Origin of the sequence: Bradyrhizobium sp. STM 3843 (assembly GCF_000239815.1) — a bacterium.
Classification (GTDB): domain Bacteria; phylum Pseudomonadota; class Alphaproteobacteria; order Rhizobiales; family Xanthobacteraceae; genus Bradyrhizobium.
In genome coordinates, this window is sequence record NZ_CAFK01000303.1 from 1 (window position 1) to 57,671 (window position 57,671).

The 57,671-nt window shown below is 63.8% G+C and carries 42 protein-coding genes, 3 tRNA genes and 1 pseudogene (1 of these 46 running past the window's edge); 28 read left to right on the forward strand and 18 right to left on the reverse strand.

Annotation, left to right across the window (positions count from 1 at the left end; all coding sequences use genetic code 11):
* Positions 1-696: 696 nt before the first annotated feature.
* Positions 697-1,281 carry a DoxX family protein gene (locus tag BRAS3843_RS32215; RefSeq protein WP_008973399.1) on the forward strand — a complete coding sequence of 195 codons (585 nt, stop codon included), beginning with the start codon at positions 697-699 and terminating at the stop codon, positions 1,279-1,281.
* Between the two features lie 197 nt (positions 1,282-1,478).
* Here BRAS3843_RS32215 and BRAS3843_RS32220 read toward each other — a convergent pair whose 3' ends face one another.
* Positions 1,479-1,856 carry a hypothetical protein gene (locus BRAS3843_RS32220; RefSeq protein ID WP_008973400.1) on the reverse strand — a complete coding sequence of 126 codons (378 nt, stop codon included), beginning with the start codon at positions 1,854-1,856 and terminating at the stop codon, positions 1,479-1,481.
* Between the two features lie 269 nt (positions 1,857-2,125).
* Here BRAS3843_RS32220 and BRAS3843_RS32225 point away from each other — a divergent pair, with 269 nt between their 5' ends.
* From BRAS3843_RS32225 to BRAS3843_RS41050, 3 genes are all read left to right on the forward strand, one after another.
* Positions 2,126-2,596, forward strand: coding sequence for a hypothetical protein (locus tag BRAS3843_RS32225; RefSeq protein ID WP_008973401.1), 471 nt, complete (start codon positions 2,126-2,128; stop codon positions 2,594-2,596).
* A gap of 339 nt (positions 2,597-2,935) precedes the next feature.
* Positions 2,936-3,286: a VOC family protein gene (locus BRAS3843_RS32230; RefSeq protein ID WP_008973402.1), complete on the forward strand. Its 351-nt coding sequence runs from the start codon at positions 2,936-2,938 to the stop codon at positions 3,284-3,286.
* 145 nt (positions 3,287-3,431) lie between these two features.
* Positions 3,432-3,590: a hypothetical protein gene (locus tag BRAS3843_RS41050; RefSeq protein WP_008973403.1), complete on the forward strand. Its 159-nt coding sequence runs from the start codon at positions 3,432-3,434 to the stop codon at positions 3,588-3,590.
* Positions 3,591-4,260: 670 nt separating this feature from the next.
* On the opposite strand, the pseudogene BRAS3843_RS32235 reads toward BRAS3843_RS41050, so the two are convergent.
* Positions 4,261-4,688, reverse strand: a pseudogene (locus BRAS3843_RS32235) (VOC family protein).
* Here BRAS3843_RS32235 and BRAS3843_RS42550 point away from each other — a divergent pair.
* Positions 4,669-4,800, forward strand: a complete 132-nt coding sequence (locus BRAS3843_RS42550) for a hypothetical protein (protein ID WP_277996500.1) — start codon at positions 4,669-4,671, stop codon at positions 4,798-4,800. The pseudogene BRAS3843_RS32235 and the gene BRAS3843_RS42550 overlap by 20 nt on opposite strands.
* Before the next feature lie 69 nt (positions 4,801-4,869).
* Here the strand turns inward: BRAS3843_RS42550 and BRAS3843_RS32240 are convergent.
* Positions 4,870-4,946 (reverse strand) — tRNA-Arg (locus BRAS3843_RS32240).
* A 466-nt stretch (positions 4,947-5,412) separates the two neighbouring features.
* Between BRAS3843_RS32240 and BRAS3843_RS32245 the strand changes: the two genes are divergently transcribed.
* The 8 genes from BRAS3843_RS32245 (at position 5,413) to BRAS3843_RS32280 (ending at position 19,050) form a co-directional block, all read left to right on the forward strand.
* Positions 5,413-10,626: an alpha-2-macroglobulin gene (locus BRAS3843_RS32245; RefSeq protein WP_008973409.1), complete on the forward strand. Its 5,214-nt coding sequence runs from the start codon at positions 5,413-5,415 to the stop codon at positions 10,624-10,626.
* Positions 10,623-12,725 carry a penicillin-binding protein 1C gene (gene pbpC / locus BRAS3843_RS32250; RefSeq protein ID WP_008973410.1) on the forward strand — a complete coding sequence of 701 codons (2,103 nt, stop codon included), beginning with the start codon at positions 10,623-10,625 and terminating at the stop codon, positions 12,723-12,725. The genes BRAS3843_RS32245 and pbpC overlap by 4 nt, the downstream gene beginning before the upstream one ends.
* 51 nt (positions 12,726-12,776) lie before the next feature.
* A complete protein-coding gene (locus BRAS3843_RS32255; RefSeq protein ID WP_008973411.1) occupies positions 12,777-14,519 on the forward strand; it encodes a glycosyltransferase family 39 protein in 1,743 nt (580 codons plus the stop codon).
* Positions 14,519-15,310, forward strand: a complete 792-nt coding sequence (locus tag BRAS3843_RS32260) for a phosphatase PAP2 family protein (protein ID WP_008973412.1) — start codon at positions 14,519-14,521, stop codon at positions 15,308-15,310. The genes BRAS3843_RS32255 and BRAS3843_RS32260 overlap by 1 nt, the downstream gene beginning before the upstream one ends.
* A gap of 121 nt (positions 15,311-15,431) precedes the next feature.
* Complete coding sequence (locus tag BRAS3843_RS32265) at positions 15,432-16,211, forward strand: glycosyltransferase family 2 protein (protein WP_008973413.1); 780 nt, start codon at positions 15,432-15,434, stop codon at positions 16,209-16,211.
* Entirely contained in the window at positions 16,205-16,543 is a 339-nt protein-coding gene (locus BRAS3843_RS32270; RefSeq protein ID WP_008973414.1) for a lipid-A-disaccharide synthase N-terminal domain-containing protein, read from the forward strand. Before BRAS3843_RS32265 ends, BRAS3843_RS32270 begins: the two co-directional genes overlap by 7 nt.
* 84 nt (positions 16,544-16,627) lie before the next feature.
* Complete coding sequence (locus BRAS3843_RS32275) at positions 16,628-17,839, forward strand: cytochrome P450 (protein ID WP_063710329.1); 1,212 nt, start codon at positions 16,628-16,630, stop codon at positions 17,837-17,839.
* Between the two features lie 179 nt (positions 17,840-18,018).
* A complete protein-coding gene (locus BRAS3843_RS32280) occupies positions 18,019-19,050 on the forward strand; it encodes a hypothetical protein (RefSeq protein ID WP_008973416.1) in 1,032 nt (343 codons plus the stop codon).
* Positions 19,051-19,175: 125 nt separating this feature from the next.
* On the opposite strand, the gene BRAS3843_RS32285 is transcribed toward BRAS3843_RS32280, so the two are convergent.
* Positions 19,176-20,774, reverse strand: a complete 1,599-nt coding sequence (locus BRAS3843_RS32285) for an alkaline phosphatase family protein (protein ID WP_008973417.1) — start codon at positions 20,772-20,774, stop codon at positions 19,176-19,178.
* A 180-nt stretch (positions 20,775-20,954) separates the two neighbouring features.
* Positions 20,955-22,145 (reverse strand): cystathionine beta-lyase, encoded by a 1,191-nt coding sequence (gene metC, locus BRAS3843_RS32290; protein ID WP_008973418.1) that lies wholly within the window; start codon positions 22,143-22,145, stop codon positions 20,955-20,957.
* Positions 22,146-22,448: 303 nt separating this feature from the next.
* Between metC and BRAS3843_RS32295 the strand changes: the two genes are divergently transcribed.
* From BRAS3843_RS32295 to BRAS3843_RS32310, 4 genes are read left to right on the forward strand one after another with little or no spacing between them, the layout of a single operon-like run.
* Entirely contained in the window at positions 22,449-23,465 is a 1,017-nt protein-coding gene (locus tag BRAS3843_RS32295) for an amino acid ABC transporter substrate-binding protein (protein WP_008973419.1), read from the forward strand.
* A 27-nt stretch (positions 23,466-23,492) separates the two neighbouring features.
* Positions 23,493-24,698 (forward strand): ABC transporter permease subunit, encoded by a 1,206-nt coding sequence (locus BRAS3843_RS32300; RefSeq protein ID WP_008973420.1) that lies wholly within the window; start codon positions 23,493-23,495, stop codon positions 24,696-24,698.
* Positions 24,695-26,215 carry an amino acid ABC transporter permease gene (locus BRAS3843_RS32305; RefSeq protein WP_008973421.1) on the forward strand — a complete coding sequence of 507 codons (1,521 nt, stop codon included), beginning with the start codon at positions 24,695-24,697 and terminating at the stop codon, positions 26,213-26,215. Before BRAS3843_RS32300 ends, BRAS3843_RS32305 begins: the two co-directional genes overlap by 4 nt.
* Positions 26,216-26,247: 32 nt before the next feature.
* Complete coding sequence (locus tag BRAS3843_RS32310) at positions 26,248-26,991, forward strand: amino acid ABC transporter ATP-binding protein (RefSeq protein ID WP_008973422.1); 744 nt, start codon at positions 26,248-26,250, stop codon at positions 26,989-26,991.
* Between the two features lie 44 nt (positions 26,992-27,035).
* Here BRAS3843_RS32310 and BRAS3843_RS32315 read toward each other — a convergent pair whose 3' ends face one another.
* From BRAS3843_RS32315 to BRAS3843_RS32325, 3 genes are all read right to left on the reverse strand, one after another.
* Positions 27,036-28,457 carry a class II fumarate hydratase gene (locus BRAS3843_RS32315; RefSeq protein WP_244425529.1) on the reverse strand — a complete coding sequence of 474 codons (1,422 nt, stop codon included), beginning with the start codon at positions 28,455-28,457 and terminating at the stop codon, positions 27,036-27,038.
* A gap of 5 nt (positions 28,458-28,462) precedes the next feature.
* On the reverse strand, positions 28,463-29,794 hold the full coding sequence (locus BRAS3843_RS32320) for a cation:dicarboxylase symporter family transporter (RefSeq protein ID WP_008973424.1): 1,332 nt from the start codon (positions 29,792-29,794) through the stop codon (positions 28,463-28,465).
* 93 nt (positions 29,795-29,887) lie between these two features.
* Positions 29,888-31,198: an adenylosuccinate lyase family protein gene (locus BRAS3843_RS32325; RefSeq protein ID WP_083841482.1), complete on the reverse strand. Its 1,311-nt coding sequence runs from the start codon at positions 31,196-31,198 to the stop codon at positions 29,888-29,890.
* Between the two features lie 176 nt (positions 31,199-31,374).
* Here BRAS3843_RS32325 and BRAS3843_RS32330 point away from each other — a divergent pair, with 176 nt between their 5' ends.
* The gene (locus BRAS3843_RS32330) at positions 31,375-32,112 is read left to right on the forward strand and encodes a GntR family transcriptional regulator (RefSeq protein ID WP_008973427.1); all 738 of its coding nucleotides are present in this window, start codon (positions 31,375-31,377) and stop codon (positions 32,110-32,112) included.
* 12 nt (positions 32,113-32,124) lie between these two features.
* On the opposite strand, the gene BRAS3843_RS32335 is transcribed toward BRAS3843_RS32330, so the two are convergent.
* The 4 genes from BRAS3843_RS32335 to BRAS3843_RS32350 all read right to left on the reverse strand — a co-directional run bounded on the left by BRAS3843_RS32335 (position 32,125) and on the right by BRAS3843_RS32350 (position 36,765).
* Positions 32,125-33,159 carry a cysteine synthase A gene (locus BRAS3843_RS32335; RefSeq protein WP_008973428.1) on the reverse strand — a complete coding sequence of 345 codons (1,035 nt, stop codon included), beginning with the start codon at positions 33,157-33,159 and terminating at the stop codon, positions 32,125-32,127.
* Between the two features lie 111 nt (positions 33,160-33,270).
* Positions 33,271-34,500 (reverse strand): cyclopropane-fatty-acyl-phospholipid synthase family protein, encoded by a 1,230-nt coding sequence (locus BRAS3843_RS32340; protein ID WP_008973429.1) that lies wholly within the window; start codon positions 34,498-34,500, stop codon positions 33,271-33,273.
* 106 nt (positions 34,501-34,606) lie between these two features.
* Positions 34,607-35,455 (reverse strand): DUF1365 domain-containing protein, encoded by an 849-nt coding sequence (locus tag BRAS3843_RS32345; RefSeq protein ID WP_035983544.1) that lies wholly within the window; start codon positions 35,453-35,455, stop codon positions 34,607-34,609.
* The gene (locus tag BRAS3843_RS32350) at positions 35,452-36,765 is read right to left on the reverse strand and encodes an FAD-dependent oxidoreductase (protein WP_008973431.1); all 1,314 of its coding nucleotides are present in this window, start codon (positions 36,763-36,765) and stop codon (positions 35,452-35,454) included. The genes BRAS3843_RS32345 and BRAS3843_RS32350 overlap by 4 nt, the downstream gene beginning before the upstream one ends.
* 421 nt (positions 36,766-37,186) lie before the next feature.
* Between BRAS3843_RS32350 and BRAS3843_RS32355 the strand changes: the two genes are divergently transcribed.
* From BRAS3843_RS32355 to BRAS3843_RS32375, 5 genes are read left to right on the forward strand one after another with little or no spacing between them, the layout of a single operon-like run.
* A complete protein-coding gene (locus BRAS3843_RS32355; protein ID WP_050886570.1) occupies positions 37,187-38,647 on the forward strand; it encodes an efflux transporter outer membrane subunit in 1,461 nt (486 codons plus the stop codon).
* Positions 38,637-40,079, forward strand: coding sequence for an efflux RND transporter periplasmic adaptor subunit (locus BRAS3843_RS32360; RefSeq protein WP_008973433.1), 1,443 nt, complete (start codon positions 38,637-38,639; stop codon positions 40,077-40,079). The genes BRAS3843_RS32355 and BRAS3843_RS32360 overlap by 11 nt, the downstream gene beginning before the upstream one ends.
* A 30-nt stretch (positions 40,080-40,109) precedes the next feature.
* Positions 40,110-43,235, forward strand: a complete 3,126-nt coding sequence (locus BRAS3843_RS32365; protein ID WP_008973434.1) for an efflux RND transporter permease subunit — start codon at positions 40,110-40,112, stop codon at positions 43,233-43,235.
* Positions 43,235-46,339, forward strand: a complete 3,105-nt coding sequence (locus BRAS3843_RS32370) for an efflux RND transporter permease subunit (protein ID WP_008973435.1) — start codon at positions 43,235-43,237, stop codon at positions 46,337-46,339. The genes BRAS3843_RS32365 and BRAS3843_RS32370 overlap by 1 nt, the downstream gene beginning before the upstream one ends.
* Positions 46,340-46,383: 44 nt before the next feature.
* A complete protein-coding gene (locus tag BRAS3843_RS32375; RefSeq protein ID WP_008973436.1) occupies positions 46,384-47,115 on the forward strand; it encodes a tRNA-uridine aminocarboxypropyltransferase in 732 nt (243 codons plus the stop codon).
* A gap of 313 nt (positions 47,116-47,428) precedes the next feature.
* On the opposite strand, the gene BRAS3843_RS32380 is transcribed toward BRAS3843_RS32375, so the two are convergent.
* Positions 47,429-47,502 (reverse strand) — tRNA-Cys (locus BRAS3843_RS32380).
* Between the two features lie 235 nt (positions 47,503-47,737).
* Here BRAS3843_RS32380 and BRAS3843_RS32385 point away from each other — a divergent pair.
* A complete protein-coding gene (locus tag BRAS3843_RS32385) occupies positions 47,738-48,061 on the forward strand; it encodes a hypothetical protein (RefSeq protein ID WP_008973437.1) in 324 nt (107 codons plus the stop codon).
* A 75-nt stretch (positions 48,062-48,136) separates the two neighbouring features.
* Here the strand turns inward: BRAS3843_RS32385 and BRAS3843_RS42395 are convergent, their stop codons facing one another.
* The 4 genes from BRAS3843_RS42395 to BRAS3843_RS32405 all read right to left on the reverse strand — a co-directional run bounded on the left by BRAS3843_RS42395 (position 48,137) and on the right by BRAS3843_RS32405 (position 50,183).
* The gene (locus tag BRAS3843_RS42395; protein ID WP_035983546.1) at positions 48,137-48,331 is read right to left on the reverse strand and encodes a hypothetical protein; all 195 of its coding nucleotides are present in this window, start codon (positions 48,329-48,331) and stop codon (positions 48,137-48,139) included.
* A gap of 266 nt (positions 48,332-48,597) precedes the next feature.
* The gene (locus BRAS3843_RS32395; protein WP_008973438.1) at positions 48,598-49,047 is read right to left on the reverse strand and encodes a response regulator; all 450 of its coding nucleotides are present in this window, start codon (positions 49,045-49,047) and stop codon (positions 48,598-48,600) included.
* A complete protein-coding gene (locus BRAS3843_RS32400; RefSeq protein WP_244425530.1) occupies positions 49,044-49,436 on the reverse strand; it encodes a response regulator in 393 nt (130 codons plus the stop codon). The genes BRAS3843_RS32395 and BRAS3843_RS32400 overlap by 4 nt, the downstream gene beginning before the upstream one ends.
* A gap of 672 nt (positions 49,437-50,108) precedes the next feature.
* Positions 50,109-50,183 (reverse strand) — tRNA-Asn (locus BRAS3843_RS32405).
* Between the two features lie 502 nt (positions 50,184-50,685).
* On the opposite strand from BRAS3843_RS32405, the gene BRAS3843_RS32410 reads away from it, so the two are divergent.
* The 4 genes from BRAS3843_RS32410 (at position 50,686) to BRAS3843_RS32425 (ending at position 57,380) form a co-directional block, all read left to right on the forward strand.
* Positions 50,686-51,345 carry a methyltransferase domain-containing protein gene (locus BRAS3843_RS32410; protein WP_008973440.1) on the forward strand — a complete coding sequence of 220 codons (660 nt, stop codon included), beginning with the start codon at positions 50,686-50,688 and terminating at the stop codon, positions 51,343-51,345.
* A 274-nt stretch (positions 51,346-51,619) separates the two neighbouring features.
* Complete coding sequence (locus tag BRAS3843_RS32415) at positions 51,620-53,005, forward strand: TolC family outer membrane protein (protein ID WP_008973441.1); 1,386 nt, start codon at positions 51,620-51,622, stop codon at positions 53,003-53,005.
* 428 nt (positions 53,006-53,433) lie between these two features.
* A complete protein-coding gene (locus tag BRAS3843_RS32420; RefSeq protein WP_008973442.1) occupies positions 53,434-54,195 on the forward strand; it encodes a DUF2497 domain-containing protein in 762 nt (253 codons plus the stop codon).
* Between the two features lie 305 nt (positions 54,196-54,500).
* A complete protein-coding gene (locus BRAS3843_RS32425; protein WP_008973443.1) occupies positions 54,501-57,380 on the forward strand; it encodes a valine--tRNA ligase in 2,880 nt (959 codons plus the stop codon).
* 134 nt (positions 57,381-57,514) lie between these two features.
* Here BRAS3843_RS32425 and BRAS3843_RS32430 read toward each other — a convergent pair whose 3' ends face one another.
* Positions 57,515-57,671, reverse strand: the final stretch of a protein-coding gene (locus BRAS3843_RS32430; RefSeq protein WP_083841480.1) for a DNA-3-methyladenine glycosylase. It continues 521 nt past the right edge of the window; only the last 157 of its 678 coding nucleotides appear in the window; its start codon lies beyond the right edge, outside the window — the gene reads right to left on this strand; the stop codon is at positions 57,515-57,517.

The window sequence follows — 57,671 nt, forward strand, 5'->3', positions numbered from 1 at the left end:
CGGTTCGGCCACGGCGCGGATCAAGCAAGATATGGCGGAGCCGTGGCGGAGCGGTGCAGTTCGGGCACCGAGGCTCGGCGGTCGCAGTCTGGCGCTCCGGCGCGTCCTGGATCTTGGTCACGATGTCACAGCCTTGTCTGACAACGCACGTGCGCAACGAGGATACGAGCGAAGCTGCGATCGGTTTCGAATTGAGCGCCTTCCAATATGCAATCCAATTGCGGCTCGCGAGCGCCACAAGCGAGGCGAAGTCGGGCTTGTTGTGCTCGCCGCGTGGCACGGGGCAGGGTGAGCAACCGGTCTCACCGACCCGCGTTGTCAGGCCATGGACAAATTCCGAGAATACGGGTTCTGGATCGCGGTCGCCGCAGGGCTTGCGCCGTTGCTCGCTACTGCAGCGCTACTGCTGTGGGTTCAGAGCTGAGGCGGACCATGGAGGGGCAGCAGCGCGGCGGAGTCACGATCGGCATCGAGCGAAGCGATTTTTGACTGGCCAAATGAATGTTTCTTTGGCGCCAACATTCGCCTAGGTCGCTCCTTCCGTGGACAATCGCTCACGACGCCGCGAGGCGGCGAAATCGTGATGGCGCGCTGGTAACGAGGCGAACTCTCCGACGAAGAGCAAGAAGCTGACCGAAAAGCACGAGCAGCATCGTGCTCCGATCGGCCTACGCTCCAACAAGAAGAGAAAAGCCCATGGTGATGTCAGATGCCTCGCACAGCGCTCAAGGTCGCAACCGTCATATTGGCCGGATCGTTTCCGTCCTGCAGGACCTCATGTCGTCCGGAATTGCCCGGTGGGCGCCAATCCCGCTTCGGTTGATCGTGGGATACGGCTTCGCCGAACATGGGTTCGCGAAACTCTTGCGCGGCACTGACAACTTCACCGGCCTGTTGCATGCGCTGGGTTTACCGGCCGCGAAATTCATGGCCTTGTTGACGATCGCAACTGAGATCATCGGCGGAATCTGCATCGCTCTGGGAGCCCTGGTCCCGCTGATCAGCATTCCGATGGCGATCGTCCTGCTTGTCGCGATCTTCACGGTGCATCTGCAGTACGGCTTTTCCTCGATCAAGCTGCAGGCGATTACGCCTGACGGCGCACGATTTGGTCAGCCTGGCTACGAGACCGATCTCCTCTACCTGGCCTGTCTTGTTGGGCTGGTGCTCGGCGGCAGCGGGCCATTCGCGGTCGATACTTGGCTGTTGGGCAAGATCACTCCGCCGAAGGCGTCGGCTGCCGTTCAACGTGACGACACCGCGGCTGAGCTCAAGTCTTAGTTCAAAGTCTTAGCTCAACGTCTTAGCTCAACCTCAAGTCAAGCCCTAGCGGCAGTTCGGGCGCAATTCCGTCGCACGATCGCACAAGGCAGACAGAGACTGGCCCGGTATGCCGGCATACCGGCCCAGTCCATCTGGCGGATTGAGACGCGGTCCCAGGCCGCGCCCGGGTGACCCGCGCGTTCGGCCGGTGTCGCCTACTGGCAATTCCAGGTCGTGCCTTGCGCGCAGTAGGCGTAGGGGCTATCGCCGCCGTAGCGCTGATAGGGATAGTGGCCGGCGCGGTAATAGCCGTAGTAGGCTGGCCCGCTGTAATAGGTTGGCTCGCCATAGTAGACCGGACCGTCGACATAGGCTGGCCCGCCGTAGTCGTAGGCGTAGGAGTCGCGGGCCGCCGCGGCCGCAAGTCCGAAGCCAATCGCGCCGACAGCGGCCGCCGCTGCAGCCGCGCCTCCACCATGCCAATGCCGGGGCCTTGCATCCGCATGCGTCGGCGCCAGTGCGCCGAGCGTCAGGGCCATCACTGAGGTGATCACGGCCGTTCGGCCGAGCACCGGAGCATTTCGAATGGACATTTGCTTCTCCTCCTCCGTTGCGACAGGCGTGTTGCATGTCGGATGCACGTAAACCCGTGCTCCCCAATGGAGTTCCGCGTCCTTATTGGTATCTGCGACCCAGGCCAGGTTCGATGGCATCGAGGGTTTCGCCAGCCCGACCACGATGTCCGGAACTGCTGATAGGAGGGCGCGTTTGTCCGTCGGTCGGCACGGGAGCGGGCTTCGCCTTCGGAACGTCGCGAAGTCGCGCTAACGTGCGCCGTCACTTTTCGGACTGGGACTGCGCCATGAAACTGATCCTCGCCGCGACCGCTCTGCTCATCCTGGCCGGCGTCAGCGGGTCTTCGCAGGCGCAACCCGCGCGCTGGACCACCTATAAAATTCCGGAGACCGGCACGTCGGTCGACATTCCATCCTCGATCTTCAGCGAACCGGCGGGGCGACCGGACGGCTATGGAGAGCGTTTTCAGACCGCCGACGGCCGCGCCAGCCTCACGATCCAATCGGCGCCGAACGCCGCACACGATTCACCGGCCGCCTTTCTCGCCAAGAAGAACCCGCCCGACCACATCCAATATAAGAGGATCACGCCGCGCTTCTTCGCGGTATCGAGCACCAGGGGCGGCATCGTCTGGTACAACCGCTGCAATTTTTCACATGATTTCGTCCACTGCGTCCTGATCAACTATCCGGCGGCCGAAGAGCGTGCCTGGGATGATATCGTTACCCGTATCAGCCTGTCCTTGAATCAGGACTGACCGCGGGCGCCGGTTCGCAGTCGTCCTGGGGCGTCGCTGCGCTTATCCGGGCTCAGCGCGGGGGAGCCAATACGGGCCATCGAGGAACTGCGGAGCTTTAGGTCCATTAACTCTCCACAGTGGCGGAGATTTGAAATGGCCAGGCATCTGTCCCGTGCCCGGCTGACGCGGAGCGTCGCCGGTCTGTTCTCAGCGATGGCGGTGTGCACAACCGTGGTCTTCATCGCAGCGCGTCATCTGGCGGGCTGAAGGCTGCTTTGCGCCTGTTGGCGAACCTGCTCGCGGGCGCTGATCGCGACCGTGATAAGGTGACGGCTTTCTCGAGGAGAACTGTCTCCGATGGCAGTCAAACGTGTCGTCGCAAATATCAAGAGCGGGCGGCCTGAAGCGGCGAAGGCATTTTACAGCGACATCCTCGGAATGGATGTGGTGATGGATCTCGGTTGGATCGTGACTTTCGCCAGCGACGCGATGTCCCTGGCGCAGCTGAGCATCGCCTCCGAGGGAGGCTCCGGCGCCGATGTGCCGGACCTGTCGATCGAAGTGGATGATCTTGACGACGTGCTTGAACGGGTCGCACAGGCAGGCATTGCCATCGTATACGGACCGGCAGCGGAGCCATGGGGCGTACGCCGCTTCTTTGTTCGTGACCCGTTTGGCCGGTTGGTCAACATCCTCGCTCACGCGTGATGCGGTGACGCGAACGAAACTCATCGCCCGCTGGCCTGTCGCGATCTCGTGAAGGTTCAATTCGGCTGCCGCGTGAACTACTTCACAGCGGGCACGACTGACGTCGTGGTAGTGAGGCGCTGTGTCCTCCCCGGAGACCAAGGCAATGGCTGCTGCAATCGTTCGAGCTTTTTCCCGCGTCTCGGAGACTATTGTCGGCGCCAGCGAGACGCTGAAGATTCTCTTAATCTTCGGCCTGGCGGGATTGGCGATCTCGCTGCTCTTGGCCAGCTACGGTCTCGATCTGAGCGCAGGCTTCTTCTAACGAACGGATAAGCCGGCGAGGGTCGTTCACAGCGAGGGTGAGACAAGGCAGATGGTCCCAAGCCGGATTTCGGCGATCAGCCCGAATCTGGGCCTCAGGTCGACGGGGCGACGAAATGGCGGATGATGCGCATCCACCGACGAGCCTTGTTCGCGCTCCGACGGCCAGGGTGCCTCTCGATATATGGCCCATGCAGCACGTCTTGTCGCCGCTCGTAGATGGCCACCGCTAGCGCGCCAACTGCACAGCTGACTGCGGCGAACACAGCAAGTTCGATCATGCTAATTCTCCAGCTCGCATCGGCGTGGCTGAAGAAGGCGCGATCGTCAATTTGCAGATGCCGTTAAGCTGAAGCGAAAAGCTTAATGAGGGAGCGATCATACGTACCGGGACGCGTTGCCGCTCTCAATGCTCTGCGCTCATGCGATCAGGATCGAGCTCCGGGAATTGAGCCAAGTAAGTCAGGAAATAGGATTCAAAGATGAAATTCAGGAGCGCGGACATGACCAAACTCCAGGGTTAATAAACGAAGGCACGGTGCACCGCGCCCGTTTCAATTGGTTTTCGTCCAGGCCGGAAAATGATGTCGTCCGGTCTGGATTCGGTTTCGTCCAGGCCGCGCTGACACGGAGGGGCCGGGCGGCCATTCCCGCTGGTCGGGCCTGTGGGGTCAGCTGCCTTGTATCGCCGGCTCGGCCGCCATTCCGGCGGGGTCCATCCAGATAGGCTCGAATATGTTGCCGTCCGGATCCTCGAAGGTTCGCCCATACATGAACCCGTGGTCTTGACGATCGCGGATGTCGCCTTTTCCGCCGGCCGAGACTGCCGCTTCGACGATCGCGTCGACGTCCTGGAGGCCGTCGCAGGAAATCGCAAACAGCGCGGCACTCGTCGTGTGCGCGTCCGCAATCGGCTTGGGGCTGAATGTGGCGTAAGTGGCGCGCGTCAGGAGTTGAAAGGTGATGGTATCGGACCAGACCATGCATGAAGCCCCGTCGCTGCTGAACTGAGCATTCTGGTGCAGCCGATCGCCTCGTAAAAGCGTGTCGCAGCGGCCAGGTCGGTCACGGGAAGGTTGATGAAGATCATTTTCGGCATGTTTGCCCCTTGTTTGGGATGTCTTGGCGGCCCATCGTATTGGAGCCGGATCGCGAACGTAGGACGTTCGGAGTTCCTGATCTCCGACACGATGCTTGAAAAAATGCGCTGAGGCCGGGATCAAAGAGCGATGCCGTGGGCCGAATCGTCGAGCAAGCTCGGATGGGAGGAGTAGGGGGTGTGGCGATCCCGGCAGGACTCGAACCTGCAACCCGCGGAGTAGAAATCCGCTACTCTATCCAGTTGAGCTACGGGACCATTCTGAACGCCGGCGACGACGGGCGACTCCGCCGCGCCAGCTTGAATACCACCGCTATATGAAAAATTGGCCCGTTCGCCAAGATGATCCGAACCGGAATTGATGTTGCGGCGACAAAGCGGGGCAGGGAGTCATGCGGCCACGTGTCCCCGGTATGCCACGGGGCCGGCCAACCCGGCAAAAGGCTTTCGGCGGAACGTCATGTCAATCGCACTGCTGTTGGAGACCGGACGGCTCCCCGAACCCTCGCCGCCGCTCCGCTTCGCTGCGAAGGGGAAAAAGGGAGAAGAGGGCCGTCGCGCAGCTCTCGCCTCAATTCAATTGTGCGAGGCGAACCTGGCCGTGTCCGGCCACGGGCCGCCAGTCGGCATCCCCTGCCATCAGCCTGTCACCATTCCGCGCCCATCCTCGCCACGAATCGGCAACAGCGCGGACGCCCGTCTGTGCGTCCGAAGGAGTTTTCCCATGATCGGTCTGGTTCGCGCCGCCGCCCTCTGCATCGCGCTGGCGCTCGGTCTTGCTTCGGCTTCCGCGGCCGAGAAGGCGTTCAAGCGGGACGATCTCGCTGACGCCGCGATCAAGCTAGAGGCGCAGATCAAGAGCGAGGCGGGACCGGTCAACAAGCCGGTGGCGACGTTGCGCAACGATGCCGACGCGGCATTCCGCCGCAATGATTTCCGCAGCGGCCTGCAGATCCTGGGCCAGATCGCGACGACCGCGCCCGACGATGCCGCCAACTGGCTGCGGCTGGCTCGCACCATCGTCTTCCAGATCAAGCCGGCCACCACCAGCGAGCAGACTTTCCTGCTGGAGCGCGCCTCGACCGCCGCCTATATCGCCTATCAGCACGCCGGAAATGCTGGCGAGGAGGCCGATGCGCTGGCCATGATCGGCCGCACCATGGCCGATCGCAAGCTTTGGCGGCCGGCGCTCGATGCACTGCGCCTGTCGCTCGACCTGCGCGAGGTCGCTGATGTCAGGGGCCAGTACGAACGGCTGCGCGACGAGCACGGCTTCCGCCTGCTCGACTACACCGTGGATTCGGACTCCGCGAGCCCGCGCGCTTGCTTTCAATTCTCCGAGGCTCTCGCCAAGCGGACCGATTTCACCCCCTTCGTGGCGCTGGCCGGCACCGACAAGCCGGCGCTGACCTCGGAGGATAAGCAGCTCTGCGTCGAAGGCCTGAAGCACGGCGAGCGCTACAATATCAATCTGCGCGCCGGCCTGCCGTCGACCGTGAAGGAGGCTTTGCCGAAATCCGCCGAGTTCAACGTCTATGTCCGCGACCGCAAGCCCTTCGTGCGCTTCACCGGCAAGGCCTATGTGCTGCCGCGCACCGGGCAGAAGGGCATTCCGCTGGTCAGCGTCAACACGCCGGCGGTCAACATCAACGTGTTCCGGATCGGCGACCGCAACCTGATCAACACCGTCATCGACAGCGACTTCCAGCGGCCGCTGTCGAGCTATCAGCTCTCGGATCTCGGCAACGAGCGCGGCATGAAGGTGTGGTCAGGCGAGCTTGCGACCGCCATGACGCTGAACCAGGACGTCACCACGGCATTTCCAGTCGACGAGGCGATCGGCGAGCTGCAACCCGGTGTCTATGTGATGACCGCGGCGCCGAAAGGCCCGACAGCGACGAGCGACGAGGACGGCCAGCTTGCCACGCAATGGTTCATCGTCTCCGACCTTGGCGTCGCCGCCTTCTCCGGCAATGATGGCATCCACGTCTTCGTCAACTCGCTGGCCTCGACCGATCCGGTGGCGCGCGTCGAGGTGCGGCTGATCGCGCGCAACAACGAGATCCTCGCCACCCGCAAGACCGACAACGCCGGTCACGCGCTGTTCGAGACGGGCTTGGCGCGCGGTGAGGGCGGCCTTTCGCCGGCCATGCTAACCGTATCGGGGGAGAAGGCCGACTATGCCTTCCTCAGCCTGAAGACGTCAGCCTTTGATCTTTCCGATCGCGGTGTCGCCGGGCGCGAGGCGCCGTCAGGCCCTGATGCCTTCGTCTATGCCGAGCGCGGCGTCTACCGTTCCAACGAGACCGTGTACCTCACGGCGCTGTTGCGCGACGGGCAGGGCAATGCGCTGACCGGCAGCCCACTCACACTCGTGGTCGAGCGGCCCGACGGCGTCGAATTCCGCCGCGCCGTGCTGCCCGATCAGGGCGCCGGCGGCCGCTCGCTCGCCCTGCCGCTCAACTCCGCCGTGCCGTCCGGCACCTGGCGCGTCCGCGCCTTCACCGACCCGAAGGGATCGTCGGTCGGCGAGACCACCTTCATGGTCGAGGACTATATCCCGGAGCGGCTGGAGTTCGACGTCTCGTCGAAAGACAAGATGATCAAGGCCGACGCTCCGGTCGAGCTCAAGGTCGACGGTCATTTCCTCTATGGCGCGCTGGCGTCCAGCCTGCAGCTCGAAGGCGACATGCTGGTCACGACCGCGGCCGAGCGGCCGGGCTTTGCCGGCTATCAGTTCGGCGTCGCCGACGAGGAGACGGCCTCCAACGAACGCACCCCGATCGAGAATCTGCCTGAGACCGACGACAAGGGCGCCGCGAGCTTCCCGGTCAGCCTGCCGAAGCCGCCGACCTCGACCCGCCCGCAGGAAGCCCAGATCTTCATCCGCATGGCGGAGACCGGCGGCCGCGCGGTCGAGCGCAAGCTCACGCTGCCGATCGCTGCGAACGCCGCGCAGATCGGCGTGAAGCCGCTGTTTGCCGACAAGAACGTTGGAGAGGGCGAGAAAGCCGATTTCGACGTCGTATTCGTCTCGCCCGAGGGCAAGACCCTGGCGCGCAGCGGCTTGCGCTATGAGCTCTTGAAGATCGAGTCGCGCTATCAATGGTACCGGCAGAATTCCTATTGGGACTACGAGCCGGTGAAGTCGACCCGCCGGGTCGCTGATGGCGATGTCAGCATCGCGGCTGACAGGCCGACGCGGCTGAGCTTCCAGCCGGAGGCCGGCCGCTACAGGCTCGACCTGAAGTCGGCGGATGCCGACGGCCCGATCACCTCAGTGCAATTCGACGTCGGCTGGTATTCCGATGGCAACGCCGATACGCCGGATCTGTTGGAGACCTCGATCGACAAGCCGCAATATCAGTCCGGCGACACCATGGTCGTCACGGTGAATGCGCGCACTGCCGGCAAGCTGACCGTCAACGTGGTCGGCGACCGGCTGCTCAGCACCCAGAGCGCCGACGTCAAGGAAGGCACCAACCAGGTCAAGCTCGTGGTCGGCAAGGATTGGGGCACGGGCGCCTATATCGTGGCCACGTTGCGCCGGCCGCTCGATACGGCCGCGCAGCGCATGCCAGGTCGCGCCATCGGGCTGAAATGGTTTGGCATCGACAAATCGACACGCACGCTCGCCGTGAACCTGGCGCCGCCGTCGCTGGTGCGGCCGGGCTCGACGTTGAAGATTCCGGTGAAGCTCGGCGGTCTCAATCCCGGCGAGGACGCCAAGATCGTGGTGGCGGCGGTCGATGTCGGCATTCTCAACCTCACCAACTACAAGTCGCCGGCACCGGACGATTATTATCTCGGCCAGCGCCAGCTCTCGGCCGAGATCCGTGATCTCTATGGCCAGCTGATCGACGGCATGCAGGGCGGCCGCGGCCAGATCAAGACCGGCGGCGATGCCGGAGGCGCCGAGCTGCAGGGCAGCCCGCCAACGCAAAAGCCGCTCGCGCTCTATTCGGGCATCGTGACGGTCGGCCCCGACGGCAGCGCGGAGATCGCGTTCGATATTCCTGAGTTTGCGGGAACCGCGCGCGTCATGGCGGTGGCGTGGACCGCGACCAAGCTCGGCCGTGCGGTGACCGACGTCACCGTGCGCGATCCGGTGGTGCTGACTGCGACCCTGCCGCGCTTCCTGCTGCACGGGGATCACGGCACGCTGTCCTTCGATCTCGACAATGTCGAGGGCGCCCCCGGTGATTACACGATCGCGGTGAAGGCGAACGGGCCGGTGAAGGTCGCCGGCAATGCCAGCGTGACGATGAAGCTCGCGGCCAAGCAGCGCAGCTCGGCGACGCTGGGCCTCGATGCCAGCGGTACTGGCACTGGGCAGTTCGACGTCGACATCAAGGGGCCGAACGGGCTAACGCTGGCGCGGCATTATCAGCTCGACGTCAAGCCGGCGACCCAGGTGCTGGCGCGGCGCTCGATCCGCACGCTCGCCAAAGGCGAGAGCCTGACACTCTCGTCAGACATGTTCTCCGATCTCGTCCCGGGCACCGGCACGGTGTCGCTGTCGGCGAGCCTGTCGAGCGCGCTCGATGCGGCAACGATCCTCAAGGCGCTCGATCGTTATCCGCATGGCTGCTCGGAGCAGATCACCAGCCGGGCGATGCCGCTGCTCTATGTCAACGAGCTCGCGGCCGGTGCGCATCTCGCCATGGACACCGAGATCGATCAACGCATCCGCGATGCGATCGATCGGTTGTTGGCGCGCCAGGGTTCGAACGGCTCGTTCGGCCTGTGGTCGGCGGGCGGCGATGATCCCTGGCTCGACGCCTATGTCACGGATTTTCTGACCCGTGCCCGCGAAAAGGGCTTTGCGGTGCCGGACGTGCTGTTCAAGAGCGCGCTCGACCGCGTCAGGAACTCGGTGGTCAATGCCGACGAGCCGGAGAAAACGGGCGGCCGCGATCTCGCCTACGGCCTCTATGTGCTCGCACGCAATGGCGTGGCGCCGATCGGTGATCTGCGCTATCTCGCCGACACCAAGCTGAACAACCTCGCCACGCCGATTGCGAAGTCGCAGCTTGCTGCCGCACTGGCGCTGGTCGGCGACCGCGCCCGCGCCGAGCGGGTCTATGCAGCCGCAGCCGACAGCCTGTCGCCGAAGCCTGCGTTGGTGTTCGGCCGCAGCGATTACGGCTCGGACCTGCGCGATGCCGCGGCGCTGGTGTCGCTGGCAGGCGAGGGCAATGCGCCGAAGGCGACGTTGACCCAGGCCGTGATGCGGGTCGAAGCGGCGCGCGGGCTCACGCCCTATACCTCGACGCAGGAGAATGCGTGGCTGGTGCTGGCCGCGCGGGCGCTCGCCAAGGAGGCGCTTGCGCTTGATGTTAACGGCCAGGCGGTGAAGACCGCGCTCTACCGCAGCTATCGTGCCGCGGAGATGGTGGGCCAGCCGCTCAAGGTCACCAACACCGGTAACGCGCCGGTGCAGGCGGTGGTCTCGGTCTCGGGTTCGCCGCTGACGCCGGAGCCTGCAGCCGCGAACGGCTTCAAGATCGAGCGCAGCTACTACACGCTTGACAGCAAGCCGGCCGACGTCAGCAAGGCCAAACAGAACGACCGCTTCGCGGTGGTGCTTAAGATCACCGAGGCCAAGCCGGAGTTCGGCCACATCATGGTGTCGGACTATCTCCCTGCAGGCTTCGAGATCGACAATCCGCATCTGGTGTCGTCGGGCGACAGTGGAACCCTCGACTGGATCGAGGACGGTCAGGAGCCCGTCAACACCGAGTTCCGTGACGACCGCTTCTCGGCTGCGCTCGACCGCGCCGCCGACGCGAAAGCCGTGTTCACGGTCGCCTACGTCGTGCGCGCGGTCTCGCCTGGGAAGTATGTGCTGCCGCAAGCCTATGTTGAGGACATGTACAACCCGTCGCGCTATGGTCGCACCGGCACGGGCTCGGTGGAGGTTCGCGCGGCGAAATGAGCGAAGGTGTAACCAGCGGCAAGACGAAGCGGCGGGTCGGGCGTCTTGCGGCGACAGCCGCGGCCCTGCTGCTCGTCGCTGTGACGACCTGCGCCGCCTGGATCGTCTCGCTCGGCCCGTTGCCGCTGCAGGAGGCGCGCGCCGTCTCCACCACCATCGTCGACCGCAACGGCAAGCTGCTGCGCGCCTATGCGATGGCCGATGGCCGCTGGCGGCTGCCGGTCGACGCCAAAAAGGAGGTCGACCCCACCTATCTCAAGCTCTTGCTTGCTTATGAGGATCAACGCTTCTTCGACCATCATGGTGTCGATCCCAAGGCGCTGGCGCGGGCCGCGGTTCAGCTTGGTACGAGCGGCCATATCGTCTCCGGCGGCTCGACCATCACGATGCAGCTGGCGCGGCTGATCGAGCCGCGGCAGCATCGCTCGCTGCATTTCAAGCTGCGCCAGATCGTGCGGGCGCTGGATATCGAGCGCGAGATGAGCAAGGACGAGATCCTCGATCTCTATCTCACGCTCGCGCCGTATGGCGGCAATCTCGAAGGCATTCGCGCTGCCTCGATCGCCTATTTCGGCAAGGAGCCGAAGCGGCTGTCGCTGGCCGAGGCCGCGCTCCTGGTCGCGCTGCCGCAGTCGCCCGAGACGCGCCGGCTTGACCGTTACCCGGAGGCCGCCAAGAAAGGCCGCGACCGCGTGCTCGACCGCATGGTCTCCGAGCATGTCGTGTCCGAAGAGGATGCCTTACAAGCGAAGGCGCAACCCGTCCCACGCCTGCGCCACCCGATGCCGATATTGGCGCCGCATGCAGCCGACCAAGCCGCCGCTGCGGTCAAGGACCAAGCGGTGATCAAGCTGACGCTCGATGCCGGTCTGCAGAAAGTGCTCGAGCCGCTTGCGCATGATCGCGCCGCGAGCCTGGGGCCGAACATCTCGGTCGGCATCATCGTGGTCGACAATGACAGCGGCGACGTGCTCGCCCATGTCGGCTCGGCCGACTATTTCGATCCGCGCAGGGCAGGGCAGGTCGACATGACGCGCGCGGTGCGCTCGCCGGGATCGACCTTGAAGCCGTTCATCTATGGGTTGGCCTTCGAGGACGGCTTCGTGCATCCGGAGAGCCTGATCGACGACCGGCCGGTGCGCTTCGGCTCTTATGCGCCGGAAAATTTCGACATGACCTATCAGGGCACGGTGCCGGTGCGCAAAGCACTGCAGCTGTCGTTGAATGTGCCGGCCATCGTGCTGCTCGATCGGGTTGGCGCAAGCCGGCTGTCGGCGCGGCTGAAGCAGGCCGGCGCCAATCTCGTCCTGCCGAAGGACGAAGCGCCGGGCCTTGCGATGGGCCTCGGCGGCGTCGGCGTCACGCTGCAGGATCTCGCGCAGCTCTATTCCGGATTTCCACGGCTTGGCAGTGCCAGACCGCTGCGCGAGATCATGCTCAAGGACGACGCTCGCGAGCCCATGCGGTTGATGGACGCGGCCGCGGCCTGGCAGGTCGGCAACGTGCTGTTGGGAACACCTCCGCCTGATAATGCGGCACGTGGCCGCATCGCCTTCAAGACCGGCACCAGCTACGGCTACCGCGATGCTTGGTCGGTCGGTTTCGACGGCCGGGTCACGATTGGCGTTTGGGTCGGGCGTCCTGATGGCGCGCCGGTTCCCGGGCTGATCGGGCGCGTCGCCGCGGCGCCCATCCTGTTCGATGCGTTTGCCCGAACCGGCAAGTTGCCCGCGGCACTTCCCAGGCCCCCAAAGGGGACGCTGGTCGCCGGCAATTCCAAGTTGCCGCTGCCGTTGCGCCGGTTCCGGCCGTTCGGGGAACTGGTCCGAGCCGGTGCGGAACAGGCGCCCCATATCCAGTTCCCGTTGAATGGATCGCGGATCGACGTCGATCGAGCCAATGGCTCGGATGCTGCCGCGATGCCCGTCAAGGTTTCCGGTGGCGTGCTACCGATCACCATGCTGGTCAATGGACTTGCGGTCGGCGAGATCGACAGCCGCCGCCAGCGCCTGATCGATCCCCCTGGGCCGGGTTTTGCGCGCCTGACTGTCATCGACGCCACCGGCGCTGCGGACACAGTTGTGGTCAGAATTCAGTGACCTCGCGCTAAGCGGTTGTCGACATGGTGGTTTCAGCGTATGCGGAACCCCATGGTCGAGACCTATGCCCGTCCCCGTTTTGGAGAGCCCCGTGAGCCGAAGAACCTGGTCAATCCAGGAAACAGGCTGGCACGGTTGCTCGACGTCGTCACGGTCAGCCACGTCCGGGCCGTGGCGTTCCTGCTCGTCTGCGGACTGCTCTTGTTCCTGCCGGGCTTCTTCACCATTCCGCCCGTCGATCGCGACGAGGCCCGCTTCGCGCAGGCGACCAAGCAGATGGTGGAGACCGGCGATTATGTCGACATCCGCTTTCAGGACGACGTGCGCTACAAAAAGCCGGTCGGCATCTACTGGTTGCAATCGGCCGCGGTGGAGACGGCCTCTGCACTTGGCCTGCCACGGGCGCAGTTGCGCATCTGGATCTATCGGATTCCATCCCTGATCGGCGCAATCGGCGCTGTGCTTCTGACCTACTGGACGGGGCTCGCCTTCGTCACCCGCCGCGGCGCAGTGTTGGCAGCGCTGATGCTGGGCTGCTCGGTTCTGCTAGGGGTCGAGGCGCGGCTCGCCAAGACCGACGCGATGTTGCTGCTGACTGTCGTGGCCGCGATGGGCGCGCTGGCTCGGGTCTATCTGTCATGGCAGCGCGGGGAGGATCCCGAGCGTCCGCCGTGGAGCTGGCCCGCGATCTTCTGGACCGCGCTTGCCGCGGGCGTCCTGATCAAGGGGCCGCTGATCCTGATGTTCGCAGGCCTTGCCATCGTCGCGCTTGCGATCGTGGATCGGGGCGCCTCGTGGCTGTGGCGGCTGCGCCCGCTGTGGGGGCTGATGTGGATGCTGGTGCTGGTGCTGCCCTGGTTCATCCTCATCACGTTGCGGGCCGGCGAGACCTTCTTCACCGACTCCGTCGGCGGCGACATGCTGAGCAAGTTGGCGGCCCAGGAATCCCATGGCGCGCCGCCCGGGGTTTACCTGCTGTTGTTCTGGATCACATTCTGGCCGGGTGCGCCATTGGCAGCGATGGCGGCCCCGGCGGTCTGGCGAGCGCGTCGGGAGCCCGGCGCGCAGTTCCTGCTGGCGTGGCTCGTTCCGTCCTGGATTGTGTTCGAGGCCGTGCTGACCAAGCTGCCGCATTACGTGCTGCCGCTGTATCCGGCGATCGCGATCCTCACCGTCGGTGCGCTGGAGCGACGCGTGCTGTCCCGGGGCTGGCTCCGGAGGGGCGCTGCCTGGTGGTTTGGGATTCCGGCGATCACCTCGCTCGTCGCCGTGATCGGCGCCATCACCGTGACGCGGCAGCCGGTGTTTCTGGCTTGGCCATTTGTTGCGGCCGCGCTCATTTTCGGCCTGTTCGCATGGTGGCTGTATGAGGATGGGCGCGCCGAACGGTCGCTATTGAATGCGGCGGTCTCCGCCATGTTTCTCGCTTTCGCCGTGTACGGCGTGGTGCTGCCGGCACTGACCCCGTTATTCCCTAGCGCCGAGATTGCGCGCGCCTTGCGCAACGTGGTCTGCGTTGGTCCGAAGGCCGCTGCTGCCGGTTTCCAGGAGCCGAGCCTCGTGTTCATGGCGGGCACCGGGACCTTGCTGACGGACGGCTCAGGCGCTGCCGATTTCCTCAGCCAAGGCACCTGCCGCTTTGCGCTGGTCGAGCAACGCTCCGAGCGCAGCTTCGTGCAGCGCGCCGAAGCGATCGGATTGCGCTACAACGTGGCCAAGCGCATCGACGGCTACAACATCTCGCAAGGACGTCCGGTCACCATCTCGATCTTCCGCTCGGAAGGCACCGAGTGATGGCCGTTCCCGAGAGCGGAACCAAGGCGCCTGGCTATGGCTCGCAGCTCGTTGCCGTTGTTGGGCCGGGGCTGGCGCAGCTGGTGCGTCCGCCGCAGGCGTCGCATAAGCAAGAAGCTGCGCAACGCCTCGTGCGCCAGCTGTTCGCACTGAGCGGGATGACCATCGGCCTGATGCTGCTCCTGATGTTCACCTTCGACGTGACCGCGATCCAATCGATGCCGCCGCGCGGCACGCCCGGCCTCTGGCCGGTCCGGATCTTCACCGATTTCGGCAAGGACGAATATGTGCTCGGGATTCTCGCAGCCGCGCTGATCCTGGTGGTGTTGGCGGTGCCGCTCCGGCCGCAGGGCTCGCGCAGCCGCCTGTTGCATCTCGGGACGCATCTTCAATATCTGTTTCTGGCCGTGTTGATCCCGATCCTCTGTGCCCAGCCCCTGAAATGGATCATCGGTCGTGGTCGGCCCTTTGTGGGCGGCAAGGCGAACGCCTTCAATTTTCAGCCGTTCAACGGCACCGAGGCCTATTTCAGCCTGCCGTCGGCCCATGCCGTGACCGCTTTCGCGCTGGCCTTTGCTATGGCCGCGGTATGGCCGCGGCTGCGGATGCCCATGTATCTCTATGCTGTGGCAATCGCGCTGAGCCGGCTGGTGCTGCTCGCGCATCATCCGAGCGATGTGGTCGGCGGCGCTCTGGTGGGCCTCATCGGCGCCATGCTGGTGCGGTACTGGTTTGCGGCACGCCAGCTTGGCTTTGCTGTCGGTGAAGGCGGCCAGATTGTCCCGCGCTGAACCGGGAGCGCTACCGCTGTAAACCCGATCTCGACAGCGTCCGGCGGTCTCAAAAGGGTTGCGAGGCGGCCTGGAGCCCCATAAGAAGCCCCCGCGGGAGGCCGGGCGGAGCCCGCCCCGATTGACCCCTCCCATCACGAGCGCCGATTTGCCGTCTTCCGACCATCCCTTGCCCGTCTCCGTCTCCATTGTCGTTCCCGTGCGGAACGAGGCGGGCAACATTGCGCCGTTGATTGCCGAGATCGCGGGCGCGCTGGACGGGCTCTGGGCCTACGAGATCGTCTATGTCAACGACGGCTCGACCGACGCCACTGCCGAGCGCCTCGCTGACGAGATGACGCGGCGGGCGAATCTCCGCGTGGTCAGCCATGAGCAGTCGACCGGTCAATCCGCTGCCGTGCGTAGCGGTGTGCGCGCGGCCCACGGCGTCATCGTCGCGACGCTGGACGGCGACGGCCAGAATGATCCAGCGTTCCTGCCCGATCTGATCGCGGCGATTGAAAAGGGTGGGGCGCAGGTCGGCCTTGCCGCCGGCCAGCGCGTCGGGCGCAAGGACACCGGCTTCAAGAAGCTGCAATCGCGTCTCGCCAATCGGATCCGCAACGCCGTGCTCCATGACGGCACCCGCGACACCGGCTGCGGCCTGAAGGCGTTTCGCCGCGACGTGTTCCTGATGATGCCCTATTTCGACGGCCTCCACCGCTTCTTGCCGGCCCTGGTGCGCCGGGAAGGGTTCGAGATCGCCTATGTCGATGTCATCGACCGTCCGCGCCGTTCGGGCGTGTCGAATTACGGCTTCTTCGACCGGCTGTGGATCGGGATCATGGATCTCTTCGGCGTCTGGTGGCTGATCCGCCGCAAGAAGCCCACGCCGATCGCGACCGAGGTGAATCGATGCTGATCCAGTACGGACAGGCGCTGAGCAACTACATCTACGACATCTTTGTCGCCAAGTTCGACTTCTGGCTGGCTTTCGGCCTCGCGGCGCAGCTCGCATTCGCGGCGCGCTTCCTGGTGCAATGGATCGCAAGCGAGCGCGCTGGCAAAAGCGTGGTGCCACTTGCATTCTGGTTCTTCTCGATCGGCGGCGGCGTCATGACGCTGATCTACGGCCTGGTGAAGCGCGAGCCGGTCATCATCTTCGGCCAGCTTCTGTCGAACATCATCTATATCCGCAACGTGATGCTGATCTTCAAAAGCCGTCAGAAGGAATCGCAGACGCTGAGCAGTTAGCGCCTGCGCGGACCCGCGGTCTGTATGCGGGAACATTGAGATCGTAATCATCAATAACCACGTCTTGGCTGGGGTTGCCGAGGAGTGGAACCGATGCGCGTGGATTTCAGAAGCGACGCTTATCTTCGCGACCCCGCTGTAAGCCTCGCAAAGTTGCGAGCGGCCGGTCCGATCGTGAAAGTGCATTTCCCGATCGTAGGCGAGACTTGGATCACCACGACCAACGATCTGGCCGTTCGCGTTCTCAAGGACAACGACACCTTCACGATGCGCCAGAACGGCAAAGTCGCCGGTCAGCGCTGGTGGATGCCGCCGTCGCTGCGCACGCTGACGCTCAACATGCTGAGCATGGACGAGCCGGACCATACCCGTCTGCGTGGCATCGTCGACGAAGCGTTTCGTCGGCGTGCGATTCTCGATATGGAACCACGGATCTTCGCCTTGGCCGACGAGCTTGCGGCGGAGTTGTTTGCTGAAGGAAAGCCAGCCGATCTGGTCGAGCGCTATGCGCGGAAACTGCCGTTGTCGGTGATCTTTGAGCTGCTGGGCTTGCCGCGCGCCGACCGGCCGCGGTTCATCGCGTGGGCGAACAGCCTCACCCGTCTGAGCGGAATGCTCAGCTTTGTCAAAATGATCGCCGGCCTGGGGCCGATGAAACGCTACCTGGAAGGCCGCTTGCGGATTGCACGCGACACCGGCGGTGAAGGCTTGATCGCGGAGCTGGTTCGCGTCGAACAGGAGGGCGGCCGCATCAGCAGCGATGAGATGGTGGCGATGGTCTTTCTCCTGCTCGGGGCCGGATCAGAGACCACCACGCATCTGATCAGCGGATCGGTCTACGAGCTGACCAAGGACCCTGCCTTGCGCGATTGGCTCGAGGAGGATTGGAGCCGCGTCAATCTGGCAATCGAGGAGTTCTTGCGTTTCGTCGCGCCGGTTCAGTTCACCAAGCCGCGCATCGTCAAGACCGACATCGATCTCGGCGGCGCCAGGCTGAAGCAGGGCGACAAGATCATGGCCATGCTGGCGGCGGCCAACATGGATCCTGATGCCAATCAGCACCCCGAGAAGCTCGATCTCGCGCGCAAGCCCAACCATCATCTGTCGTTCGGCACCGGTATCCATTTCTGCCTGGGCCATCAACTCGCCCGCATCGAGGGCAAATGCGCGCTGGAGGCGCTGTTCAAGCGCTGGCCGAAATTGCAATTGGCCGTGCCTCCGGACCAGGTTCGTTGGCGCCCGCGGCCCGGTCTCAGGGCGATCGAAAAGCTCCCCGTCGCGGTCCAGATGAAATGAGTGCCCTTTGGCAGCTTTGGTTCGGCGGCATCTGCGTCCGTCCGTCGGACTTTGCCAATTTCAGAATGTTTTGTATCGTTGTTCGTCGACTACCAAAAAATCCAGAGATCTTGTCCTTGAAATTGTTCGCAAGCACGCATGCGGGCGCGACAGGATGAGACATAATTGTGGGGGAGACCATGACCAGAAAATACTATCTCTGCATTGCGGTCATCGCCGGTATTTTGCTGCAACTCGGCGCGGGGGGATCGGCGAACGCCGGTTCGCCAGGCAAGAGCGTCACGATTGGCACGACGTTTCCCGACCGCTTCCCGGTGATCCGGAATTTCTACCTGGGACAGCCGGCGATTGGCTTCGGCTCCGAGATCGGCCGGGTCGAGCACGTTCCGGTCATCTTCCTCCACGGCAACAACGACACGCCGTTCCCGACCGCCTGCAATCCATTCGGTCGCATGCAGGCCTTCGCGCAATCATTCCTGGATCGCGGCTACCATCCCAGCGAGCTCTGGGGTCTGGGCTATCAAGGCGATCAGTGCGACCTGGCACAGGATAATACCCATCGCTCAGGCATCTCGCACACCACGGCAGCGGCCGTGCCGATGCTGCGCGAATTCGTCAAGGCGGTGCTCGATTTCACGGGCGCCAAGCGCGTCGACATCGTCGCCCACAGCCTCGGGGTCACCGTCGCGCGCGAATGGATGCTGCAGGACAATGCCTACCGCAAGGTCCGCGCCTTGGTGGCGATAGATGGACCCAATCACGGCATCATTGATTGCTCGCCCAACCCGGGCAACTTCTATCAATTGCCGAGCGGCGGTGGCTTCACACCGAGCAGCGCGGTCTGCGACGAATACGGCTCCGACCACACGCAGTTGCTCAATGTCCTGAATGCCGCGGGCGAGACGCCCGGTCCCACACGGTACCTGGTCATCCGCAACAAGCCGGGATCACCCGACTTCGTCTACAACAGCCTGCCCGACGGCGTGCTTCCGGGCGTTCCCGCCGAGGACCGCGACGGCAAGCCGCATGATTTCACCGGCAGTGCCGGTCTCGCCGGTGCCGAGACCATCGACCTTGTCGGCCAGGGGCAATTCGACCCGGTGCTCGCCACCTCCCATCTCGGAATCCTCAACTCTCCCGAGACGCGCGACGCCGCGCTGAAATTCTTGAACTCCCTGCGAGGAAGGGCCGACCAGGACGGCAGCGATTAGTCTCGCAGCGTCATTCGACGCGATCGCCCGCTTTTCGGAGTTGGCCGGGCTCATTCGTCTCGTTACAGGCAAACGGCGCCCGGGAGGATCCGGGCGCCGTCGATTTCAAGCCGGTGCCGTCGGCGTCAGCGGTCGAAGCCGGGCAGGGCCGACGTGTGCTCTGCGCGGGCACCCTTCAGCTTGTTGGCGTCAAGACCGAGCGCACGCAGGATCGTCGGCGCGACCTGCTTGTTCTCGACCTTTTCGTCGACGGTGCCGCCTTCGAAGTGCGGGTTGGCAAGCACCAGCAGGACGTGGGTGTCATCGTCGGTGAAGCCGCCATGCTCGGCGATCTTCTTCTTGCTGCCGCTGTAGATCGTGCCATGGATCGGCTGGATGATGATATCAGGCGTGCGGCCCTGGGCCGGGTTGCCGAACTTGTCTTCCAGCTCGTCGCCGGCATAGATCTTCTCGATTTTGGCCTGATTCAGGAAAACCCGATCGTTCTCGAGGATGCTGACGGCCTTCTTGGTCTGGGTCTGATCGGCGAGCCAGATCAGCGAGACGTCATCGGCGGTCTCCTGCGCCACGCTGATGCCCCCTGCGGTCAAGAGGTCGACCGGGTCGACCACGTCGGCATGGCCGGGCAGCAGCTTCGGATTGGTGCTGCCCTTGAGCATGTGGAGCTGGCTCAGATCGATCGGCGACTGCCCATGCTTCGCACCGACGATCACCAGGGTGCTGTCCGTGAGATGCTGCTTGTCCAGTTCGGTCAGCATCTGACCAAGTGAGCTGTCGACGAAGTCGAGCGAGAGTTCGAGCTGCGCGCTCGGCGTGCCGTTCGCGTCGGTGTAGCCGTCGGCGGTCACCTTCTGACCGACGCTGACGGCCTGGAAATTCATGCCGAAGATCGCCGGCACGCCGACCTTGTTTGCTCCGGTATGATCGAGGCCTTTGATCCAGTTCAGGACCGCGGTGACTTTCAGGTTGTCGTAGTAGCGCGTGTAGACCGGGTTCACGGTCCAGTCGTCGCCGGCCTGAGGCGTCGGAACGAGCTGCGGGGCGAGGGCGAGGACAGTGGTCGAATTGATCTCGGGCGCATAGAGCTCGTCGAGGCCCTTGCCGGAGGGACCGCTGATGATCTCATAGGCCGGGTGCTTGTCCGACCAGGCGGTGCGCAAGCCCGCGGCATGGATCACTTCCATGATGGTCGTGGTGTCGTTCCTCAGGTACTGGTGCGGATACACGACCTGGCAAGTGGTGCCGACCTTGCGCATGGGCAGATTGGCCGGATTGATGTGGTCGGAGCCCGCCGGTCCGCCGCCGTCGAGCTGGCTCAGATCATAGTCGAGCGCTTCGAAATAGGTGGCTTCAGTGCCCGGCTGACCCTGGCAGTTGCTTCCGGGCGGATAAAGCGTGTGGTCATAGGTGTCGTCATAAAACACGCCATGCTTTTTCGGCGAGGCGCCCGTCATGAAGGCCAATAGTCCAGGAAATGAATCCGACGGGCGCGAGGTGTGCGCATTGGCGTAGTGCAGCCCGTGCCGCAGCAGCTTGGCGAACGTCGAAGCAGGGTGGCTTTTGACATAGGTCTGCAGGTCGACCTCATGCATGCCGTCGACGCTGATCAGCAGCACATGCTTGACGGGGCCGTGACCATGGTCGTCCGAGTCGGCGCGTACTGCCGTCGTGAGTGCCGTCGATGCCAGTAATGCGGCGGCTGCGAGCTTTCCAAACCGATTCATTGTGACCCTCCCTAAGATTGAGGGTCCTCCGATATCGCAGCCAACACGACGCTGATATGAAGCCGCCATGATGGTGTCATGACCGTTTCATGCTTTGCATGACTTCAGTCGAATCTTACGACCTATCTTTGGTACCGAACGTCGCGCGCGATGCTCCGTTAAGTCCGCTGGCTGCGCGCGCTAGGCGGCGTTGAACGCGGCAAAGCCGCGATCGAGATCGGCCTTCAGATCCTCGACATTCTCCAGCCCGATATGCAGCCGCAGGGTCGGGCCTTGCGGAGCCCACCGCGTCGCCGTGCGATAGCTCGTGCAGTCGAACGGAATGGCGAGGCTCTCAAAGCCGCCCCAGGAATAGCCCATGCCGAACAAAGTGAGCGTGTCGAGCAGCGCATCGACCGCAGCTTGCCGCTTCGGCTGCAGCACGATGCTGAACAGCCCGGAGGCGCCGGTGAAGTCGCGCTTCCAGATCGCGTGTCCCGGGTCGCTTTCCAAGGCCGGATGCAACACCCGCGTGACCTCCGGGCGCGTGGCGAGCCAGCGTGCCATCTCGAGCCCGGAGCGATAATGTTGGGCGAGGCGGACGCCGAGCGTGCGCAGCCCGCGCAGGGCCAGGAAAACATCATCGGGCCCGGCGCAGACGCCAAGCAGCCGGATCGCCTCCGAGATCATCGGCCACGCCTTGGCGTTCGCCGAAATCGTGCCGAACATAATGTCGGAGTGGCCGCCGATATATTTGGTGGCGGCCTGCATGCTGATGTCGACGCCCTGCTCGAGCGAGCGATGATAGAGCGGGGTTGCCCAGGTGTTGTCGTCGATCACCAGCGCGTCATGCGCATGCGCGACCGCGGCGATCGCCGGAATATCCGGCATCTCGAACGATTGGGAGCCGGGCGCTTCCACAAGCACCGCGCGTGTATTCGGCTTGAGCAATTGCTCAATTCCTGTGCCGATGGTGGGATCGAAATAGTCGGTCTCGACGCCATAGCGCGCCAGCAGGCCGGTGCAGAAATTGCGCGTGGGTCGGTAGACATTGTCGCAGACCAGGAGATGATCGCCGGCCTTGAGCACCGCGAGCAGGGTGGTGGAGATCGCCGCAAGCCCCGATGGCGCGAGGCCGACGCCGGCGCATTGCGGCCCCTCCAGGGCCATCAGCGTCTCTTGCAGCGCCTTCGTGGTGGGCGTGCCGTGCCTGCCATATTGGAATTCGCCGCGATGGGCGTGGAGATCCTCCGCCGTCGGGTAGAGGACCGTGGAACCATGGACGACCGGCGGATTGACGAATCCGTGCTGTGCTTTTGCATTGCGGCCTGCCGTCACCAGCCGGGTTTCAACCTGTTGTGGCACCGCAGCGCCGTCGTTTGAAGATGCCATGCGTTTGCCGTTGCCGCCTTTTTTTGCCCGTCGTCTCGGTGACAGGAATCCCTCAAGGTCAGGATTGTTAATAACAGAATGCAGAAGAGGGGCGTCAACCCCTTGACCCGGCAGGCCAGTCGTTCTGTGATGCCGCCGCTATTCCATCGCTGCATGTTGAGGGGCTTGCCGCGATTTCCGGTCCATTCTGCATCGATAATGCCATATCTTGGTATGGCGTTTGCAGTGGCGGATTCCCGGTCGGCCCCGTTTGACATGAGTGAGGCATCAACGCTCAAGGACGACCCTCGAAAGGCTCTGCCCATGAAACGCGTCTCTCTGGCTTTCACCTTTGCCCTCGCCACCGCGCTCGCGAGCCCCGGCGCCCACGCCGACACGCTCAAGACGGTCAAGGACCGGGGCATGCTGTCCTGCGGCGTCAGCCAGGGCCTGCCCGGGTTCTCGAATCCGGACGACAAGGGCAATTGGACCGGACTGGACGTCGATATCTGCCGCGCCGTCGCTGCGGCCATTTTCAACGATCCGACCAAGATCAAGTTCGTGCCGCTGTCGGCCAAGGACCGTTTCACCGCGCTGCAGTCCGGCGAAATCGACATGCTGTCGCGCAACACGACCTGGACGCTGTCGCGCGATACGTCGCTGGGCGCCAATTTCACCGGCGTGACCTATTATGACGGACAGGGCTTCCTCGTGAAGAAGTCGCTGAAGGTGAACTCGGCGCTCGAGCTCAACAGCGCCTCGGTCTGCGTGCAGACCGGCACCACGACCGAGCAGAACCTCGCCGACTACTTCAAGGGCAACAACATGAAGTACGAGGTGATTGCGTTCGCGGGTGCGGACGAGACCTTCAAGGCCTATGAATCCGGCCGCTGCGACGTCGTCACGTCGGACGTCTCTCAGCTTTACGCTGAGCGCCTGAAGCTCGCCACTCCCGCTGACCACGTCGTGCTGCCCGAGGTGATCTCCAAGGAGCCGCTCGGACCGATGGTGCGCCATGGCGACGACCAATGGTTTGATATCGTCAAATGGGTGTTGTTCGCCATGGTGGACGCCGAGGAAATGGGGATCACCCAGAAGAACCTCGATGAGATGGCCAAGTCGGACAAGCCGGATATGAAGCGCGCTTTCGGCACCGACGGCAATCTCGGTGAGCAGCTTGGCCTGACCAAGGACTGGCTGTACCGGATCGTGAAGGCCGTCGGCAACTACGGCGAGGCGTTCGACCGCAATGTGGGCGCCGGCTCCAAGCTGCAGATCGCGCGCGGCCTGAACCAGCTCTGGAACAAGGGCGGAATCCAGTACGCACCGCCGATCCGCTAAAACCGGCGTGGTCAAGGGGCTGCGGCGATGAGTATCGAAGCGAGGCTACCTCCGCCGCAATACGCGCTTCGCCTGAAGCGCGCATTGGGCGGCCAAGCAGGGTGGAGCGGCTTCGCCCTGCAGATCCTGTTCGTCGCCACGCTCGCGTGGATTGGCTACGAGATCGTGGCCAATGCCCGCGCCAATCTGGAAGCCCAGCGCATCACGTCGGGCTTCGGCTTCCTCAACAACACGGCAGGCTTTGACGTCAGCCAAAGCCTGATTCCGTATTCAGGATCGAGCACCTACACCCGCGTGTTCCTGGTCGGGCTGCTCAACACGCTGCTGGTGTCGGTGATCGGCATCTTCTTTGCGACCATCATCGGCTTCATCGTCGCGCTGGGCCGGCTGTCGCCCAACGGATTGTTGTCGCGCGTCGCGGGCGCGTATGTCGAAATCATCCGCAACCTGCCGGTGCTGTTCCAGATCCTGTTCTGGTATCTGGCCGTGCTGGCGGCGCTGCCGGGACCACGACAGAGCATCTCGGTGTTCTCGACGTTCTATCTGAACAATCGCGGCCTGGTCATCCCCTGGCCGATCGCCGAGCCGGGCCTTCTTCCTTTCGTGATTGCGCTCGCCGTCGCAATCATTGCCGCGCTGGCGCTGCGGACCTATGCGCGCCGGGAGCTGTTCCTGAAAGGGCATGCGGTTCGGATCTGGCCTTACGTGATCGGCGTCCTGATCGGGCTGCCGTTGATCTCGGCGCTGGTATTCGGCAAGCCGGTCCAGTTCGATGTGCCGGTTCTCAAGGGATTCAACTTCGCCGGCGGGGCGCGCGTCATTCCGGAATTCGTCGCGCTGACCGCGGCGTTGTCGATGTATACGGCGGCCTTCATCGCCGAAGTCGTGCGCGCCGGCATTCTGTCGGTGCACAAGGGGCAGATGGAAGCGGGCGTCTCGCTCGGCCTGTCGCGCGGACGGGTGTTGCGGCTGATCGTGATTCCGCAGGCGCTGCGGGTGATCCTGCCGCCGCTCACCAATCAATATCTCAATCTCACCAAGAACTCGTCGCTGGCCGTTGCGATCGGCTATCCCGAACTGGTTTCGGTGTTCATGGGCACTACGCTGAGCCAGACCGGGCAGGCGATCGAGATCATCGCGATCACGATGGGCGTGTATCTCCTGCTCTCGCTGATCACGAGTGCGATCATGAGCTTCTACGGCTGGCGACTGGGTAAGAGGCTCGGGGCATGAGCGATATCACCGCATCCAACTTCATGCGTCAGGAACTGGTGCCCGAACGGCGCGCGCCGGTCAGGACCACCGGCTTGGTCGGCTTTGTCCGGACGCGAATGTTGAATTCGCCGAGCAACGTCCTGCTCACGATCATCAGCGCGGCGTTGATCTGGTACACCGTGGTCCCGGCCGTCCAGTTCCTGTTGGTCGATGCTGTCTGGCAGGGCAAGGATCGCGACGCCTGTCTGGCCCAGAATGTCGGCCATGCGGTCGGCGCCTGCTGGCCCTATATCGGTGCCGAGATCAACCAGTTCACCTACGGTTTCTATCCCGAGGCCGAACGATGGCGGGTCAATCTGACCTTCCTGCTCGCCGTCATTCTGTTGGTGCCGATGCTGATCCCGCGCATTCCCGCCAAAAGCCTGAACGCGGGGCTGTTCTTTCTTGCCTTGCCCGTTGTGGCTTTTTTCCTGCTCTATGGCGGCGGGCTGTCCGGCTTCGGCGTCAGCTGGACCGCAAGCCTGTTATCGACCTTCACCGAAAGCATCCAGAGCGCAGGCAGCGCGTTGCAGCGGGCCGGCGCGAACGCGCCGGTGATCGGGATTCTGTTCTGGGCCGTCGGCGAACTGATCGTGCTGATCGGGATGGCTGCGGATTGGGTGATCTCGCCGCTGACTTGGCTGCGCGGGCAGATCCAGAACTCGCATCAGCCGGTCTGGACCGATTTCGTGCTGACCGCCATCGTCGTTTCGGCGTTGGTCTTTGTCCTCGGCGGTGGCCGACGCGCTTTGGGCGCGGTGGCCAGATGCCTTGCCATCTTTGCCGGCATCGCGATCGTGATCGGCGTGATGGGGCTCGATCATGGCGGCCTCCAGATCGTCGATACCAGGCTGTGGGGCGGGCTCCTGGTCACGCTCGTGGTCTCGATCACCGGTATCGTCGCCTCGATGCCGATCGGGATTGCGCTGGCGCTCGGGCGTCGCTCGACGATTCCGTTGATCCGGATCTTCTCGATCGCCTTCATCGAGTTGTGGCGCGGCGTGCCGCTGATCACGGTGCTGTTCTTCGCCACCTACATGCTGCCGCTGTTCTTGCCCGGCAACATGACAGTGGATGGACTGCTCCGTGCATTGATTGGCGTCGCGCTGTTCTCCGGCGCCTATCAGGCCGAGGTCATCCGCGGCGGTCTGCAGGCGATCCCGCGCGGCCAGGGCGAAGCCGCGAACGCGCTCGGCCTGTCCTGGAGCAAGACGACCTTCCTGATCGTGTTGCCGCAGGCGCTACGCCATGTCATTCCAGGTCTGGTCGGCTCCTTCATCTCGCTGTTCAAGGACACCTCGCTGGTCTCGATCGTTGCGATCTTCGATCTGCTCGGCAGCTTGCGTGCATCGTTCTCCGATCCCACCTGGGCCACGCCGACCACCGCCTTTACCGGCTTCGCCTTCACGGGAATGATCTATTTCGTCTTCTGTTTCGGCATGTCGCGCTACGCGCTGTTCGTGGAGCGCCGGTTGAATGCGCACCGGCGCCATTGAGCAGCACAGCGCAAGAGAGCTCAAGTGATCCCATGACCACCAATCCGATCGTCAACATTGCCGCCCTCAACAAATGGTACGGCGATTTCCATGTGCTGCGCGACATCAATCTTGGCGTCGCCAAGGGTGAGCGCATCGTCATCTGCGGCCCGTCCGGCTCGGGCAAGTCGACCTTGATCCGCTGCATCAACGCACTGGAGGAATTCCAGGAAGGCGAGATCACGGTCGACGGCATCGAGCTCGGCCCCAATCTCAAGCGGGTCGACGAGGTCCGCCGTGAAGTCGGCATGGTGTTCCAGAGCTTCAATCTGTTTCCGCATCTGACCGTGCTGGAGAACTGCACTCTGGCGCCGATCTGGGTGCGCAACATTCCGCAGAAGGAAGCGGAAGCCACCGCGATGAAATTCCTGGAACGCGTCAAGATCCCCCATCAGGCGCACAAATATCCCGGGCAGATGTCAGGCGGTCAGCAGCAGCGCGTCGCGATCGCGCGCGCGTTGACGATGAATCCGAAAGTGATGCTATTCGATGAGCCGACCTCGGCGCTCGATCCGGAAATGGTCAAGGAAGTGCTCGACACCATGGTCGACCTCGCCAAGGAGGGCATGACCATGCTGGTCGTCACCCACGAGATGGGTTTTGCCCGCGAGGTCGCCAACCGGGTCGTGTTCATGGACGCCGGCCAGGTCATCGAATCCAATACGCCGCAGGAGTTCTTCGCCAATCCGCAGCATGCGCGCAGCAAGCTGTTCCTGAGCCAGATCCTGCGGCACTGAGTTTGGTTTGAGGGACTTGGATGGTGAGCGCACCATCCAACTCCCTAGTCCGGAAGCCCGGCCATGGCGCGCGGATCGACGTAGCGGTCGTACTCCTCTCCGCTCAACAGGCCGAGCGCCAGTGCAGCTTCGCGCGGCGTCGAACCGTCGGCCTGTGCCTTGCGCGTGATCTGCGCAACCTTGTCGTAGCCGAGAACCGGGTTGAGCGCTGTCGCAAGCAGCAGCGCATTCGCGACATTTGATGCAAGCCTGCGACGATCGACCTCGATCGCGCGAATGAGCTCGACTGCAAGGATGCGGCTGCCATCGGCGAGAAGCCGGATCGACTGCAGCACATTGTAGATCAGGACCGGTTTGGCCACGTTGAGCTCGAACGTGCCGGATGCGCCTGCGGCGGTCACCGTGGCGTGGTTTCCGATCACCTGGAACGCCACCTGCGCCACCACCTCGGCAATTGTCGGGTTGCGTTTTCCCGGCATAATGGACGAGGTCAGACCGTCATGCGGGATGACGAGTTCGCCGAGACCGCAGCGCGGGCCGGAGCCGAGCAGGCGGATGTCATTGGCGATCTTCAGCAGCGACACTGCGAACGTGTTGAGCATGCCGGATATCTCGACCAGGCTGTCGTGCGTGCCCATGCTCTCGAACTTGCTCTGCGCCGGCGCGAAAGCGATTCCGGTCAAGCCGCTCAGCTCCTCGCAGAACGCCACATCGAATCCGGCCGGTGCATTGAGGCCGGTGCCGACGGCCGTGCCGCCCTGCGGTAGGGCATGGAGCCGCGGCTGCGCCCCCAAGATTCGGGCCATGCCGCCGTCGACCTGGCGCGCGAACGCGTCGAACGCCTGCCCCATGGTCATGGGCACGGCATCCATCAGATGCGTGCGGCCGATTTTGACGATATCTGCGAATTCCGCCGCCTTCGCGGCGAGTTCATCGCGAAGCGTCGTCAACGCGGGCAGAAGCCGATCGCGCAATTCCAGGGCGGTCGCGATGTGCATGACCGTGGGAAAGCTGTCGTTGGAGGACTGCGAGCCGTTGACGTGATCATTGGGGTGGACCGGTGACCTTGCACCGAGCGGCCGGCCGGCCAGTTCGTTGGCGCGGTTGGCGATCACCTCATTGACGTTCATGTTGGTCTGGGTGCCCGAGCCGGTCTGCCAGATCGTCAGGGGAAAATGGTCGTCGAACCCGCCGTCGCGAAGCTCGGAAGCCGCCTGCTCGATCAGAGCCGCGATGGTAGTATCGATGGCGCCGAGCCGCGCGTTGGCGCGCACGGCGGCAAGCTTCTGCAGGGCAAAGGCGCGGATCAGGCAGACCGGAAAGCGTTCGTGACCGACGTCGAACACGCCCAGGGCGCGTTGGGTCTGCGCGCCCCAGTATCGGTCGGCCGGGATTTCGATCGCGCCGAAGGCATCATGCTCGAGCCGCATCTGCATCATGTGGTCGTCCTCTGTCGCGATCCTCATCAGTGTCAGATCGAGCGGGGGTCGCTCTCGACCTGCGCATAGGTGGCCGGGTCGAACTCCCCGGCGAGCTTGGCAACGACAACCGTGGCCACTGCGTTGCCGATGACGTTGCAGGTCGCCAGCGCGATGGAGAGGAAACGATAGACACCGAAGATCAGCGCGAGCCCGTCCACCGGAAGGATACCCGACGCCGTGACCGTCGCTGCGAACACGACGAAGGAGCCGCCCGAGACGGTTGCTGCACCTTTGGACGTCAGCAGCATGATTGCGAGCAGCCCAAATTCCTGATCCCAGCTCAGGTTCACGCCATAGGCGTTGGCGAGAAAGATCACGCCCATCGCCATGAACAGCGACGTGCCGTCGAGATTGAAGGCGTAGCCGGTCGGCAGCACCAGACCGACCGTCTGCTTCGAGGGGCCGTAGGCCGGCATCTTCTCCAGCAGGCGCGGCAGAACGCTTTCGGAGGAGGCGGTGCCGAGCATGATGAGGATCTCGTCGCGGATGTAGCGCAACAGATGGAAGATGCTGATGCGGAACAGTGCGCAGATCGCGCCGAGCACCACGACGATGAACAGCACGACCAGGACGTAGAACGCGGCGACGAAATAGGCGAGGGCGATCAGGACCGCCGTGCCGTTCGAGCCGACCGCGTAGGCGACGGCGCCGAAAGTGCCGATCGGCGCCAGCGCCATGATGATATGGATGAACTCGAAAAAGGCCGTCGAGATCACGTTCAGACCGCGCTCGATCGGCGCCCGCCGGCCCGGCGACAGGGCCATCAGGCCGAAGCCGAAGATCAGCGCGATGACCAGGACCTGAAGCAGCTCGCCGCGCGCAAAGGCGCCGATGAAATTGTCAGGAAATACGTTGAGGAGAAACTGATCGAAGCTCGTATGCGAGCTTGCGGCCGCCTTTGCCGCGGCCTCGGCGCCTTTCGCTGCCGCCGCAGGCGCCGCGACATGGCCGAGATTGCGGCCGGCCCCGCTGAGATTGCCGAACGCCAGACCCAGCGCGAGTGCGATCGTCGACACGATCTCGAAATAGATCATGGCGATCAGCCCGACCTTGCCGACGCGCTTGATGTCTCCGGCCGCGACGATGCCGACGACCACCGTGAGGAAGACCAGCGGCGCGACGGCGGTCTTGATCAGGCGCAGGAAGATATCGCCCAACACCTTTAGCGATGCGCCGAATTCCGGCCACAGCAGACCGACGATGATGCCGAGCACCATGCTCACCGCCACCTGCAGGCCGAGATTGCGCCACGGCGCCTTCCGCTTCGGCGCAGCGGTCTCGGCGGTGAGGCCGTCGCTGTGCGCCGTTGCAATGATGCCCATGAGCTTCTCCTCCGTTGTCGTTGCTTTGGCCCGGCGCTCTCGGGCGCCTTGGTTGATCTGGTTCGATCGATTTGTAGGCAGGCTGCGGGGCGATCAGGCGTGGCGCGACCCGAGCACGCGGTCGATCATCGGCCCGCACAGGCCGAGATAATTGGCGGGGTTGCAATGGCGGCGGATCGCCTCCCTGCCGCCGAGCGCATCGGCGATCTCCGGGATCTCCGACAGGATGTCGGCGAGTTCTCCACCTTGCTCGATCGCCTTGCGGCAGGCGCCATAGACCACGTCATGGGCATGCTGGCGCCCGAGCTTGGGAGCTGCGGCCATCATCACCGCCTCGGCGACGATCAGGCCGTGGGTGAGGCCGAGATTCTCCAGCATCCGCTGCTCGTGCACGACAAGCCCGGACAGCATGAATTTGGCGCTCGCGAGCGACGCCGCCGTGAGCAGGAAGCTCTCCGGCAGCGATATCCATTCCAGATGCCACGGCCCCGTTGCGCGCTCGAAATCGTGGATCATGGCGTCGAGCATCGTTGCCACGTGCTGACGCACCGCCTTGGCCGCCGCCAGCATCAGCTCGCTCGAGATCGGGTTGCGCTTCTGCGGCATCGTCGAAGATGCGCCGCGTCCCGGCACGAACGGCTCCGACACCTCGCCAAACTCGGTCGCCGACATCAGCATGACGTCGGTCGCGATCTTTCCGAGCGAACCCGTGATGAGACCGAGCAATGTCACGGCCTCGGCGAGGCCGTCGCGTGCGACGTGCCAGGTGATGGACGGTTGATGCAGGCCGAGCTCTTCGCAGAGCAGCCGCTGCATCTCGAGCCCGCGGTCGCCGACCGAGGCGAGGGTGCCGGCCGCCCCGGAAAATTCTCCGATCAGGATCCGCGGCAGCGCCTGATCGAGTCGCTCGATATGGCGGTCGATCGACGATAGCCAGACCGCGACTTTGTAGCCGAAGGTCACCGGCAATGCCTGTTGCAGATGCGTGCGACCCGCCATTGGCGTGTCGCGATATCTGTCTGCCATGGCCGCCAGGATGCGCCGGAACTCGAGCAGGTCGCGCCCGACGATTGTAAGCGCGGCGCGAATCTGCAGCACATTGGCGGTGTCCATGATGTCCTGGGTGGTCGCTCCCCAATGAACGTAGCGCCCGGCCTCGCCCGCAGCTTCCGACAGCTGATGGACCAGCGGCAGGATCGGATAGCCGACGATCTCGGTTTCCCGGCGGAGCTTCTCGAAATCGATGCTGATGGAGCGCGATGCCGCCTCGATGGCCGCTGCGGCATCGGCGGGCACGACGCCCATCCGTGCCTGGGCGCGCGCAAGCGCCACTTCTACCTCCAGATAGCGGCCGACCAGCGCTTCGTCCGAAAACACGGCGCGCATCTCGGCCGTGCCGAACATGTCGCGGAACAGGATCGAATCGAAAACGGTGCTGCCCACGCATCTCTCCCTGGAAATTATGTTCGTACATATTGATATGTACGAACATAATGGGAGAGTCAACGCCCCGACTTGACGAATCCCGAGTCAGTCGGGCTTCGATGCAATGCCGGTCGGGGATCGGCTGGGGAGGTCGGGTGGAGACACGTTACGCCTATGTTGCTCGTGCGCTTGCTGAGGCGATCGCGGCGGGCCGCCATCCGGTGGGCTCGATGCTGCCGAACGAGCTCGAGCTGGCCGAGCAATTCGCTGTCAGCCGCGCCACGGTGCGTGCCGCGATGCGCGAGCTCCAGGCATCAGGCCTGATCAGCCGGAAGAAGAATGTCGGGACCCGTGTCGAGGCGCTGAGGCCCTCGCGCAGCGCCGGCGGCTTCGCCCAGACGCTGAACTCGATCGAAGCCGTACAGCAGTTCGGGGTCGAGACCGAACGGCACGTACAGCGCGTCGCGGATGTCGTGACTGACGATGCACTGGCAAAGGCCCTCGGGTGTCGGGCCGGCCGGCGCTGGCTGCGGATATCGAGCCTTCGTCTGGTCCCGGACGATGCATCCAGGACGCCGATCTGCTGGACGGACGTCTACATCGATGACGCCTTTGCCGCCGAGGTTCGCGCCAGGATCGACACGCACCGCGCGATCTTCGGTACGCTGGTCGAGCAGATTTCCGGGCGGCGATTCAGCGAGATCCGCCAGGACATCAGTGCCGTCGGCGTTCCCGAGCCGATTGCGGAGCCGCTGAAGGCCGCTCCCGGCGCGCACGCGCTCTCGATCCGGCGACAGTATCTGTTCAACTCGAATGAGATGGCCGAGGTGTCGATCAGCGTCCATCCGGCCGATCGCTACCACTACACCACACGTCTGCTGCGCCAGCAGTGATCGCGCTTCCCCTCACACGAAGGGTGGTTTGATCTCGCTGCGCTTCTCCAGCCATGCCGGAACGGGCAGGTTCTTCGAGCGCATGAACTCCGGATTGAACAGCTTCGACTGATAACGATTGCCGGAGTCGCAGAGGATGGTCACGATCGTCTTGCCGGGGCCGAGCTGTTTGGCGAGTTCGATTGCGCCGGCGACGTTGATGCCGGTCGAGCCGCCCAGGCACAGACCCTCGTGGTGCAGCAGGTCATAGATGATGCCGACGGCGTCCTCGTCGGAGATCAGGAACGCCGTGTCGACCTTCGCCGTCTCGATCACCGGCGTCACCCGGCCGAGGCCGATGCCTTCAGTGATGGAATCGCCGGGCGTGGACTTGACCTCGCCGTGCTTGAACCAGTTGTACATCCCAAAGCCATGCGGATCGGCGCACGCCGTGACGATGTCCTTGTTCTTTTCCTTCAAATAGCGGGTCGTGCCGGCCAGCGTGCCGCCCGTGCCGACCGCGGAGACGAAGCCGTCCACCTTGCCACCGGTCTGCTCCCAGATCTCAGGGCCGGTCGATTCGTAATGGGCCTTGGCGTTGTCGAGGTTATTCCACTGGTCGGCGAACAGCACGCCGTTCGGTTCGGTCTTGCGGAGCTGGTCGGCAAGGCGCCGGCCGACATGCTGATAATTGTTCGGATTGGCAAAGGGCCGCACCGGGACCTCGACCAGTTCGGCGCCGCAGAGCCGCAGCATGTCCTTCTTTTCCTGGCTCTGCGTGTCCGGGATCACGATCAGGGTGCGATAGCCGCGCGCTGCCGCGACCACGGCAAGCCCGATGCCGGTATTGCCGGCGGTCGCCTCGACCACCAGGCCGCCGGGTTTCAGATCGCCGCGCTTCTCCGCTTCCAGGATCATCCATTTGCCGGCGCGATCCTTCACGGACTGCCCGGGATTCATGAACTCGGCCTTACCAAGAATGGTGCAGCCGGTCGCTTCCGAGGCGTGCTTGAGCTTGATCAGAGGCGTGTTGCCGATCGCTTCGACGACGTCGTTTCGAATTGTCATGGCGCAATAACCGCTAAGGGACTCTTCCGAGAGATTTAGGAAGACCGTAGCGCAGTATCCAGCTGCGCGTAAGGCGCAGCGCACCAACGCATGGTTGGTCAGCGATCGTGGTCAACGCGCCTTAGCGAACACGACCTGTCGGACATCGATATTGCCGGAGAGGAAACCTGCTTCGCAGTAGGCCAGATAGTATTCCCACAGACGACGGAAGCGGTCATCGAAGCCCGCCGGAGTCAGGTTTGGCCAGGCCGCACGGAAATTGTTCCGCCAGATGGCAAGCGTCTTGGCATAATCTTGCCCAAAGATGCGCTCGCGAACGACAGGAATTCCAAATCGCTCGCCGAGCGTCTTCAGGATCTGCGGCGACGGCAGCATGCCGCCTGGGAAGACATAGCGCTGGATGAAGTCGACCTCCCGGCGATAATGCTGGAACATGCTGTCCTGGATCGTGATCGCCTGGATGCCGGCGAGCCCACCCGGCAGCAGCCTGTCTCGCAGCTGCGAGAAATATTTCGGCCAGAACTGCTCGCCGACCGCCTCGATCATTTCAATCGAGGCGATCCGGTCATAGCGGTCGCGTTCGTCGCGATAGTCCTGCAGCCTGATTTCGACCCTGTCAGCGAGCCCGGCTTCGTGAATGCGGCGCTGCGCAAAATCGCGCTGCTGGCGGCTGATGGTGAGGCCGACGACCTTGGCGCTGAAGGTCTTGGCGACATATTCGGCGAAGCCGCCCCAGCCGCAGCCGATCTCGAGCAGCTTCTGCCCGGGCTTCAGGTCGATGGCCTCCGCCAGCCGTCGATATTTGTTCTTCTGCGCCGAGGTCAGATCGGTCGTGTGCTCCTCGAAGATCGCCGAGGAGTAAGTCATGCTCGAATCGAGCCATGCCGAATAGAACGCGTTCCCGATGTCGTAATGCGCGTAGATGTTGCGCCGGGCCTGCCGCCGCGTATTGCGGTTGAACCAGTGGCGGACCATCTGGGCGAAGCGGATCAGCGGCTTGTCGTTCAGCATGGTCTGCAGCAGTTCATGATTGACGCAGAACAGATAGAGAAACTGCGTCAGGTCCGGCGTCTCCCAGTCGCCGTTGAGATAGGCCTCGGCGATGCCGATGTCGCCGCCATTGATCAGGCGCGAGGCGAAGCCGTAATTGTGGAGGATCATGACCGCCGCCGGCCCGGGCTCGATCCCGCCAAGCCTGATCACCCGGCCATCCAGCAATGTTACGTCGAGCGTTCCCCGCCGAAGCCCGGCGCCGAAGCCAAGCGCCAGCCGCGCCAGCCGCGGCAGGTCAGCGAGCACCTGGTTGATGTTGTCAGGGGTGACAGCAATGACATCCGGCATGACAGGTCCATCCAGCGCAAACGGCTCCGCGTCCAAACGGTCGCGCCATCGATGCTGCGTGGCAAAAACAAGCCTTCCGGACCCAGAGCGCGCTGACGACGGACCGTCAGCGCCGCACAATATAAGCGTGGCTTTCGCCATTCGCCAAGCCGGTATTGGAACCCGATGCGTGAGGTATATCGGGCCGGGGCACCAGGGCGATCCCCTTCAGCCAGAGCCGCAGCGCTTCCCAGTGGATTGCGGCAAAAATCTTGAACGTGACAAGTGGGAGCGAAACGAAAGCGCGGAACAGGGTCCGTGACGTCAGGGCGCGGCGGCGGCCGAGGAAGGTGGCGGCGAGCAGGGGACCGTCACCGCCGGCCTCCAGGATCCGCAGCTTGACTTCGTTTCCCGGCGGGGAGATCCGAAAATGGTAGCGCAGGGGCATGTCGAGGAAGGGCGAGACATAGAAGGTCTTGTCCTGCGCCTGCCGAAGTCCGGCTGGCGTGAGCTCGCCCGGCCGGACCGGCAGCACGTAAGGATTGATCTCTCCAAAGGTGTTGCGGACCTCGTAGATCACAAGCGCCAGGCTGCCGTCAGCACGGTAGCAGAAATAGACCGACAGCGGGTTGAAGACATATCCAAGCAGGCGCGGATAGCAGAGCAGCAGCACGCGTCCGCCGGTCAGATCCACGCTGTGCTCGGCCGCGCGGGCCTGCGCATAGGCGAGCAGTGACGATCCGTCGCGGAGGCCGTGATCGGCCTCATGGAAGCTGTAGAGCGCGCTGCGGTTGACGCCGAACAGGGGAGATTGGCGGTCCGCCTCATCAAGCCGGTCGAGATCGATCAGCAGGCTCAGGACCCGGTAGCTGAAGCGGTGGGGCTTGGGTCGCAGCCGTGCGTGCATCACGGGGCCGACGTAAAGCGCGGCTGCAGCCGATGCCTCGCCGTGCATTGTTGGCCGGCCCAACATCATTCCGCCGCCTCGGCGAGCGGTGAGCGCAAGCTGCGCCACGGCGCGACCGCGCCGAGCGCTTCGGCCACGCCGAGGCCGGAGCGTAGCCCGTCCTCGTGGAAGCCATAGCCGGTCCAGGCCCCGCAGAACCAGGTGCGGCGGCGTCCTTGGATCTGCGGCAGCCGCTTCTGCGCGGCAAAAGCGGCCGCCGTATATTGCGGGTGCTCGCAGAGATATTTGCCGAAGGTCAGTTCAGGCGCCGGCGCGAAAGGCGGGTTGAGGCTGACGAACAGCGGCTTGTCGTCGCCGATCCCCTGCAGCTTGTTCATCCAATAGGTGACGGCGACATCGTTGAGCGGCAGGCCTTCGCGTTGCCAGCGCAGGAAATTCCATGAACCCCAGGCCCGCCGCCGCTTCGGCATCAGCCTGAGATCGCGATGCAGATAGACCGTATTCGGCGAATATCGGATGGCGCCGAGAATGCTGTGCTCGTGTTCATCTGCGTCGCCGAGCATCGTCAGTGCCTGGTCGCTGTGGGCGGCGATGACGACGTGATCGTAGCTGTCACGGCGGCCGCTGCTGTCCGCGACCACGACGCCGTGGGCGGTCCGCTCGATCGTGGTCACTGCGCTGCCAAGACGCAGGGATGAGCGAAAAGCGGACGTCAGTTTCTCCACATAGCGCTGGCTGCCGCCCTTGACCGTGCGCCACACCGGCCGATCGTATTGCAGCAAGCGGTGATTGTTGAAGAACGCAACGAAATTCTCTGCCGGAAAGTCGAGCAATTCGCGCGCCGGCGCCGACCAGATCGCGGCGCCCATCGGCGCCAGATAGTCAGAGAGCAGGCGCGGGGCGAAATGGTTGCGCCGAAAATAGTCGCCGAGCGAGAGCCCTGCGAGCCTGCCGGCCTTCAAATCGGCGACGCTCTGCTCGTTGAAGGTGAGAATGTCGCGCAACATCCAAAGGTAGGATGATGAGAGCAGATTGGCGGGCTGGGCGAACAGGCCCTTCGCGGTCTCGAGCCAGGTATTGCCGCCACCCTTCCACTCGAAGCGGCCTGCATCCGCTGTCACCGCAAAGCTCATGCAGCTTTCGACGGTCTCGACACCGAGGTGATCGAACAACGCGGTCAGCTCGGGATAGTTGAGCTCGTTGTAGACGATGAAGCCGATATCGACAGCAAGCGGCGTTCCTTCATAGTCGATCGTGACGGTGTGGCTGTGGCCTCCTGGCCGAAGCTCGCGCTCATACACGGTGACCGGATAACGTTGCGACAGGGCCCAGGCCGCGGCGTTGCCCGCAATCCCCGTTCCAATCACCGCGACTCGCATTCAGAAAGCCCCCTTGACCTGCACTGTGCGAGCTACGGTGTGGTCCGCCATTGGTTTCAGGGCGCGGCATTGACGGCACAACAGTCGAGAAAATGGCCCTCCCGAGATGAAATCTTGGTAAGAATGCGAGTCGTGCCGACGCCGGTCCGGCCAGAGAAAACCCCGAAAAATACGGGGAATCACGCACCTTCCTGGCGGCCCGGATGAAGCTCCGCCACCGGGGACGGGGCCGCCGCAGGACTGTCCGTCGCGCGGACGCACGGGTAGTATGGTCGGCAAGATTACAGGGAAGCATCACGTTCGTGTCCAGCTTGCAGATCGTCGCCGACGATACCGATCACGCGTGCGCAGGTTCGCGCCGGCGTGACGTCCTTGCGTGTTCGTCGGCGTGCGGAGACCGGCCGTGACTCATTTTGGCGCGATGGTCGGGCCAGGAATCGCGGCGCAGGTACGCTGGCGGCGCGCCGTACGATGGCTGGCTGCCGTCGGGCTGGCGGCGAGCTCGGCCGGGTGCCTGTTGACCCAGGACATCCCGGATCCCGCACTTGACATTCCCAGTCGCTACAAGCACGCGGCGGGCGCGGATTCGGTCGCGCCTCCGGCCCTGGACTGGTGGCGCGGTTTCGGGTCGAAGCAGCTCACCGAGCTGATGGAGGAGGCGCAGCGGGTCAATCTCGACATCGCTGCCGCCGTCGCCCGATTCAAGCAGGCGGACGCGCTGGCCCGACAGGCCGGCGCGGCGCTGCTGCCAAGCCTCTCAACGGCGGGGCAGGAGACCTATTCGCGCACGTCAGGATCGAGCGCCAGCGGGCTCAGCATTGGTGGCCGCGAGGTCGTCAACTATCAGGCTTCGCTTGCAGCGAGCTACCAGCTCGATTTCTTCGGCCAGAACCGCGATGCGCTCCAGGCCGCCGAGGAAACGGCGATCGCGGACCGTTTCGACCGCGATGTCACCTCGCTGACCACGCTCGCCAGCGTCGCCAACGCCTATTTTCAGGTGCTCGCCGCGCAGGATCGGCTGCGCACCGCCGAGCGCAACATTGCCAGTGCCCAACGGGTGCTCGATGCGATCAAGGAACGGCAAAAGGCCGGCACCGGTACCGATCTCGATGTGGCCCAGCAGGAGAGCGTGCTTGGTAATCAGAAGGCGACGGTGCCGCCGCTGCGGCAGACCCTCGACCAGAACATCAATGCGCTCGCCGTGCTGGTGTCGCGACCGCCCGAAAGCCTCCGCGTCGCCGGCGGCTCGCTCGATCACATCAGGACGCCGCGCGTGACGCCGGGCCTGCCGTCGGAGATTCTGACCCAGCGGCCGGATATCCGTCGCCAGGAGGCGCAGCTGGCGTCAGCGACCGCCAATGTCGGCAGCGCGCGTGCGCAGTTCTTTCCGACCATTCAACTGACCGGGCAGGGCGGCTATCAGAGCTCGGCACTGGCCTCGCTGTTCCAGCCGCACGCCGCCTTCTTCAGCCTCGTCGGCAGCGCCACCCAGCCGATCTTCGACGGCGGCAGGATCCTCGGCAATTTCGAGAACGCGAAAGCCCGACAGGACGAATTGCTGCAGACCTATCGGAAAACGGTCGTCCAGGCGTTTACCGACGTCGACAACGCGCTGTATTCGATCAAGCAGACCACGATCAGGCTGGAGCTGCAGCGCCAGGTCTTGGCGTCCTCGCGGCGGGCCTTCCAGCTCTCGGAGCAGCAATTGCGGGCCGGAACTGCCGACATCGTGACCGTGCTGAATACGCAATTGACACTATTTCAAGCCGAGGATGTGTACTGGCAGGCGCAGCTTGCGCGACTCCAGGCCATCGTGAGCCTCTATCAGGCGCTGGGCGGCGGCTGGGAGCCGAAAGTGGAGAAACCGGTCGATGCTCTTTAAGCCGGACCAGAAACAATCGGACAAGAAGTCTGCGGCTGTGAAGCGGCCCAGGTGGGGACAGCGCCTGGTTGCGCTGACGCTGACCATCGTGATCCTCGGCGGCCTTGGTTATATCGGCTGGAATGCCTTGCAACAGCGCCAGGCGGCGCTGCACATGCAGCGCCCCGATCTGCCGGTGCCCGTGCTGGCGACTACGCCCATCGTCAAGGACGTGCCGGTCTATCTCGACGGCGTCGGCGCGGTGCGCGCGCTGAATACGGTCACCGTGCGTTCGCAGGTCGACGGCAAGCTGATCGCGGTCAATTTCGTTGAAGGCCAGGACGTCAAGAAGGGCGACGTGCTCGCTGAAATCGACCCCGCGATCTATCAGGCGCAATACGATCAGGCCGTTGCCAAGAAGGCGCAGGACGAGGCGCAGCTCGCCAACCAGAAGCTCGACCTCGCACGCTATGAGCAGCTTGCGGCCACCAACGCCGGCTCGAAGCAGCAGGCCGACACCCAGCGCGCCGTGGTCGCGCAGCAGCAGGCGCTGATCAAGGCTGACCAGGCCGCGATCGACAATGCAGCGGCGACCTTGAGCTATACCAAGATCGTGGCGCCGCTGTCCGGCCGTGCCGGTCTGCGCCAGGTCGATCAGGGCAACATCATTCACGCAGCGGACGCCACCGGCCTCGTGATCATCACGCAGCTGCAGCCGATCGCAGTGCAGTTCAGCCTGCCGCAGCAGCAGATCATGCGGGTCAATGCCGCAGCGGCCAAAGGAGAGCTGGCGGTCGATGTGTTCGGCAATGACGGGGTCACCGTGATCGACACCGGGACGCTGAAGGGCATCGACAACCAGGTCGACCCCACGACCGGCACGCTCAAGCTCAAGGCCGAATTTCCCAACGGCAAATTCCAGCTCTGGCCCGGGCAGTTCGTCAACGTGCGTCTGAAGGTCGAAACGATTTCCAATGCGATCGTCGTGCCGACGTCAGCCGTGCAGCGGGGACCCGCGGGCACCTTCAGCTATGTGATCGGCGAGGGCGACATCGTCTCGGCCAAGCCGGTCACCGTGACCCAGCAGAACGAGACCGAGGCGGTAGTCGCGAGCGGCCTGACGACCTCGGATCGGGTGGTGACGACGGGCTTCGCCAATCTCGCCGACGGCTCCAAGGTCGTCGTCGGCCGCGACGACCAGACCCCATCAGCTGATCTCGCCCCGCGCAAGCGCGGCAACCGCAATGCGCAAGGGAAGGATCAGGGGAAGGGCGGTGGCCAGGCGCAAGATGGCCAATCCGGACCTGGGCCGGCCAAGACGGACGGGCAGGGCAAGGACGGCGAACACCGCAAGCGGCCGCAAGGGGAGGGCGGCCAGAGCGGGCAGGGACAGGCGGGGGGAGCGCCGCAGGGGGGCGAGCAGTCGGGCGGTGGCGCGAGGCCGCAGCCATGACCAAGATCAGCGGCTAGGAGCGCTGTCCGGATGGGTGTCTCCGAACCCTTCATCCGCCGTCCGATCGCGACGTCGCTGCTCGGCGTCGCACTGCTGATCGGCGGGCTATTGGGGTATTTCGGGCTGCCCGTCTCGGCCCTGCCGCAGGTCGATTTCCCGACCGTGCAGGTCACGACGCAGTTGCCCGGCGCGAGCCCCGACGTGGTGGCGTCACTGATCACGGCGCCCTTGGAACGCCAGCTCGGCCAGATTCCCTCGCTCTCCGCGATGAATTCCACCAGCTCGTTCGGTGTCAGCCAGATCTCATTGCAGTTCGATCTCGGCCGCGACATCGACGGCGCGACCCAGGATGTGCAGGCGGCGATCAACGCCGCCGCAGGCGTGCTGCCGAAGACGCTGCCCTATCCACCGACCTACGCAAAGGTCAATCCGGCCGATGCGCCGGTGATGACGCTCGCGCTCACCTCGGACACGATTTCGTTGCGCGCGATGAGCGACATCGCTGATACGATCCTTGCGCAGCGCCTGAGCCAGATGTCCGGGGTGGGACGGGTGTCAGTGCTCGGCGGCCTCAAACCGGCGGTGCGGATCCAGGCCGATCTGGCACGCCTTGCCGCTTACGGCATCGGCATGGAGGATCTGCGCAGCGCCATCGCCGGCGCCAACGTCTCAGGGCCGAAGGGCTCGCTCGACGGCGCGCAGCAGGCCTACACCATCACCGCCAATGATCAGATCGCGGCGGCCGATGCCTACAAGCCGATCATTATCGCCTATCGCAACGGTTCGCCGGTGACGATCGCCGACGTCGCGACCATCATCGACGGTTTGGAGAACGACCGCACCGGCGGTTGGTACCAGGGAACGCCGGCGGTCATCATCGACATCCAGCGCCAGCCCGGCGCCAATGTGATCGAGGTTGTCCGCCAGCTGCGGGGCGAGATTCCGAAGCTGCAGCGGACCATTCCGGCCGGCGTGAAGCTCAACATCGTCAGCGACCGCACCGTGACGATCAATGCATCGGTGCATGACGTGCAGTTCACGCTGGTTTTGAGCGTCGTGCTGGTGACGCTGGTGGTGCTCTTGTTCCTGCGCTCGATGCGCGCCACCATCATCGCCGGCGTGGCGCTGCCGCTGTCGCTGATCACCAGCTTCGGCATCATGTATTTCGCCGGTTTCAGCCTCGACAATCTGTCGCTGATGGCGCTCACGATCGGCACCGGCTTCGTCGTCGACGACGCCATCGTGATGATCGAGAACATCGTCCGCCACATGGAAGAGGGCGAGTCGGCGATGAGCGCCTCGCTGCGTGGCGCGAGCGAAATCGGTTTCACCGTGATCTCGCTGACGGTGTCGCTGATCGCCGTGTTCATCCCGCTCCTGTTCATGACCGGCTTGGTCGGCCGCATGTTCCGCGAATTTGCGCTCACCCTGACCATTGCGGTGGTGACATCGGCGGTGGTGTCGCTGACGCTGACGCCGATGATGTGCTCGCGGCTGCTCAAGCCCGCGCACGAGGAATGGGTGATCCCCGGCCTCAACGCCATCAGCCGGTTCATCGACCGTACCGTCGCCTTCTATCATCGGACCTTGCTGTGGGTGTTGGCGCGCCAACGCGCGACATTGTTGGTGACCTTTGCCACGCTGGCGGCAACGCTCGGGCTCTATGTCGTCGCGCCGAAGGGCTTTCTGCCACTGCAGGATACGGGATCCATCACCGCGGTGACCGAAGCGGGGCCGGACGTCTCCTTCGCCGAGATGCAGAAGCGGCAGTCGGAGGCGGCGGCCGCGATCCAGGCCGATCCCGATGTGATCGGCGTCGTCTCCGTGATCGGAGCCGGCTCGGTCAATCCGACCACCAATGTCGGCAAGCTCGTGATGACCTTGAGGCCACTGGGCGAGCGGCGCGACAATGTCGCCGTCGTGGTCGACAGGCTGAAGCAGAAGGTTGCCGCGATCCCCGGCATGACGGTCTATTTCCAGCCGGTTCAGGACGTGCAGATCTCGACCCAGTCGAGCCGCTCGCAATATCAGTACACGCTGACGGGCACGGACGCGGCCGAGGTGTTGAAATGGGCCGACAGGCTGGTGGCCGAGATGCGCCGCGAGCCGTTGTTCCGCGACGTCTCGTCCGAAGCCCAGGAAGGTGGGCTGCGCGCCGAGCTCACCATCGACCGGCAGCGCGCAGGCCAGCTCGGGGTCAATCTGCAAGGCGTGACCGACACACTGAATGACGCGTTCGCGCAGCGGCAGATCTCGACCATCTACGGCCAGGCCAATCAGTACCGCGTGGTGCTGGAAGCATTGCCGATGTATCAGCGCGACCCTTCCGTGCTGTCGAAGCTCTATCTGCCGGGCACCGGCGGTCAGGTCCCGCTCTCGGCTGTTGCGAGCTTGAAGCGCACCACGGCGCCGCTAGCGATCTCGCATCAGGCCCAGTTTCCCGCGGTCTCGCTCAGCTTCAATCTGGCGCCGGGCGCCTCGCTCGGCGAAGCGGTCGAGGCGGTGAGGGTGATCGAGAACCGGATCGGCATGCCCGGCAGCATCGGCGGCGTCTACTCCGGCGATGCCGCCGAGTTCTCCAAATCACTGGCCGGTCAGCCCTGGCTGGTGCTGGCTGCGGTGGTGACGATCTATATCGTGCTCGGCGTGCTCTACGAGAGCTACATCCATCCGATCACGATTCTCTCCACCCTGCCGTCGGCGGGCGTGGGCGCCATCCTGGCGCTGATGCTGTTCGGGCAGGATCTGTCGGTGATCGGCCTGATCGGCATCATCCTGTTGATGGGCATCGTCAAGAAGAACGCGATCATGATGATCGACTTCGCGCTCGAGGCGGAACGGAAGGAAGGCATGCCGCCTTATGAGGCGATCGTGCAAGCCTGCCTGTTGCGCTTCCGCCCGATCATGATGACGACGCTCGCCGCTCTGTTCGGCGCGCTGCCGCTGGCGATCGAAAGCGGCACCGGCTCCGAGCTGCGCTTTCCGCTCGGCATCTCCATCATCGGCGGCCTGCTGCTCAGCCAGCTGCTGACGCTCTACACGACGCCCGTGATCTATCTCGCGCTCGATCGCATCAACCGCAGGCTGGAACGGGCGCTTCCTCCGGTCGGGCCGGATGCACCGCCGATTGCAGGCGCGACCGAGGGCATCCAATAATGGCCTCGATCTCCGAACCGTTCATCCAGCGGCCGGTCGGCACCACGCTGCTGTCGATCGGGCTGTTTCTGGTCGGGATGGTCGCCTACATCTTCTTGCCGGTCGCGCCGGTCCCCAATGTCGACTTCCCGGCCATCTTTGTCACGGCAACGCGTCCGGGCGCCGACCCGTCCGTCATGGCCGGCACCGTCGCCGCACCCTTGGAGCGGCGGCTCGGCGAGATCGCGGGCGTCGACCAGATCACGTCCACCAGTTCGCTCGGCACCACCAACATTCAGATCCAGTTTTCGATCGGACGCGACATCGACAAGGCCGGGCGCGACGTCCAGGCGGCGATCAATGCGGCGTTGTCGGATCTGCCGAGCGACCTGCCGGCGCTGCCGCGCTTCCGCAAGGCAAATACGGCGGCAGCCCCGGTGTTCGTGCTGGCGCTGACGTCGAAGACGATGTCGACCAGCGCAATCTACGATGTCGCCGACACCGTGCTGGCGCAGCGGCTGTTCCAGGTGCCGGGTGTCGGCAACGTTACCGTCAGCGGCGCCGACCAGCCGGCGGTGCGGATCGCGCTCAATCCGGTCGCGCTTGCGAACGCCGGCATCGCCACCGACGACGTCAGGACCGCGATCGTCAATGCCAATCCGCTCGGCCCCGTCGGCATTTTCGACGGCGGCCGCCAGAGCGAGACCATCGCCATCAACAAGCAGATGCGCACCGCGGCCCAATTCCGCGACATCCTGATCAAGAGCGTCAACGGCAATTTCGTCCGGCTCTCCGATGTCGCCGATGTCGAGGATTCCGTCCGCAATGTGCGGCAGGTCGCCTGGTTCAACAAGAAGCCGGCAGTGCTGATCCAGATTGCCAAGCAGGGCGACGCCAATGTGATCGAGACCGTCGACCGCGTGAAGGCGCTGATCCCTGAATTGAGGCAGTGGGTGCCTGCGGGCCTCGATATCTCCGTGCTGGTTGATCGCACCAGCACGATCCGGGCTTCCGTCGAGGACATGCAGTGGACCTTGCTCGCCACCGCGGTCCTGGTGATGGTGGTGGTCTTTGCGTTTTTGCGCAGGGGGGTCCCGACGGTCGCGGCCGGCGTCTCGGTGCCGCTGGCCTTGGCCGGCACTTGCGCGGCGATGTGGCTCGCCGGCTTCTCGATCGACAATTTGTCCTTGATGGCGCTGGCGATTTCCGTGGGCTTCGTGGTCGACGACGCCATCGTCATGATCGAGAACATGTACCGCAATCTCGAGCATGGCATGCCGCCATTCCGCGCGGCGCTCGAAGGCGCCAGGCAGATCGGATTCACCGTGCTGTCAATCAGCCTGTCGCTGATCGCTGCCTTCATTCCGCTGATCTTCATGGATGGCGTGGTCGGACGGCTGTTGCGCGAGTTCTCGCTGACGCTGACCTTTGCCATCGTGGTGTCCACGGTGGTGTCGCTGACGGTCACCCCGATGATCTGCGCGCAATATATCAAGGAGGCGATTTCGGATCGCGCCACCTGGTTCGACCGCCTGGTGGAGGGCACGCTATCGCGCATGGTGCGCTTCTACACCTGGAGCTTGCGCGGCGTGCTCGGCTTTCCGCTGCTCACCTTGCTGGTGTTCTTCGCCACGATTGCGCTGACGGTGACGCTCTACATCAAGACGCCGAAGGGCTATTTCCCGATCGATGATTCCGGCTTCGTCATCGGCGCGACCCGCGCATCCGCCGATATCTCGTTCCAGTCAATGCTCAGCCTGCAGCAGCGCCTTGCCGACATCGTGATGGCCGATCCGGCCGTGGCCGGCATCGGTTCGGTGATCGGTGGCGGAGGCGGTCCGGGCGGCGGCACATCGAACCGCGGCACCATGTTCATCAGCCTGAAATCGCCGGAGGAGCGGGGCGGCGTCTCGACCCAGCTCGTGATCGATCGTCTGCGGCGCAACCTCGCGATGGTGCCGGGTATTCGCCTGTTCATGTTTGCCGCGCAGGACGTCCGCGCCGGCGGACGGCAGAGCGACTCGGACTATCAATACACGCTGACCAGCCCCGATCTCGACCTGCTGCAGAAGTGGGCGCCGATCGTCGCCAAGCGCATGGAGACCGTGGAAGGCATCACCGACATTTCCAGCGATCGCGATCCGGGCGGGCTGGCGCTGTCGCTGACCATCGATCGGCAAAAGGCGGCGATGCTGGGCGTTCGGGTGCAGGACATCGACAACGCGCTGAACAACGCGTTCGCGCAGCGCCAGATCTCGATCCTCTACAGCCAGCGCAACCAGTACATGGTGGTGATCGAAACCGATCCGAAATTCCAGACCGACCCGTCGAACCTCGACCGCATCTATGTGGCCGGCGCCGGCGACACCCAGGTGCCGCTGTCGGCGGTGGTGCACGCCCAGCGCGGCCTGTCGCCGCTCGCTGTGTTCCATTCGCAATCGTTTCCGTCGACGACGGTGTCGTTCAACCTGCTGCCCGATGTCACGCTGCAGACCGCAACCGCCAACATTCAGCGCGCCGTGGACGAGCTCCATATGCCCGAAGGCATCCGCGGCAGCTTTGACGGCAATGCCGGCGACTTCAACAAGACCAGCGGACGCCAGCCGCTGTTGATCCTGTTTGCGTTGGTGGCGATGTATATCGTGCTTGGTGTGCTCTACGAGAGCCTGGCCCATCCGCTCACGATCATCTCGACACTGCCGTCCGCGGGCCTCGGCGCGCTGCTCGCGCTCCAGGTGACCAACACGCCGCTCACCGTCATCGCTTTCGTCGGCATCATCCTGCTGATCGGCATCGTCAAGAAGAACGGGATCATGATGGTGGACTTCGCGCTGGAAGCCGAACGTCAGCACGGGCTGTCGTCGGCTGAGGCCATCTTCGAAGCCTGCCGCGCGCGCTTCCGCCCGATCCTGATGACGACGATGGCAGCGCTCTTCGCCGGCATTCCACTTGTCATCGCGACCGGGCCGGGAACCGAGCTGCGTCGGCCGCTCGGCATCACCATCATTGGCGGGCTGTTGGTCTCGCAGGTGCTGACGCTCTACACCACGCCTGTGATCTATCTGTTGATCGATCGCTTGCGGCGCCGCACCGAACCGGAGCCTCTCGCCGTGCCTGCGGAGTGACCTGGACCGTTGTCCCACCGCGACAGGCCGCGTATAGGCGGTCCATGTCAGATCAGCATCACGTCGCTGCGGCTGAGGCCGTTGCCGACTGTCCGCACTGCCAGAAGCCGACGCCGCTCTGCATCTGCGACAGCGTCACTCCGGTCGCGAGCCGTCTCTCACTTCTGATCCTGCAGCATCCGCAGGAGCAGGACAGGGCGCTCGGCACCGCCCGGCTGGCCGCACAGCATTTTGAAAATGCGGTCGTGCGCGTCGGCCTGTCCTGGCCGAGCCTGGCCAAGGCGCTGGGCCGGCCCGTCGCGGATCCCGCGCGGTGGGCGATCCTCTATCTCGGTTCTTCCAAAGCGGCCGACCTCGACCCGGAGAGCGAAATCGTCGCGTTGACGCGCAAGGGCGAGGCCGCCGAGAACCAGCGCGCCATCCTGAAATCGACCGAAGGCGTGATCCTGCTTGACGGCACCTGGAGCCAGGCCAAGGCGCTGTGGTGGCGCAATCCCTGGATGCTGAAGTGCCAGCGCGTGATTCTGGGACCCCGCCGGCCATCGCGCTATGGGCATCTGCGGCGCGAACCGCGCCGCGACGGGCTGTCCACCATCGAGGCGGCGGGGATGCTGATGGCCGCGCTCGAAAACCGCCCCGACATTGCCGCCAGCCTCAACGCGAGCTTCGAACGGATGCTGGCGCGCTATCGCGAGGTTGAGCGCAGTCATCCGGAACTCACGCCACGCCCCAAACCCCGTATGAATCGGGATCGGCAGCGTAAACGCACGGTTTAGAACGAGGGGGGTACGCTTTTTGCATTGCAGCATGAGACACAAGGATGTGGAAACATGCGCGAAGCTGACGAATCCAATGTGGTGCGATTGCGAGACTACGCCCGGAGGCCCACGGGCGCTGCGCGCCCTGAGGCGGTCGTAAGGTGCCCCTCGGTGGCGGAATCGGCGCAATTGCTGCCCTGGCCGCGGCCCCGCGCGGCATATCCCGGCGGGATCGACGATCTTCCGGTTTGAGCCCGGTTTCGACGCCAATCGTGCCGCCGGCCTTTCACGGCCGCTGCAGAAGATCGTCTTAAGTCCTTGAAAGGATTGTTGGAGGCCACGACCAGAATTGAACTGGTGTAAACGGTTTTGCAGACCGCTGCGTAACCACTCCGCCACGTGGCCCCACTAGGCGCGGATCAATACAGGCGATCAATGGGTTAGGCAACCCGCCTTCAACCGCTGTCCAAAATTTACGAAGCTCGGATTCTGCTCAACTCCGAAGCTCATGCGCGGTGGCGAGTAAGCTCGGCTTGGATCTTCAGACCGCCGCCGGGCATGTGCACCTTGATTGCCCACATCGCGGCGAAGATGAGTCGCGTGGTCGCAATTGAGCCCAAATGTTGTCCGAAAATTAAGAATGGCCTCGTCTCACCAGGTTGGCGTTCTTGTCTCGGCCTTCAAGGCTGCTTGGGTCGACTATTATGCGCGGCCGGAGACGAATTCCACTGTCGGCGCGGAGGTCGCGAGGCCCGCGCTGGTGAAGTTCCTGGTCGAGAAGGCGCGAGAGGGAACCACGGACGAGACCGTTCTCGCCGCGGCCGGCGTGGATTTTCTGATCGCGCTTGAGGCGCCGAATGGACCGGCCAAGCCCACTGTTCTCGATGCACCGGCGTGGCACCTGCGCTCAACGGGCACGGCGCGCTTTATTCCGCAAGGGCGTATTCGCTTGAACGCGAAATGACACCCGGCAGGTCGCCGCGGGGTATTCGGTCCCATTTCGGTGGCTGACAGCGGCTCAGGCGAGAGATGCAGTCGGTTAGCAGGCCGCGTGCCACCCGTCGGGAAACGGAATCAACGGCCAGCAGGTCTCGTTGTCGTTCGCAGCCTTCGGGGATGTGACAGATAGAGAAAATAAGCGTGGCATCAGGGCAATCTCTCGATCCGTCCGCGGCTCCGCCGCAATCGCCGTTCGCACGACGTCCAGCAATAATTCGTACTCAACTTCAGTCATGATGCCCTCACGCCGTTCGCGAGCGCACCGTCGCAAAACCCTTCTGTTTACCGATTGAGCAGATCGCTCGAGTTTTAACGATCGATCTCCGATCGCTGCATTGGTTAGCATGGCGTTTATTTTCGCGCCGAACCTAAGGAAACGAAAAGCCACAACATGTGAAAGAGATCACAGTTCCAAAGGAATATTCCCACCAGCCATCCAAAGACTTAAACCGCCGACTCCATTTGGCGCCGAGTTTCGGCAATCCGCCGCGGCTCGGCATTTCACCGCCGCGCCGGGGCAGCGGCGGGATTTTCAAGTCGAGGCGCGGCCGGCCAGGCCAGGGCGTCGCCAGCGGGGAAACTCAAAATGTCCTGCACGAGTTGGATGAGATCCGTCGGCTTGAAGGGTTTCGCCAATCCGTAGAGACCCGGTATCCTGGCAGACATGTCCGGGAAGTCCGGCGCGCCGCAACCGGACTCCAAGACCAGGCCCGACATCATGACGATCGGCATGTTGGGCCATGCCGCGCGGGCGGCGCGGATTACCTGCTTCCCGTCGATCTCTGCCAGGTTCAGGTCGATCAGGGCTGCGGCATATTCATCGCGCGCAACAGCTTCAAGTGCGGCCCGGCCGTCGGTCATGGCCGTGACCACATAGCCTTGCCTCGCGAGCAGATGCTGGATCACGCAGCAGATGCCCACCTCGTCGTCAACGACCAGGATGTTGTTCATGATGCCTTCCGGACAGAAGCTAATCCGCCAGCTCGATCCTTGATTTCGGTCAGGAGCCGTTGACGGACCTCCAATGCGCGGTTGATGGCTTCCAGCAGGTCGAGGATATCGAACGGCTTTTGCAGAGCGGCGGTGGCGCCCAACTTGATCGCCATCCCGAGGAAGTCGGGGGCGCCCTGTCTGCGATCGGTGAACGCATATCCCGATATGGCGATGAAGGGGACGGTTGGATCGATCTTGATCAACTGGCGGACGGTGGCGAGACCATCCATGCCTGGCATGAACATGTCGATCACAACCGCATCGAAGCAAACGCTGCCGATCAGCCGAATTCCGGTCGAGCCGTCCGGCGCCAGGAACACGCCAAACTTCTTCTGCTTCAGCAGCATCTCCAGAGCGGCGCGAGTCGCATGGTCGTCGTCGATGATTAGGATGGTGGGCATGGGCTACCTCAGCTGTCAGTCAGACTGAAGGACGCGCACGCTACAGCGCAACCGATGTCACCGAGACTCACCCAAGACTCACTCACTTCCAATGTGCGGAGGAGGGCAGACTGAATTAATTGTTCCGGCTTTGCAACCAGGAGTTTTGCGGCTTCAACGTCTGTGTGGTTGGGAGAGGCTGATGGATTGGCGATCGTTAAATGTGCACGTTATGATGCAAAAAGAGCGAATGAAATACCGCACAGCTGGAGCTGTCGCGTACGTCCTATGAGGTGGCGCGCGGCTTCGGCTGTCAAACTCATCGGCTCAAGAGATCTCAAACAACCTTTAGCTGTCGTTTTGCTACCGTCGCCGTGCCGAAGTCTTCACCCCCGAACAATGTGCACGCAGGAGGGATCGCGAAATCGTAGATCCTGGCGAGATCGCAAGCTGTGACGCGATGATGAATCTGTTCGGCGAATTGCTCTCGTCAACGATTGCCAAACAGGCGCGGGCGCGCTGAGGAATGACAGCTCGTCCGCGCGGCTCTCCGAATCCGAAGCGCCCGGAACAGTCGGGTCATGAGCTTGACCGCGGGCAGTCTCGCATGACGACAGGATGGGTGAGGGGCGAGAGCGTTGGCTCCCCGGGCTGGATTCGAACCAGCGACCATTCGATTAACAGTCGAATGCTCTACCGCTGAGCTACCGAGGAACAGGCGACGCAAGGTCGCGAGCGGGGGAGCGTATAACAAAGCCGCATCGCCTTGCATAGGACGAAATCACAGGAATTCAACGAACTCGAAAAAGAGAAAAAAGTTTCATTGTACCAGATGGTTATGTGAAAATGGGTGGGCTTAGCCGAGTCGTTCGACCAGGAATTGGGGCCCTGATCTTCGAGGCGGATCGAGCCCGATCCTCGATCTGTACGACTCGCAGGCGCCGGGACTGGCGATCGTCTCAAGCAAGCTCACGCACCTTACCCGTCGCGCATTTTGAGTGTGATAGCGACAGCCGCGCCGTATGCCCGGCATGGTGACAAGTCGCATCAGGATTTTGCAGAGGGCCGATCAGCCGATCAGGGAGACGAGTGGCGCCTCGCGTCACCCCGCTGGATCGCTTTGGGCCTGATCACCATGTTGCGTTTTTGAAAGCCTTGTACCAAAAGGTGACGCAAGTTCCTCCGCGGCTTGTCCGCTTCGCTTGCAGGTCTGCCCATGTCCTCATTCGCCACTGCGCGCCAGAAAATGGTCGATGGCCAGGTGCGCACCAATGATGTCACCGATCACCGTGTGCTGGATGCGATGCTGACGGTGCCCCGCGAGACCTTCGTTCCCGAGGACCGCCGCGCGCTCGCCTATCTCGATCTCGATCTCGACATTTCCGAAGCTGGATCGGCCAAGCGTTTCCTGATCAAGCCGATGCTGACCGGGAAGCTTTTGCAGGCCGCCGAAATCGCACCGACTGATCATGTCCTGGTCGTCGGATGCGCGACCGGCTATCTGGCCGCCTTGGCCGCCAGGCTCGCCGAGAAGATCACCGCGACGGAACCCGATCCGGTCATTGAAGGCCGCGCCAAGGCGCTGATCGGGAACCAGGGCAACGTCAGCGTCCGGGTGGCCGGATGCGCGCAGGGCGACCCGGGTGACAGCCGGTACGATGTGATTCTCCTGAATGGCGCCTCCGAAGTTCCCGTCGACGGATTGTGCCGCCAGCTCAAGGAAGGCGGGCGTCTGGTTGGCGTCTTCGCCAAGACCAAGCCCGCGCGGGCCATGATCATCACACACTCGCACCAAGATTTCGGCTCTCGGGTATTGTTTGATGCCGCCGCGCCGGTTCTTCCGGGGCTCGAGCGGGTGCCTGAGTTCGTTTTTTGATCCGATTTGCCGGGAAATTGCCCCGAAACTGCCTCTCGAGGGGAACTCGCCGCGAGAATCTGCGGCGGCCACGGGCTCACGAGCCGGCAGAAATCTGTTTTAAATCAGAAGTGTGGCCCGGATGCTGCACGCTCAGAGTTTCCACACGAGTCCGGCGCTGGGTGGTTTCGTCACGCTTGCCCGCGGAATAAGGTGTGGTGGTGCGCGGGAGTCTCTCTTGTGGCTAAAGGCCCGGCTGGGGCGTTCAGCCGGTACAACGATGATTGGAACAAGGATGTTTGGGGTGAAGGTCGTCACCGCAGCGGCGGCTGTGGTCCTCCTGATGGCTTGTGCGGGACCGGCGCCTGCGCTTGCCGATACGATAGAGGCTGCGCTGGTCCGAGCCTATCAAAGTAATCCGCAACTGAATGCGCAGCGCGCTCAAGTCCGCTCCACTGACGAAAACGTGCCCCAGGCCCTGTCGGGATATCGGCCGAAGGTGAACCTCACTGCGACCGGCGGTTACCAGTACCAGGACATTCAGCTCTCTCCGGCCACCCCGTCCTTCCACGGAACGACCGTCCCGCGAAGCGTCGGTGTGACCGCAACCCAGACGCTCTACAACGGCAATCAGACTGCGAACCGTACACGCGCGGCCGAAAGCCAAGTGTCTGGCGCGCGCGAAGGTCTGCGCGTTCTGGAGCAGCAGGTGCTGCTGCAAGCGGCCACGATCTATATGGATTATCTGCGTGACGCTGCGATTGTGGAAGTCCAGCGCAGCAATACCCGAGTTCTCGAACAGACTCTGAAACAGACGCGCGATCGCTTCAACGTCGGCGAAGTCACCCGGACCGACGTCGCCCAATCAGAGGCGCAGCTTGCTGCCGGCCGCACCCAGCAGCTGACGGCCGAGTCCAATCTGACGACCACCCGCTCCAATTTCCGCCGCATCATCGGCAATGAGCCCGTGAACCTTGCGCCGGGGTCGCCCGTCGACCGCTTCCTGCCGTCCACCCTGCAGCAGGCCGTCGAGATCAGCCTGATTGAGAATCCAAACGTCACCGCGGCGATGTTCGGCATCGACGTCAACTTCCTCCAGGTCAAGATCAATGAGGGCGCTCTGCTGCCGACGGTGACGGTGCAGGCTTCGGCACAGCAGGCAAATGAGCAGAGCTTGCAGAGCTTGCGCTCGTTCGGTGCGTCGGCAATCGCCCAGCTCTCGGTGCCGATCTACCAGGGCGGCGCCGAATATGCGCTGATCCGGCAGTCCAAGGAGAATCTGGCGCAGCAGCGTCTCAACCTCGACACCACCCGCGACCAGACGCGCGCCAATGTGGTCACGGCATGGGGGCAGCTCGTTGCCGGCAAGGCACAGGTCGCCTCGGCTCAGGCGCAGGTGACTGCATCGGAGGTCGCACTCAACGGCGTCCGCGAAGAGGCGAAGGCGGGTCAGCGCACCACGCTGGACGTGTTGAACGCGCAGCAGGCGCTGGTCAACGCACGCAACGCCCTGGTGACGGCACAGCACGATCGTGTGGTCGCATCCTACTCGGTGCTCAATTCGGTCGGTCGGCTTTCGCCGCAAGTGTTGAACCTGCCGACGACGTCTTACGATCCGAGCGTTCATTACCAGCAGGTCCGCGACAGCTGGGCCGGCGTTCGGACGCCCGACGGGCGATAAGCGAATCGCGATGGAACTAAATTTCGACGCCTCGGCCGATGGCCGAGGCGTCTTGCATTTGGGGCCGAAAACCGCGGCTTTTGTTGAGGCGATGCGTCGATGCTGTCAGAGGTTGTGGCGCACCTGCGTCGAATGGCGACCAACTTGAGCTGCTCCACCGCTTGGCAGCCTGCGTTGCTTGCAATCATTTGTTGCCATGACATAGCCTCAAAAAGGCCGCGGAGCGATTCGGCGCCTCGGATATTCCTTCAAGCGATCTCCGACGCCGAGGTCATCGTTCCATCAATTGCATCGAGCGGCGCACAATCTGGAGACGGCAGGGGCATGTCTGTTAGGAAGTCCGAGCCTGTTGGATCTGGAGCCTGCGAATCTTCTGGTGCCTGGGGTAAGATGACGCGTGCGACGGCGTCGCTGATTTGGAGTCGTAAATGACGCAGCCCGCGAAGGTCCAAGAACCCTCGATGGAGGAGATTCTGGCGTCGATCCGGCGGATCATCGCCGACGATGAAGCCAAGCCGCCGGCTGCCGAGAAGGCTGCTGCTGCGCCCGCGCCACCGCCAAAGGCTGAGAAGCCGGCGCCGGCGCCCAAGCCTGCGATGAGCGACATTCCTCCGTCAAAAATTCCGGCGGCTGTCGCTGCGGCTGGGAAAGCTGCTCCGCCGCCGCCCGCACCATCCCCGCCACCGGCGGCGCAGGCAAGCAACAACCAGGATGACATCGACGCATTGCTGGCGGGATTGGATGAGACGACTTCGGCCGAAGAGATTCGGCCTGCAGAGCCTGAACCCGAACCTGATGTACTTGAGTTGACGGACGATATGGCAGTGGCACCCCCGACCCCCGCTCCAAGCCCGGCCCCGGCTTCCTTCCGGAGGGTCGATCCGCAAGATGACATCGAGTTCGTCGAACGGGCGGCGAACCGGGTTACACCCGCATCGCCAGCATTCGAATCGGCTTTCGAGCCGGTGGTGCCAAAGCAGGCGATCCTGTCGACGACGACCGTCAACGCGGTGGAATCGGCGTTCAACGCCTTGGCCAATACGGTGCTCAGCAACAACGCGCGCACCCTGGAGGATCTCGTCAAGGAGATGCTGCGGCCAATGCTGAAAAGCTGGCTCGACGACAACCTGCCGGCGCTGGTCGAGCGCATCGTCAAGGCGGAAATCGAGCGGGTATCGCGCGGTCGTTGAGGACGGCCCGGGCGACATGCCCGTCCCGTGCGCCGGCCTCCCTGGCTCAGCTTGGTTCGCCCAAAACCACCTGAGACGCGGTGTTGACTTGATGCGCCGCGGCGGGTTTCTACCCATCTTCAAACTGGTGCCGCCGACGGGATGCCTCGCGATTGCGCGTGGCCGCCTCGGAAAACGCATCGGCTCGAAAAGAGCTTGAGAGTCATAAGCTTGCGGTAATCTTCTCAGATCCGGCCGGGATCCGGGCAGGGGGCTGCAAGGGTCCACGAATTTGGAAGGCCGGTTCTGTGCCGGCCGCGAACGCCATGATCGAGAAAAATTATCAGCCCGCCGACATCGAGGGCCGCATGTCCCTGGTCTGGGAGGACGCCCGTGCGTTTTCCGCAGGTCGCCCGGACCGCCGAGAGGCCGACCCATTCACCATCGTCATTCCGCCGCCGAATGTCACTGGCTCGCTGCATATGGGCCACGCGCTCAACAATACGCTGCAGGACATTCTGTGCCGCTTCGAACGCATGCGCGGCCGCGATGTGCTGTGGCAGCCCGGCACCGATCACGCCGGCATCGCGACGCAGATGGTGGTCGAACGGCAGCTGATGGAGCGGCAGCAGCCTGGGCGCCGCGAAATGGGTCGCGAGAAGTTCCTGGAGCGCGTCTGGCAGTGGAAGGACGAGAGCGGCGGGACCATCATCAACCAGCTCAAGCGGCTCGGCGCCTCCTGCGACTGGAGTCGCGAGCGCTTCACCATGGACGAGGGGCTGTCGAAGGCCGTCGTGAAGGTGTTCGTTGAGCTGCACCGTGCCGGCCTGATCTACAAGGACAAGCGGCTGGTCAATTGGGACCCCAAGCTGCTCACCGCGATCTCCGATCTTGAGGTGCAGCAGGTCGAGGTCAAGGGCAACCTCTGGTACCTGCGCTATCCGCTCGAGGGTAAGACCTTCAGCCCGGAGGATCCCACGAGCTTCATCGTGGTCGCCACCACCCGGCCGGAGACGATGCTCGGCGACACCGCAGTCGCGGTGCACCCCGAGGACGAGCGCTATCAGCACCTGATCGGCAAGCGCGTGATCCTGCCGCTGGTCGGACGCGAGATCCCGATCGTTGCCGACACCTATTCCGACCCGGACAAAGGGTCCGGCGCGGTCAAGGTGACGCCTGCGCATGACTTCAACGACTTCGAGATCGGCCGCCGCCACGGCCTGCCGCAGATCAGCGTGTTCGACAAGGAGGGCTGTCTCAACCTCGTCGACAACGAGGATTACCTGCGCGAACTGCCCGAGGCTTCGGAGGAGTTTGCCCGGGAGTTCCATGGGATCGAGCGGTTTGCGGCACGCAAGAAGATCGTCGAACGGCTGAAGAATTTCGGCTTCCTGGAACGCATCGAGCCGAACACGCATATGGTGCCGCACGGCGACCGCTCCGGCGTCGTGATCGAACCGTTCCTGACCGACCAATGGTATGTCGACGCCAAGACCCTGGCCCAGCCGGCGATCGCGGCGGTGAGGTCCGGCGCGACGACCTTCGTCCCGAAAAACTGGGAGAAGACCTATTTCGACTGGATGGAGAACATCCAGCCCTGGTGCATCTCGCGCCAGCTCTGGTGGGGCCACCAGATCCCGGCCTGGTACGGACCCGACGGCAAGGTGTTCGTCGCCGAGACCGAGGAGGAGGCGATCGGCCACGCCATCGGCTACTACGTCGAGCAGGAGGTCATCACGCCGGAGCAGGGCCGGGAGATGGCGCTCGACCGGAACAAGCGCGCCGGCTTCATCACGCGTGACGAAGACGTGCTCGACACCTGGTTCTCCTCGGCGCTGTGGCCGTTCTCGACGCTGGGCTGGCCGGACGATGTGCCCGAGGTGAAGCGCTATTACCCGACCAACGTGCTGGTCACCGGCTTCGACATCATCTTCTTCTGGGTCGCCCGCATGATGATGATGGGCCTGCACTTCATGGGCGAGGTGTCGTTCTCGACCGTCTACATCCACGCGCTCGTCCGCGACGAGAAGGGCGCCAAGATGTCGAAGTCGAAAGGCAACGTCATCGACCCGCTGGCTCTCATCGACGAATATGGCGCCGATGCGCTGCGGTTCACCTTGGCTGCGATGGCGGCGCAAGGCCGCGACATCAAGTTGTCCGCGAGCCGCGTCGAGGGCTATCGCAACTTCGCAACCAAGCTCTGGAACGCCTGCCGCTTCGCCGAGATGAACGACTGCGCGCTGCCGGAGGGCTTCGAGGCCGCCAAGGCCGAGGAGACGCTCAACCGCTGGATCGCGCATGAGACCGCGGCCGCGACCCGCGAGGTCACCGAGGCGATCGAGGCCTATCGCTTCAACGACGCGGCCGGCGCCATCTACCGCTTCGTCTGGAACGTCTATTGCGACTGGTACCTCGAACTCGCCAAGCCGGTGCTGACCGGGCCGGACAGCGCGGCGAAGGCCGAGACCCGGGCGATGGTGGCCTGGGCGCGCGATGAGATCCTCAAGCTGCTGCATCCCTTCATGCCCTTCATCACCGAGGCGCTGTGGGAGACCACCGCTGATCGCGACGGCCTGCTGACGCTCGCGCCCTGGCCGCACCGGGTCGATGTTCCCACCGTGGCGGAGATCGCCGCGCTGTCGGCGGCGAGTTTCGCCGATCCCCTGGTGCCGCCGATGGCGCCATCGCTCTTCGTGCCGTTCGACGCCTCGAGCTTCAAGGACGAGGCGGCGGAGGCGGAGATCGGCTGGGTGGTCGATCTCGTGACCGCAATCCGCTCGGTGCGTGCCGAGATGAACATCCCGCCGGCGACCTTGATGCCGCTCGTGCTCGTCGGTGCTTCCGCGGAGACTGGCGAGCGCGCGCCGCGCTGGACCGACGTCATCAAGCGCCTGGCGCGGCTCTCTGACATCAGCTTCGCCGATCGTGCACCGGAAGGCTCGGCCCAGCTGGTGGTGCGCGGCGAGGTTGCCGCTCTGCCGCTCAAGGGCGTCGTCGACCTCGCCGCCGAACGCACCCGGCTCGGCAAGGAGATTGCCAAGGCCGACGCCGATATCGAGCGTGTCGACAAGAAGCTCGGCAATCCGAACTTCGTCGCGAAGGCGGCCGAGGAGGTCGTCGAGGAAGAGCGGGAAAAGCGCGAGGCGGCCATCGCGCGCAAAGCCAAGCTCGAAGAGGCGCTGGGGCGGCTCGCCAGCGTGGGGTAACTGCTCGGCGCTGATCTGACGCTGTTTCCTCGCATTCCGCTGTCGTCCCGGCGAACGCCGGGACCCATACCGCGGAATGTTCGAAAGAGGCAGGCTGCCTGGTCGTCGTTCTTCGTCACCATAACTCCCTGTGGTTATGGGTCCCGGGTCGCGCTGCGCTTGCCCGGGACGACAGGTGAGGCCGGAAACGGCTTGCTCAGGAACCGCGAGCCCTTCAGTCCGTAGCGCCAGGGCAGCTCGACGGCCTTGGTGATGCCGATGCGGACGCCGCTGATCACCTCGACATCACTA

What these genes read in the sequence shown, in the direction of transcription:
- BRAS3843_RS32215 (WP_008973399.1), top strand. Translation starts at nt 697, where the DNA reads ATGGTGATGTCAGATGCCTCGCACAGCGCTCAAGGTCGCAACCGTCAT.
- BRAS3843_RS32220 (WP_008973400.1), bottom strand. Translation starts at nt 1,856, where the DNA reads ATGTCCATTCGAAATGCTCCGGTGCTCGGCCGAACGGCCGTGATCACC.
- BRAS3843_RS32225 (WP_008973401.1), top strand. Translation starts at nt 2,126, where the DNA reads ATGAAACTGATCCTCGCCGCGACCGCTCTGCTCATCCTGGCCGGCGTC.
- BRAS3843_RS32230 (WP_008973402.1), top strand. Translation starts at nt 2,936, where the DNA reads ATGGCAGTCAAACGTGTCGTCGCAAATATCAAGAGCGGGCGGCCTGAA.
- BRAS3843_RS41050 (WP_008973403.1), top strand. Translation starts at nt 3,432, where the DNA reads ATGGCTGCTGCAATCGTTCGAGCTTTTTCCCGCGTCTCGGAGACTATT.
- BRAS3843_RS42550 (WP_277996500.1), top strand. Translation starts at nt 4,669, where the DNA reads ATGAAGATCATTTTCGGCATGTTTGCCCCTTGTTTGGGATGTCTTGGC.
- BRAS3843_RS32245 (WP_008973409.1), top strand. Translation starts at nt 5,413, where the DNA reads ATGATCGGTCTGGTTCGCGCCGCCGCCCTCTGCATCGCGCTGGCGCTC.
- pbpC (WP_008973410.1), top strand. Translation starts at nt 10,623, where the DNA reads ATGAGCGAAGGTGTAACCAGCGGCAAGACGAAGCGGCGGGTCGGGCGT.
- BRAS3843_RS32255 (WP_008973411.1), top strand. Translation starts at nt 12,777, where the DNA reads ATGGTCGAGACCTATGCCCGTCCCCGTTTTGGAGAGCCCCGTGAGCCG.
- BRAS3843_RS32260 (WP_008973412.1), top strand. Translation starts at nt 14,519, where the DNA reads ATGGCCGTTCCCGAGAGCGGAACCAAGGCGCCTGGCTATGGCTCGCAG.
- BRAS3843_RS32270 (WP_008973414.1), top strand. Translation starts at nt 16,205, where the DNA reads ATGCTGATCCAGTACGGACAGGCGCTGAGCAACTACATCTACGACATC.
- BRAS3843_RS32280 (WP_008973416.1), top strand. Translation starts at nt 18,019, where the DNA reads ATGACCAGAAAATACTATCTCTGCATTGCGGTCATCGCCGGTATTTTG.
- BRAS3843_RS32285 (WP_008973417.1), bottom strand. Translation starts at nt 20,774, where the DNA reads ATGAATCGGTTTGGAAAGCTCGCAGCCGCCGCATTACTGGCATCGACG.
- metC (WP_008973418.1), bottom strand. Translation starts at nt 22,145, where the DNA reads ATGGCATCTTCAAACGACGGCGCTGCGGTGCCACAACAGGTTGAAACC.
- BRAS3843_RS32295 (WP_008973419.1), top strand. Translation starts at nt 22,449, where the DNA reads ATGAAACGCGTCTCTCTGGCTTTCACCTTTGCCCTCGCCACCGCGCTC.
- BRAS3843_RS32300 (WP_008973420.1), top strand. Translation starts at nt 23,493, where the DNA reads ATGAGTATCGAAGCGAGGCTACCTCCGCCGCAATACGCGCTTCGCCTG.
- BRAS3843_RS32305 (WP_008973421.1), top strand. Translation starts at nt 24,695, where the DNA reads ATGAGCGATATCACCGCATCCAACTTCATGCGTCAGGAACTGGTGCCC.
- BRAS3843_RS32310 (WP_008973422.1), top strand. Translation starts at nt 26,248, where the DNA reads ATGACCACCAATCCGATCGTCAACATTGCCGCCCTCAACAAATGGTAC.
- BRAS3843_RS32315 (WP_244425529.1), bottom strand. Translation starts at nt 28,457, where the DNA reads ATGAGGATCGCGACAGAGGACGACCACATGATGCAGATGCGGCTCGAG.
- BRAS3843_RS32320 (WP_008973424.1), bottom strand. Translation starts at nt 29,794, where the DNA reads ATGGGCATCATTGCAACGGCGCACAGCGACGGCCTCACCGCCGAGACC.
- BRAS3843_RS32325 (WP_083841482.1), bottom strand. Translation starts at nt 31,198, where the DNA reads ATGTTCGGCACGGCCGAGATGCGCGCCGTGTTTTCGGACGAAGCGCTG.
- BRAS3843_RS32335 (WP_008973428.1), bottom strand. Translation starts at nt 33,159, where the DNA reads ATGACAATTCGAAACGACGTCGTCGAAGCGATCGGCAACACGCCTCTG.
- BRAS3843_RS32340 (WP_008973429.1), bottom strand. Translation starts at nt 34,500, where the DNA reads ATGCCGGATGTCATTGCTGTCACCCCTGACAACATCAACCAGGTGCTC.
- BRAS3843_RS32345 (WP_035983544.1), bottom strand. Translation starts at nt 35,455, where the DNA reads ATGATGTTGGGCCGGCCAACAATGCACGGCGAGGCATCGGCTGCAGCC.
- BRAS3843_RS32350 (WP_008973431.1), bottom strand. Translation starts at nt 36,765, where the DNA reads ATGCGAGTCGCGGTGATTGGAACGGGGATTGCGGGCAACGCCGCGGCC.
- BRAS3843_RS32355 (WP_050886570.1), top strand. Translation starts at nt 37,187, where the DNA reads ATGGTCGGGCCAGGAATCGCGGCGCAGGTACGCTGGCGGCGCGCCGTA.
- BRAS3843_RS32360 (WP_008973433.1), top strand. Translation starts at nt 38,637, where the DNA reads ATGCTCTTTAAGCCGGACCAGAAACAATCGGACAAGAAGTCTGCGGCT.
- BRAS3843_RS32365 (WP_008973434.1), top strand. Translation starts at nt 40,110, where the DNA reads ATGGGTGTCTCCGAACCCTTCATCCGCCGTCCGATCGCGACGTCGCTG.
- BRAS3843_RS32370 (WP_008973435.1), top strand. Translation starts at nt 43,235, where the DNA reads ATGGCCTCGATCTCCGAACCGTTCATCCAGCGGCCGGTCGGCACCACG.
- BRAS3843_RS32375 (WP_008973436.1), top strand. Translation starts at nt 46,384, where the DNA reads ATGTCAGATCAGCATCACGTCGCTGCGGCTGAGGCCGTTGCCGACTGT.
- BRAS3843_RS32385 (WP_008973437.1), top strand. Translation starts at nt 47,738, where the DNA reads ATGGCCTCGTCTCACCAGGTTGGCGTTCTTGTCTCGGCCTTCAAGGCT.
- BRAS3843_RS42395 (WP_035983546.1), bottom strand. Translation starts at nt 48,331, where the DNA reads ATGACTGAAGTTGAGTACGAATTATTGCTGGACGTCGTGCGAACGGCG.
- BRAS3843_RS32395 (WP_008973438.1), bottom strand. Translation starts at nt 49,047, where the DNA reads ATGAACAACATCCTGGTCGTTGACGACGAGGTGGGCATCTGCTGCGTG.
- BRAS3843_RS32400 (WP_244425530.1), bottom strand. Translation starts at nt 49,436, where the DNA reads ATGCTGCTGAAGCAGAAGAAGTTTGGCGTGTTCCTGGCGCCGGACGGC.
- BRAS3843_RS32410 (WP_008973440.1), top strand. Translation starts at nt 50,686, where the DNA reads ATGTCCTCATTCGCCACTGCGCGCCAGAAAATGGTCGATGGCCAGGTG.
- BRAS3843_RS32415 (WP_008973441.1), top strand. Translation starts at nt 51,620, where the DNA reads ATGTTTGGGGTGAAGGTCGTCACCGCAGCGGCGGCTGTGGTCCTCCTG.
- BRAS3843_RS32420 (WP_008973442.1), top strand. Translation starts at nt 53,434, where the DNA reads ATGACGCAGCCCGCGAAGGTCCAAGAACCCTCGATGGAGGAGATTCTG.
- BRAS3843_RS32425 (WP_008973443.1), top strand. Translation starts at nt 54,501, where the DNA reads ATGATCGAGAAAAATTATCAGCCCGCCGACATCGAGGGCCGCATGTCC.